The sequence below is a fragment of the Haloarcula rubra genome, from assembly GCF_019599465.1.
Taxonomy (GTDB): domain Archaea; phylum Halobacteriota; class Halobacteria; order Halobacteriales; family Haloarculaceae; genus Haloarcula; species Haloarcula rubra.
The window spans coordinates 110,859-166,408 of sequence record NZ_RKLR01000009.1 but is presented as its reverse complement, the minus strand read 5'-3'; the positions used below and the strand labels follow the sequence as shown (position 1 = coordinate 166,408).

The following is a 55,550-nucleotide window of genomic DNA, read 5'->3' as shown; positions in this document are numbered from 1 at the left end:
CGTGATGGCAGCACTCGGGGCGTGGCGTGTCTGGACTGGGAGCGCTGCCGCCTGTGGCTCCTACGATCATCGCGAGCGCCGTGAGGTCCACTACCTGTGGCCGGAAGGCCATCCGGTGGAGGAAGTACTCCACGAGCGGCTCAGTGGCCCTGCGGAATCCGTCGCTCCGGACGGGGGCCGAACGGGCGACGTTCGCGACCGGCTGGTCGTCGACGAGAATACACAGTCGCAGGACGATCTCGAGCCCCGCACGGCGCGTGCCGTCGCTGAAGCGATGGACGTCTCGCTCCTCTCGAAAGGTGGCCGCTACGAAGTACAGTCCGCGTCCGGAAACCGGTACGAAGTTGACGTCGTCGACGAGTCGTGTTCCTGTCCCGACTGGCAGCAGCGCTCACCCGAAGGCGGCTGTAAGCACCTGCGTCGCGTCGATCACGAGATCAAACAGGGTCGTGTTCCACGTCCGGATGGTCGGCTCCCAACGACCTCAGGGTAAATCGCCATCTTTCTCGTCGGAATCGCTCTTCTGATACTGGGTAGTGTGGCGGCACACTAGGCTTTTCACGGTCGGTCACATACCGGGAGGTATGAGCAGCGACAGAATTGACGCCGAAAGCAAGGTGTCTGGAAACCAGGCAAATATCCCCGCCCGGATTCGGCGTGAACTCAATATCGACGATGGTGATCAGCTCCGTTGGCAGCTCGAGGACGACGGGAGCATCCGAGTCCACGTCATCCAACAGCAAACCGGCACGTTCGCCGACTTCGACGGCTATGCCGGTGAGGAGCCGACCGATGTCACGAGCGAGCACGACGCCTGGGGCGTCGACGTCGAGTAAATGCCCCGTGCACTGATCGATACGACAGTCCTCTTTGCCGCCGCATACCGGCGGGATGGATCCCACGATGCCGCGCTTCCCGTGCTCCAAGGCATTGACAATGGAGCGCTCCCGGAGGCAGTCGTCCTCGACTACGTGCTCGCGGAAACGCTAAACGGCCTCACGACCCACGCCGGCCACGACGCAGCCGTCGATCTCCTCGATCGAATCGAAGAAAACGCCCGCTTCCACATCGATTCACTCACCACCGACGCCCTCGCGACCGGGAAGGCCCTCTTTCGCCAACACGAACCGCTCTCCTTCGTCGACGCCTGCATTATCGCGTATATGCAAACCGAGGGGCTCGGCTACCTGTATGCGTTTGACGACGATTTTGACGCTGTCGAGGATGTCTATCGGCTCGAGACAGCAACGAATCCCTACGACCCGAACTAACCCTGGCAGACGCCACGGCTGGCGACAACGTTCGGTCTCAGGCTAGTCGCACCTCGTAGTCAGCCGCCAGCTCCTGGAACTCGTCCCACTCCGGGAGCCGCTCGTCGTCGACCTCGCCGTGCGTCTCGAGGTAGCGCAGCAAGGCGTCGATTTCGTCTTCGAGCCCATACTTCGCCGCCTGCGCTCGGAGGTCCGCCTCGTCGACGTCGACGTGGCTGAGCAGGAGGAGACAGTACGAGCGGTGGCGGCTACCGTCGTCAATCAAGAGGGTGTGACAACAGAGCTCCGCCGGCGAGACTTCGTCAAGTTCCTCGGAGTAGACGTAGTAGCTATGGCCGGTGAGCAGGAACTGGAGGTCGAAGACCGCGAACCGAGCGAGGCCGGTTTCGTGGAACGCCTCCGCGTCGATCTCCGTCTCGGTCTGGACGAGGAATTCGTCGTAGTCCTCCCAGAGAATCGTGCCCTTCGGGGCAACGGCTTCGAGGCGTTGGCGATGCAGATGGTGTGCGAGTTCACGGGCGAACGCGTGGAGGCGGTCGAAGTTTGCATTAAAGTCATAGCGGCCGTCGTCCGTCCCGACGAGCCCACGGTCACGAAACCGCTTGAGGACCCGGTTGACCGTGTTGCGGTAGTTGTCGCTCCGGTCGGCGATCTCGGAGACGGTTCGCGGCTGGTCGAGGTAGTACAGCACCTCGAGTGCCTTGCCGGTCAGCAGCTCGGGGAAGTCGATATGGGAGTGCTGGCGGACAAGATCCTGGTAGCGTTCGACGGCACGAGCATCCGACGGGATGACTCGTTTTCGGCGGCCGTCGCGTTCCGTGTAGACGAGCCCCTTCTCGACGAGGTCGGCGACAGCACGAGAGAGGTAACTCTCGCTGTGGTCGAGCTTCGTCGCGAGCTCAGAGATCGTGTCGCCGCGGTCGACCGTGGCGAGGACCTCCAGTTCGATGCGCCGGAGCACGGTGTAACATAGTACGAAACTTGTATATAAAGAAGTTTCGAGTAGTGTTACAGTCAGCAGGCACGAGAGTCGTCTCCATCGTCTTAACCAACAAAACTATGGGCTCGTGGGTCGTGTTGGTTAACACGAGAGTAGCCGATGTCCTACGAACCCCCGACCCCACCGGCGAACCTCCCGACGGAGATCGTCAACACGCTCAACGAGTCGGATCCGGAGCAGCTCCGAGATGTTGCGACGTACGCTGAAGCGCTCGCCGAGCACAAGGAACGGGAGGCCCGTCTCGAGGAGTCGGCAGATCAAGAAGAGGTCGAAGAGCGACCAGACGATCTTCCGGACGACGTCCCAGCGAAGGCCACGATCACGATCAAGGAGATTAACGACAACCGCTACTACTACTGGCAGTGGCGAGAAGGCGAGAAAGTTCGTTCCCAGTATAAAGGCCCCGTCAGTCCCGACGAATAGACGGTGGTGAACCGTAACCGGGTGTTTGTCGAGCGCAATTAGTAGCGTATCAGAGGACACCCCCCAGAGTGTGAATGGGTTCAACCCATCCCACACCCCTCATGTGAATGGGTCCGGTCAGCCCAGACAGGTAACACTCGGAGAGAACAGACCCACCCCACGTTTCCGTCGTAACTGGAGGTCCGTGGACGGAACGCAGCCACGATCGAGGGGATCAGACCCCCCACGTTTCCGTCGTTTCGTCACCCCGCCCAAAGTCGATTATTGGGAGTAGAAGACGACCTCGGATCACCCACCCCACGTTTCCGACGTATCGAGAGATACACTCGTGATCAGGGGTGTGGTCAGCGACCGAAACGGGAGCTAGGCCAGATCTTCCAGCCGGCTGTCCCGGAGGACAGATTTCAGCACGATGCCGGTATCCTGAACCAGCCGGTGCTCGAGATAACTGCCTTCACCCCGGCCACCACCGGTCCGAGTTGATTCAACGACACCGAGGAACGCCTGCTCTTTCAACAGCTCGTAGACGCGGTGCTCGCTGAGAGTCTTCGCGTCAGCCTTCTCTGTCGTCGCCTGATACCGTTCGTAAATCCGGTTGGTAGAGAATCCATCCTCGTTCGGATTCTCTTCGGTGAGCAGCGCGAGAGAATAGAGGATGAATTTGACCTGGGTCGTCGATCCACGGAGAAGCTCCTCGAACCGGTCGATTTCAGCCCATTCCTGAGCATCACGAACGTGTTCCTCGACGACTGTGTCGACGTTTTCTCGTTCGGCTAGTTCGCCGGCGTGACGTAGAATTTCGATGGCCTTTCTGGCGTCACCGTGTTCTTGAGCGGCTAGTGCCGCCGTCAGCGGGATCACATCATCCGAGAGAACGCCATCGTGGAACGCGTCCCGTCGGTGCTTCATAATCTCGCGCAGTTGATTCGCGTCGTAGGGTTGGAAGACGAACTCCTCCTCGCGAAGACTGGACTTGACGCGTTCGTTCAGCTGGTCGCGATACTCGATTTTGTTGCTGACTGCGATGACGCCCAGGTGGCAATCCGCTTTCCCCGATTCGCGAGCCCGCGAGAGCTGCATAAGAATATCATCGTCATCGAGTCGGTCCACCTCGTCGAGAATGATGATGACTGACTCGTAGGCAGTATCCAGAATCTCCCAGAGATAGTCGTAGTATTCACCGCTGCCAATCCCTGCGCGTGGAATATCGAGGTCAGTCTCGTCCGTCTCGTTGAGTGAACGAGTTACCGTCCTCGCGACGCGTGTCTGTGTGTTGTGCTGCGCGCAGTCGACGTAGACCGTGCCCACGGACACACCGTTCGACTCCGCGGCTCGGCGCGCTCGTTCTGTGACGTGGCGAGCAACTAGTGACTTCCCGGTTCCCGTTTTGCCGTAAATAATCACGTTGTTGGGCGGATCGCCACGAACGATTGGCCTGAGTTCAGCAGCCACGGCCTTGATCTCGCCATCTCGGCCAACGATACGTCCGCTTTCAGGGACGTGGCCAACCTTCAGCAGTTCCTTGCGAGCGAAAATGTTGGCTCGGTCGGGGTCGTCTTCATCAAAGTCGAAGAGGGGATCGTCAGCGGGATCCTCGTAGCGGCCGTCGAAGTCAGAGAGTTGGGACGGTTCCTCAGCCATCAATATCAGACATCGCGGATGGGACCTACTTAATGATTTGGCTACCTCGACCAGAGTGTAAATCGGGCTATGGTCGTCTTCTGATGTTTTGTCGCTGGCGTATCATCCTCACAAAGGATCGAGTCGGTCCCGAGTGAAATCGGATTCGGAGCGAGAGTTACCGACGCAGACCGGCACCCCCAATCCAGAGTGAAAACGCCAGACTGGAGCGGGTTTGACACACCCCTAGTCAAGAGTGAATAGCCCTCCATCCGGGAGCAGCGTACTTGGTTGAGACGACACCCCCCGTCCAGAGTGTATCTCCCGAACCGGGTAATCAATCATTTCTATGAGAGGACACATCGGCCCTGGACGTCTGACGCACGGCAGACACCCCTCGTCCAGAGTGAAAGCGCTGGTGTGATGAGCTGGAGTGGAGTGTGAACCTCGAGTGATGTTGACGAGCGTTCGTCGGCACCCCCAATCAAGAGTGAAGACGCAGGTCAGATCTCCAGCCGAAGCAAAGCAGGGTACAATCGGGACTGTCGGGATCGGGTATCTTGATTCCGATTGACGAGGGAGATCGGGAGATACTAATCTCGATTTCGGCTTTGATGCCGGTTTGCTGGTTGGCGAATAGTCAGAATGACGATTGTTCCTTCAACGTCTCATAATACGCGGACGATGGAATCGAACCCCCACACCCCTCGTCCAGAGTGAAACGCTACGAGAGTCCCTCGGTTGACCCGGCGGAAACCACACGACGAGTCGGCTGGGAAGTACCAAAATCACAAGACGTGAGACGAGTATCCCTCGAACAGCAGTCGTTACACAGTCGAAGATCTTCAAACATGCCAACCTGCATAGTATTACCTAGAAGTTTTATTACTACCTACCTCCTACCACTCCTCAAGTGCATTCAGCACAGAGAAGAGGACGAAGGCGGCATTCGTCTGGGTGGTTTCGAACCGCTGCTCGTGTTCGTTGTTTCATTTCCTCCGTGTTCTCCCGTCTCAGGCAGTCTTTCCGTGATTCTTGCTGATCTTCTCCCACGAGAACCCCTATTTCCCGTGGACCTCACCCCACACCTCTGATTGGTTTTCACTCTGGACGAGGGGTGTGTGGACGAGGTATTCTCTCCAAGTCCCTTTCGTGTCTCCACTCAGCATTAACCAACAAACCTCCCGATACCTCGATAGTGTTGGTTAACCTCTCTCAATCTCGGTGAAGGCGGCCAAGTCCGTTTTCCGAGTTTCCGCGATCTCGCGTTTAATCTCCGTCCGATCCCAGCCAAGCGGTGCCAGCACACTCTCGACAGCTCTGACGAGTTGCGTCTCGTAGTACGACGCATCGTACGACTCTACCTCTTCGTGGGCCAACGCGACTCGCTCTCGCGAACTCTTCTCGTCATCGACGACCACGTACTCGATGTCCTGTCCCGGGTGGATAGCGAGGCCCTGGTCCCGAGCCCGCTTCAGTGCCGCCACGTTCTGCGTGTTCTGCGTGTACCCTTCCAGCGGCTTGGAGACACGATTCCGTTCGACGAGCTGCTCGACCGGCACCGTTCCAGCGTGGAGGCGCTTGATTGCGTCCTGAAGACAGTCGAGGACGGCGTCCGGAGATCGAGTCGCGTCGAGCCGGTCAAGACAGTCCCGCTGGACGTCCTCGATGAACGGCGGAGTCGAACGCTGTCGGGCTTCGATACCTCTTACCTTGAAGTCGTCGTCGCCGGCGACCTTTCCGAAGTACTTCGTCAGCGCGCCGGCGTCGCTCTCGCGCTGCGGCACGAACGCGACCCAGTCGTAGTGGGCCTCGTGTTCGAGGCGAATCTCGACGCGCTCCGTGATCTCCGTCGCGAGCGTCTGGAGGTCTTCGCGGTCCTCGTCGTCGACGTTGGGGTCCGGGGTCACCCAGATGGAGTCGACGATGCCGTGGACGACGCGCCAGCCGCCAGCTTCCAGCCGCTGTTTCGCCGTCAGCAGAATCTCGCGAGCGAATGCGTTGATCGCTTCGTGGCACTCGATGCGGCCGAACTTCGCGTTGCTAAACCCTTGATAGCCGAAGCAGGCGACGAGGATCCACTTCAGCGCTCCCGACCGTCCCTCGAGTTCCGCCAGCCGGTCCTTGTCGGGGTCGTCTCGTTCCTTCTCCCGACGGATGGCCGCCTTGATCTCGTCGCGAGCGTCGATGATCGGTTGCAGCACGTCGACGAGGTAGCCCCGGTCGTCGCAGATCGAGTACCCGAGGCCGGGGACGTCGTCGCGGTCGCTGTGGCAGTCACACCGGATGACGTCCGGCGAGACGTTCCGGGTGCAGATGATGTTCGGGTACAACGAGGAGAAGTCGAGTTCGTGGACGTTCTCGTGAAGCCCGACCTCGGGTGCGAAGATGAAGCCGCCACGGTCGGCGTCGTGGAGCGTCCCCATCGGCTTGTAGAACTCGTGACGCCAGGAGTTCCAGGGGACGAGGACGCCGCGGTCGTGGGCCTCGCAAATCTGGATCGCCGTCAGCACGTTCCCGATCGACGCCCACGCGAGCTCCTGAACGGGCTTTTTCGAGCGCGACACGAGGTCGAGAACGCCGTCGAGGTTGGTCTCCCCGCAGAAGAACGTGTTCGACTCGTCGATGATCGCCCGGCCGGGCACGTTGTACCGCGCCGGCGAGTGGCCGACGCGGCCGTAGCTCGAGTACGTCGACCGGCTCGCGAGCTGCTGGTAGTCGACGTCCGGCCACCGACTCAGCGAGAAGTCGTCGACGCCGGCGTCCGTCGCCATCTCGTACAGGGTCGGGACGATCTCGCTCGTCGAGCAGACCAGGACGTCCGGATCGTGCGCTTCGAGTGCCCCTTGGACGGCGGTCAGGATATCCGTCGGCGAGCCGGTGACGGTGTCGCCGGCGACGGACAGTTCCTCGTAGACGTCGTTGCTCGTTTCGGTCACCGGGACGCTGAGCCGGAGCGTCGACAACTCGCTCGCCGGCGTCGGATCGGCGCCGGTCTCCAGACAGTACCGGAACTCTCGCGAGAAGTCGACGTTGAAACAGGCGAGATCCCCGACTGGATAGTCCGACAGCTGGCGTGCCTGCCGGGCGAGTTGGGTGACGCGGTCGATGTGGGCGACATCGACCGCGAGAACGGCCTCCTCGTCCCGTCGAAAGCCGGGGCGTCGCGCAACCGTCTCGGTCGCGACGACGTCCGGGTGCTGGTCGTACACCGACTGGAGTGTCGTGAGGTCGAGGTCGGCATCAGGGTCGCGAGCGGCGACGTAGAAGCGTGGGGTGTAGTCATCGCGCTCGGTCGCGACGGCGCCGTCAGCGGTTGCCTCCCACTCCAGGACGCGGCCGTCGTCCAGGAAGTCGATGCTGAACGGCATCGTTACGGGTCCGAGTCCGGTGGGGCACTCTCTTGATCATCGCGTGCTGCGACCGCGGCTTCGAGCTCTTCGAGGCGTTCCTCGTGGTCGTCGAGGCGGGCCTCCTGTTCGAGATCGATGCTGAGCAGCGCCGGCAGCAGCGGATTTTGGTGGTTCAACAGCCCGCTCGCGTCGGCGTGGTCGCGGGCGTACTCGAACAGCTGGTCGAAGTGCGGTTGGTCGCGACGCCGCAGTGCCCGGCGGAACTCAGCCCAGCGCTCTTCGATTGCCCGCAGCGCATCTCGGTAGGTTGGGTTCGTACGCCCCATCGCTATCGTCCTCCTGCCCCGGTTGCGGTCCACGCATCGAGCAAGGGATCTGCGGTGGCCGCCACCGTCTCACCGTCAGCTGTGACGCCTGTCCCGACACCCTCCGGAGTCGGCGTCGACGGCGTCGGCGTCGTCGGTTCCACGCCGACCTGCGTGGCGCGTGCCGCGAGCAGCTGCCGCCAGTACGCGAACGTCGTCTGGTAGTACGCGCCGTCGTCGACGGGGTAGACGAGCGTCTCGAAGTCCTCGCCGACGACCCGTGGCCCCATCCGAGTTTGCTCGCACTCGAGGTGATGGTCGGCGACCGTCGCGACCGGCTCGGTGAATTCGTTTCGTTCGTTTCGCGTAACGAGCACCGGGATGTCGTATCCTTCAGCGTAGGTCGCCAACTGGGCGAGAGTTCGAGCCTGAAGGGTTTCCGCGTGGGTTTCGCCGAGGGTATCGTCGGCGCGGTACTGGGCGTCGATGGCCGGCGCGACGATGAGGGCGGGTGTGTGGGGCGACGTGTCCTCGTCACGACTTGGTTCCCCTCGACCGGCCGCCCCGGCGTCAGTGGTAGACATCTGGATCGACTTGTTCACTGCCGTCGGGAGATCACAGACGGCGCCGTAGTGCTGGTAGGTGGTGAATCCGCGGGCGACGTGAATTCGGTTGAGCAACCGTTGACTGGGCGCGATCTGAGCGAGTGTCGTCGTCGTCGCGTGTCCGTTTGCGTCGACCCAGAAGGCGGGCCCGTCGTGCAGGAGGAGATGGTCGAGCACGAGCGACTGCAGGATCGGGACGCCGCGGCCTCCCTCGACGTCGAGCAGCGTGATTCCGTCGTCGAGCTGCGGCAACAACATCTCGTCCGTAGCCGGATCGGCCTGGTCAGCGAGGGACCGATTGCGGTCAGCGTCCCGTGTCGGCTGGTCCACCGCCAATCGGTCCGACGTTGAGTGTTTTTCCATACACGACTAGAGGTCTACATTCCCGATAAGCCGCGGCGTGTCGCTTCCGCGTTTCAGGGAACCGATCAAAATACAACGAGTGGCGTCGCTGTTTGCGTGTTTTCGTGTTAGGATGACCACTTCCGAGAACAATTCCGATATGAGGCGCCTCCTCGGTTAACCAACAAGTGGATGCATACGCCCTCTGTCTGTTGGTTAATATGTGGGGAGCTCAGTAGGCCGGTGTCTCAGTTTGATTTCTGTGAAAATTCTAAGGAAACTGCGACTTGCAGTTCTCTCTTTACTTCACGTATTTGTCTATCAAGTAGTCGGTAATCTGCTCTTCGCGAGCCTGAATAAACGCCTGTGCGTTCTCCGGGGTCGGCTCGATATCGGGGTACTGATTGACACGTTGGATACGCTCAGCCTCGGCGTTGCCGAGGTCGTCCAACCAGTCGTGGGGCCACTCGTCGCTTTTGATCTCTTCGTTCATCTCGTGTGGCAACAGCTGTAGATTCCCGATTCGATTAAGATCAACAGTCTCGCCAATAGATTCAGATACGGACTCTTTCCTGCTTTTCGGGTAGATGTGGTCAACCGAGTAGTCGCCAATACTGGTGGACGTCGATTGTGTATACGATTCCTCGATGAGGCCGAGTACTGCCGTGACGTCTGTGTCGGTAAATACAGGCTCTCCTGGACTGCTCTCGTAACGAGCGTTGGCTACGACTCGACGGATGTCTTCAGCAGATGGGCTGATGTTCTCCGATTCAAATAGTTCGTCTCCGGGGAAAACGATTGGTTCGTTGGGGTCTGGTTCCCATTCACGAAGGTATCGCATCCAGTTGCGGCACTTGCCGTAGGTCAGAACCTGGTAGTACTTGTTCAGCAAGAGGGCTCTTGCGACGAACTGGAAAACACTCTCGCGGTTCGCGTCGGAGACCTCAGCATCCGGATTCTGGTAATAGAACACGCCAAGTAGTGCGAAGATCGGCATCGTGTTCATCACCGAACTCCGGATCCCACTCTCTATTATCGTCTGGAAAGCCTTCTCAAGCGATTTCCGAAACCACTCGAAGCGCCGCCCGGCGACGACGGGCTCAGTATACAGCCACCGCTCGCGCATCTCGTCCATTCTATCTTCATCGATACTGCTGAGATTGCTGCGGAGCAGGTCTGTTCCGACTAAGTATGCTGAATATCGGAGAAACAGCTTCCGGTCGATTTCTTGCTCATACTCAGGGAACTTCTGTTTAAATTCGTCAATCCAATCTTGGATGACCTCCCTTGGATTGATTCGCTCGTCCTCCTCTTCCGCGTACGGCCAATAACTCATTAGTTTTGAGAGGAGGAGCTGGTAGGGCTTCGGATCAGAGCCCTCCATGTTTAGCCTCGTAAATATCTCGGGAATTTCGGACCTATCCTTGTTCGTGCTGTCTGTTTCGAGATCGTCCTGTAGAACGTTGCTCGTAATGTCTCTCGCGACGGCCATCGAAATACTGCGCAGCTGGTAGCGGGTTTCGTTGTCCGCCCTCAATTCGGCGGTGTCCACGTATTCATCAACGACTTCGCTAAGTGCTCTTCCCTCAAGCACTGTGGAGTTCCCGGAGCCCCCGTCGTCGCCTCCGTTCCATAACTCCCCGACCGGCATCCACAGGTGTCGCGTGTCGCCGGTCATGGAATAGCCGGTCTCGTCCGTTCCTCCAAACTTCCCTGTCGATTTGAACTCAAACTCGTAGTCGCCTGTTGTATCGTCGCGATCGTATTCTGGGTGACCGAATAGGTCAACACACAGCCGCTGGCCTTCCCAGTACTGGAGCTGATCGCTGGGCTTCCCCCGTCCGCCATTATATACTGTAATTCCACCCTCGACACCGATATAGAGCGAGTTCAAGCGCTGCTGGCCGTCTATAATCAGAATTTCCGGTTCTTTGTCTTCAACCTCCTGATTGTAGAGGTCGTATTCCGTCAAAACTGGATCCGGTGGCCGATAGTCATCGGCAACGTACATCCGCAGGAAATTATACGAGTTGTAGTCGCTGATATTGGCCGCTCGAACTCTCCATTCAGTTATGGCTCCGATTGGATAGTCTCGAATCAATGAATCGAACAGTTCCTCAATCTGCCTGGGATTCCAGACAAACTCCCGCTGGAGGCCGGGAAGAAAGATATGGTCGTTTATTTCAGACAAATAATCCGAGACCTGTCTGGACATGGTCACCAGAACGGAAGATGAGTATTTATACTCTGTCGTCGCCCATCGAATTCCGGGTGTATCCTGCCCCGGATCAACTCGAAGGCCTAGCTGAGCTGCTAAGTTACGGTGTGGGTGAGTTAGTCGCCGAATTTTGGGATCGTGCGTCCGGTTCCGTGAAGTTTCCAGAATCAGACTTGTCTCGTACTGCCTCCGTTAACCAACACTCTATGGATGACGGCGCGTATGTTGGTTAAGTACGTTGTTTCCACGAAGTTCCTGTGCGACCACGTTGAAGATGCCTCCCTCCGAACTCCTCGATATGTGTGGCCGGAACTCGCTCTTCATCGACCAAGCAGACCTCGAGGCTCGCTTCGACGCCGAGGTCGTCGCAGACGGCGGGTACACACCCCGGTACAACATCGCACCTGGCGACGACCTCAGCATCGTCACGAACGAGGCTTCAGACGAGATCGACGCCTACCACTGGGGGCTGATTCCGTTCTGGGCGGACGAACCCGAGGAGGGTATCATCAACGCTCGCTCCGAGACTGCCGACGAGAAACGCGTGTTCGAGCGGGCGTGGGAAGCACGTCCCTGCCTCGTCCCCTCGTCAGGGTTCTACGAATGGAAATCGCCGAACGGCGGGTCGAAGCAGCCCTACCGGATTTACCGGGAGGACGACCCCGTATTCGCGATGGCCGGGCTCTGGGACGTCTGGGAGGGCGACGACGAGACGATCTCGTGCGTCACGATTCTCACGACGGAGCCGAACGACCTGATGAACTCAATCCACGACCGGATGCCGGTCGTCCTCCCGAAGGACGCTGAGTCCGACTGGCTCGCCGCAGACCCGGACACCCGCAAGGAACTGTGCCAGCCGTACCCGAAGGACGATCTGGACGCCTACGAGATTTCGACGCGGGTCAACAACCCCGGCAACGACGATCCCCAGGTCATCGAGCCACTGGACGATGAGCAATCGGGCCTCGGCGAGTTCAGTCCCTGATAGCTGACGGGGTCACCGTTACTGCATCGGCGACGCCGCCGCTGAATCGACGAGCGAGTACTCTCGGTCCCGACTCGTCCCTTCCGCTTCGAGGAGGTTGTACTGCTCCATTTTCGAGAGGTACGTGCGGATAGTCCGCTTCGTCCGCGGATCATCGACGTCCTCGGTATAGCGCTCGTGAATCTCGCTCGGCCCGACTGGGCCGTGTTCGCGAACGATGTCGTAGACGACGCGCTGGTGCGGCGTGAGCGAGTCGAGGCTCTTCTGCTTGATCTGGGCCCGAGCATCCTCGGCAGCGTCCAGGAGAATGTCGTCGGTGATGCGCTCGTGGTTCTCGCGATCTGCCTTGCCGGCAGCCGTTCGGAGGATGCCGATAGCGAGGCGGGCGTCGCCAGCGGCCGCGTCGGCGATCCGGTAGAGCTGGTCGTCGGTGATGACGTCCTCGTCGAGGCCCCACTTCGCCCGCGCACTCAGAATGTCGTACAGCTGCTCGTCGTGGTACTTGTCCATCCGGACGTGTTCGCTGGAGCGCAGGCGGCTCACGAGGCGGTCGTCGACGCGGCTGAACAGCTCCTCTTCCTTGTTCGCGATACAGATGATCGCGAACTGCGGGAGGCTGTGGAGGTCGTAGATGACGCTGGGGTCTTCGAGCTGATCGACCTCGTCGAGGATGACGACGGTTCGCGGGCCGTCATGCTGCTGGAGGCGGTCGACGAGTTCGTCGTGGGGCGTCGACTGCCGGTGGATGTCGATGGTCGCGCCGAGGTCGTCGAGAATTTGGTAGAGCGTGCGGAACCGGGTGTAGTTTCGCCAGCAGTTGACATAGATGCCCTCGACGTCGAGGACCTCTTCTCGAAGTCGTTCCGTGACGAATTTAGAGATGCACGTTTTCCCCGTTCCGCTGGGTCCGGTGACGATAGCTGTGTCGGCTGGTTCTCCGTTCGTGATGGGCTCGAGAACGCTAGAGAGGTGGTTGACCTCGGCGTCGCGATGCTCAACTTCCCGAGGGACGAATCCGGCGCGGAGAACGCGAGCATCGCGGATCATCGTTGCTTGATAGACTGGTTTTCTGGCTAGTACTAAAAACGTGACTGGGTTGCTTCCGGAAACGATTCGATTAGCACGATAGTCCGTGGCTATCCCGGTGGTGTAACGCGATTCTTTTGTGGAAATCCCAGGATTCTGGAAACTTACGGAATCACACTAGAACGATATCTTAGGGTGGCCGGAGATCGCGCCAACGAACATCCGTATTTGTCCCGTCATCGAGCCGAACACGGTACAGCACGGCGTCACGATCATCGCCCGTAACGGCGCCGGCATCATCCTCCAAGATGGCGACAATTTCGCCATACCGCCCGTGGAGCCGCCTGTAGTCCGGATCTATCTCATTAGGGATATCGATTCGGACGCGATCACCCTTTTCGAACTGGTAGTCCGTCATTCTCGCTCCCGAAGGTACTCCGTTCGTTCGTGGACGTCTTTCTCGAACTCGACGAGCCAATCCTCGAACAGGGTATCTTCCTCTTCAGTTCCGAAGAACCGTTCGATGAATCCTTCGTCTGTGTCATCCGAGGTCGGATCGAAGGTTCGAACTGAGATGTTGCATCCCTCCGGCTGCTCACCGGCTTTGAGGAGCGCAAATGCTCGGTCAACGATGGCTGGATCGTAATCCCGCCTGAGGAGTCCAAGGTTGTTCGTCCACATCCCGAGACGGCCGCCCTCGAGCTGATTGACACGATAGGCGAGTTGGATCGTCGTAATACAGCACAGCGTTGCTAGGCCATCTATCCCAGCATCGGCAGCAGATTCGGTGATTCGCTTCCAGCCATCGTCGATTGACCCTTCGACAAACGGGTACTCCGCCTCCGAGACGCGATATCGGAGAACGGTCTGCGTGAAGCTGGCATATTCGCGCAAGACGTGTCGCAGTGGCTCCGCCTCATCGGGGAGCGTCCACTTTCGACCCTCAGTAGGAGAGATCCAATTGATATCTTGGTCTTGCACGTCGTCGCCGTACCGGTCAACGAGGACTTCGAATATCTCGCCCATCTCTCGGGTGTAGTAGTCCCCGACGAGCCGGTGTGTGACGTTCGTGTCCGGTCGTCGTCGGAGAAGAACAGCCATCTGATGATCCAGATGGTGCGATACCGCCAAGAACGTCGTATACTCAGCATCGCTGGCTGTAGCTTTTGTCAGTTCGAGTAGTGACTCTTTGACCGGGCTTCGAAGGCGGTTCCCCTCCCATGTCAAGGGCGCCGCATCGAACGCGTCTCCGAGTCCCTCAGCAGCGTCCTCGGCGACGTCAGTAAAGTCGTGGTCGAGCCCGTCGAGAGCGACCGCCTCGACATCGTCGACTGCGTCCGAAACCAGCTCGTATTGCTCGTGGGTGTATGCCTGCTCTAAGATCGGGGGGACATACTCCGTGAGGATCTCAGTCGAAACAGCCGATGCGTACTGGGCGGCGTCTTCCTCGGAGTGCTCGCTCTCGAGGTACTCGAACGTCCGGATGAGAACCGTCCGAAGTCCGGCGATCCCCTGTGCTGCGGTTTGGTATTCGCCCAGCTCAATCGCCCGAGCAATCGTTCGGTACAGTGGGCGAATCGGATGTATCTCGATTTCGGCAAATTCCGTTGCGGTCGCTGGAAGGTATTCGTCCGGTGCGAGTTCTCGCTCAATCAACACCGAGATGAGATCGTCTGGAGAGCTGCGCTGGATCATCAGCTGGATGAATTGGTAGAGCGCAAACGTGGAGACAGCAGCAAGTGCAAACGCGATTCCGACGGCCGCGTTCAGTAGGCGGTTGTTCTGTATCGGGAGCAGATAGACGACGAGAAGGTTGAACGCAATGGCGCCAACGAAGAGCGCGAACGTCGTGCGGAACAGCGGCTCCTTGACGAACAGCGAGGTGAGGCGGGCTGAATACCGCGTCACAACGAGTTGCAAGGCGACGACAGTTACGGAAAACACGATTGCCAGAACCGAGGCTTCTGCCGTCGCTAAGGTCGTCAGTACCGCCCTGATATTCTCGATCTCAACAGCCGGGTTGAGGAGAGAAGTGAGCATCGCAACTACCCCGACCGCGGTAAGCGTGAGGAGGAAATATCGAACTATGAGGGAATGAACCCATGCCGAGAGCCCTCCTCGCCAATTTCGATTGCTCATAAACTCGGTCTCATACAGGTCTCCTCACCACCCCTACATAATTCTGTGATGTATCTCTTCGGTTGTCTTACCAAATAACGGAGCGAGACAGGGGAAAAGTTTGGTAAGACCAGGTGAGAGCACGGCCTTCCTTGAGAGGGGAGTGAGGTTGTTGGGCTGGGTTGAGTCGCTCTCCTCACTCAGTAATGAACACTGACAGTCACCGCGAGATCCTGTCGTTCTGTGGCTTCAAACCCGATAGATCGCGGGCGCAAGTCCTCATCCATCGAACTGTATTCGCGCGTAACTCAGTCGGTGAACCGTGAGGTAATGAAACAGGTCGGAACAGTGATCACCATTCCCAGAGATAGCTGAAAAGAGATGAGATCTCCCACCGAGTCATCAATCTTCGCTTCGGGAGGGCCAGTGTGGCCGAATTGTGTACAGTGAATTAACGTCGATAACGGGCTTTCTTGGTGAGTACTCCGTGGCGTTTATCATACACACTTACCTTCCACCGTACAATGGTCGATAACTTCAACGAGAAGTCGGACTTTATCTGGTCTATTGCAGATCTTCTCCGAGGGGACTACAAGCAGTCGGAATATCAGAAGGTTATCTTGCCGCTGACTGTTCTTCGACGGCTCGATTGCGTGACTGAGCGGAACAAGGACGAGGTATTGGAGCGCTACGAACAGCTTCAGGAACAAGGTATCGAGAACGTCGCCCCCTCGCTGAAGAAGGCCGCCGATGCACAGGTGTACAACACCAGCGAGTACACTTTCGAATCCCTGTGTAACGACCCCGACGATATCGCAGAAAACCTCCAGTACTATATTAACCAGTACGACGAGGAGACGAAAGAGATCTTCGAGAAATTCGCTTTCAACCACCAGATCGACCGCCTTGCCGATGCCGATCTCTTGTATAAGGTAGTCCGCCAGTTCGCCGAAATCGACCTCCACCCCGAGGAGGTCCCAAACGAGGAGATGGGCTACATTTACGAGGAGCTCATCCGGAAGTTCAACGAGCTGAGCAACGAGACGGCTGGCGAGCACTTCACGCCGCGGGAAGTCATCGAACTGATGGTCAATCTCGTCTTCCAGGAAGATGACGGGGCCCTGACCGAGCAGGACGCTATCCGCACTGTGTACGACCCAGCTTGTGGGACCGGTGGGATGCTTAGTGTCGCCGAGGAGTATGTCCGCCAACTCAACACCGACGCGAACCTCCACGTCTTCGGACAGGAGCTGAACCCCGAGTCCTATGCCGTCTGTAACTCGGATATGCTCATCAAGGGCCAAGAGCCCGAGAACATCATCTACGGGAACTCCTTTACTCAAGACGGCTTCCCGAGCCGGACCTTCGACTATATGCTCTCGAATCCGCCGTTCGGGGTTTCCTGGAAGAAGGTCAAAGACGAGATCGAGCGCGAACACGAGGAAGAAGGGTTCGCCGGCCGATTCGGTGCGGGGACGCCCCGAACCAACGACGGCGCGTTCCTCTTCCTCCAACACATGATCAGCAAGATGAAGCGGCCCGCAGAGGGTGGCTCCCGTATCGCCATCGTATTCAACGGCTCGCCGCTGTTCAACGGCGGACCCAACAGCGGGGAATCAGCTATCCGACGCTGGATTCTGGAGAACGACTGGCTGGAGGCCATCGTCGGCCTGCCGGAGAACCTCTTCTACAACACGGGCATCCGGACCTACATCTGGGTGCTTTCGAACGACAAGCCCGAGAAGCGCGAGGATGTCGTCCAGCTCATCGACGCCCAAGACCTGTACGCTGAGATGGACGAAAGCCTGGGCGAGAAGCGCCACGAACTCACACAGGAGCACATCGACGAGATCTCCCGTATCTTCGGCGACCTGGAGGCGAACGGCCGCTCGAAGGTCGTCCCCACCGAGGAGTTCGGCTACCGTCGCATCGTCATCGATCGGCCGCTACGGATGAGCTTCCAGGCCACCGAGGAGCGTATCGAGAGCCTCGACGACGAGCGGGCGTTCACGAACCGGGATGAAGAGGTGCAGGAAGCAGTGAAGGAGGCGCTCTACGAGTTGGACTCGGAAACGCAGTGGATGGACCGCGACGAGTTCATTGACGAGGTGGAACTGACGTTCAACATGCACGGCGTCGACGTGCGTAACAGCGTCTACAACGCGATAGAACGCGCGCTTGGCGAGCAGAACGACGACGCAGAAATCTGCCGGGACGGGAATGGCAACCCCGAGCACGACGGCGACCTACGCGAACGCGAACGTGTGCCTCTCGGGACGGATCCACGGGAGTACTTCGAAGAGGAGGTCGCACCGTATCTAGAGAACGCGTGGATCAACGAGAGTAAGAAGTATCACGACGACGAGGATGGGGAGCTTGGAGTCGTGGGATACGAGATAAACTTTGACAGGTACTTCTATGAATATGATGAATTACGCAGTGTAAATACGATCAATGAGGAAATTCTCCAGTTGGAAGAGAAAATCTCAGCATTAATTGAGGATTCTATATGATTCCTGGAGACATGGATACGAACTTAATTAATTCCGGGGTCGACTGGATTGGCCAAATTCCGGAACATTGGGATACCACACGGATACGATTTGTCGCCAGACTTGAATCTGGTCACACGCCCAGTAGATCTGTCGATGAATATTGGCAGGACTGTAACATTCCTTGGGTAACTACAAAAGATATAAAAAAGTTTAGAAATACCAATAAACTATATCTGGAAGATACTGAAAACAAAATCAGCGAGAAAGGCCTCAATAACTCTGGCGCCCGTATCCTTCCCAAGGACACCGTTTTTCTATCGCGAACGGCCTCTGTCGGATTCTCTGGTGTGATGGGGCAGGAAATGGCAACGTCTCAAGATTTCGCAAACTGGGTTTGTGGTCCCAAGGTTGTACCTGAGTATTTAGCATACGTGTTTCGGGCGATGCAGCAAGAGTTCTCACGTCTAATGCAAGGATCCACTCATCAGACAATATATATGCCTGATATCCGCTCTCTACAGATGCCTCTTCCCCCAATAGATGAACAAAAAGAGATTGCGAATTTCATTAGTGATCGAACTGATTTGCTCTCAGAGACAGTTGTTCAAAAGAAGGACCTAAGGGGCTTACTAAGCGAACGTCGACGCGCAATTTCAACCCAGTATATAACAGGACAAAACCAGTCAGAGGTAGAAATGTCGGACACCTCTATCCCAGAGGTGGACCTCCTTCCAAAACACTGGGAAGAGGTACAGATTGGATGGCTCATTCGATCGTTGCGGAACGGATGGAGTCCTAACGCTAGTTCACGCGCTGCTGAGGGGGAAGAGTATGGCGTATTAAAACTCTCTGCAGCTTCAGAAGGTGAATTCAAACCGCAGCACAACAAAGCACTCCCACCAACCACCGAAGTCCCCGATAGTTCGATAGTAGAAAGAGGAAATGTTCTCGTGACTCGGGCGAATACGCCTGAATTGGTTGCAGATGCATGTACCGTAGATCAGCACAATCGTAGACTAATCGCGCCGGATTTGATGTTTCTAATAGAAACAGATACCAGTCAGATCTATCCGAATTTTCTTTCCGAATGGCTGGTGACTCCACCGGCTAGAGCACAGATTCGGATGGATGCTCACGGGTCAAGCGGCTCTATGGTGAAGGTATCTCAGCAAAATCTCAAAAGCTGGGTGATGCCTCTCCCACCACAAGATGAGCAGAAAAAGATTCTCGAAAAAATAAATCAGCTCCGAGAAGAGACTTCAGAGCTTAAAAGTATGATTACGGAAACTATCGGCCTCCTCGAAGAGAAACGCCAAGGGCTCATCACCGCCGCGGTCACGGGTGAGATTGATGTTTCAGAAGTAAAAAATGAAGCAAAGGCCAGTCACACATGAGTAAACAGTACGACGAGGCGGCCTTCGAGGACGTGATCGCCGCCGCCCTGCTGAAACGCGGCTACACACGTATCCCCAGCGACGACTTCGACGCCGAACGGGGCATCTTCCCCGACGAGGTCGTCTCATTCGTCCAGGAAACCCAGCCGGAGGCCTGGAAGCAGTTAGAAACCGCCCACAAGGGCAGCGCTCGTGAGCGCTTTCTCCAGGAACTGACCAGCGCACTCGAACGACAAGGTACACTCGAACTCCTGCGTCATGGCCTTCGCACCACCGGCACCAAAATCGAGCTCGCGACGTTCCAACCCAACACGGGAATCAATCCCGAACTGCAGGCTCGCTACGAAGCGAATTGCCTCGGCGTCACCCAACAGCTCCACTACTCAGCGACGAATTCGAAACTGAGTGTAGACCTCGCACTGAGCGTCAACGGGATTCCCATCGCGACGGCGGAACTCAAGAATACCTTTACCGACCAGGCAAACAGGGACGCCCGAGAGCAGTACCGCCAAGATCGCGATCCGAGCGAACCCGTCCTCCGGTTCAAACGCGGTGCGTTGGTGCATTTCGCTATCGACCAGCACGAGGTACACTATACGACCGAACTCGCCGGCGAGGACACCCACTTCCTTCCGTTCAACAAAGGCCACGAGAAGGGCGGTGGCAACCCCCCACGAGAGAACGACCACCGCACTGCGTATCTCTGGAAGGACGTCTGGGAGAAAGATAGCTGGATGGAGATCATCCAACGGTTCATTCACATCGACACCGAGGAGATCAAAAAAGACGGTATCACCGTCGAGGAAGACGAGACGATCATCTTCCCGCGCTATCACCAGTTAGAGTGTGTCCGCCAGCTGGTCGCCAGCGCGAAAGAGGAGGGCCCGGGCGAGGACTACCTCATCCAGCATTCCACCGGGAGTGGGAAGAGCAAGTCAATCGCATGGCTAGTCCACCGGCTCGTGTCGCTGCACGACGACCAAGATAACGCGGTATTCGACGGCGTCGTCGTCGTCACTGACCGAACCGTCCTCGACGAACAGCTCCGGAACACGATCTACGAGCTCGACCACAAGACTGGCGTCGTGCACCCGATCAAAGGTGAGAACCGCTCGAAATCCGAGGAGCTCGCAGAGGCCTTGGAAGCGGGCAAGCCAGTAATCATCACGACACTCCAGACGTTCCCGTACGTCATTGAGCACGCACAGTCACTTCCGGAGCGGGATTACGCCGTTGTCGTCGACGAAGCCCACAGCAGTCAGAGTGGCGAGATGTCCGCGGAAATGAAGGGCATTCTCTCGGGTGTCGACGAGGCGGATGTCGAGGATTGGGAGGATGCTATGGCGGAGAATGCAAACTCTCGGAACAAACAGCCCAACCTCAGCTTTTTCGCTTTCACTGCGACGCCGAAGGCAAAGACCTTGAAGGCCTTCGGTGAACCTGATGGAGACGGTGGCCACGAACCATTCCACCTCTACTCAATGCAGCAAGCGATTGATGAAGGGTTCATCATCGACGTCCTCCAAAACTACACGACGTACGAGACGTTCTACAACGTCGCGAAGGTCGTCGAGGAGGACCCACAGGTGCCCGAGCAGAAGGCGGTGAACGCGATATCGCGGTTCCTGAAACTCCATCCCCATAACGTCTCACAGAAGGTCGAGATCATCGTCGAACACTTCCGGAGCCACACGCAGCACAAGATCGGTGGGAAGGCCAAGGCGATGATCGTGACGTCCTCTCGGGCTCACGCAGTCCGGTACAAGAAGTCGATTGACGAATATATCGAGGAGAACGGATACGACCTCAACGCGCTCGTCGCGTTCAGTGGGACGGTCGAGGACGATGGCAGTAGCTACACTGAAAAGGGGATGAATGACGGCATCAAAGAGTCGGAACTCCCCAACGTCTTCGACACTCCGGAGTATCAGGTCCTCGTCGTCGCCGATAAGTACCAGACCGGATTCGACCAACCGCTTCTCCACACGATGTACGTCGATAAGAAGCTCTCCGGGATCCAGGCTGTCCAGACACTTTCCCGGTTGAACCGACAGCATCCCGGCAAAGAGGATACGTTCGTGCTGGACTTCGAGAACGAGCAGGAAGAAATCAAGGAAGCGTTTGAACCGTTCTACGGCAAGACAACCGTGACGGAGGAGATGGACCCACAGCATCTCCAACAGTTAGCCTCCGAACTTGATGCGTTTCGCATCTACGAGCAAGAGGAAGTCGACCGCTTCGCGAAGGTGTTCTTTGACCCGTCCAACACGGGGACGGAAGGTGCCCATGGAAAGCTCAGTAGTATCGTTCAGCCAGCTCGGGACCGCTTCGTTGTGAAGGAGGAGGAGATCCAGGAAGACTTCCGTTCAACGCTTCGGTCGTTCCTGCGGCTGTATAAGTTCCAGTCGCAGATCGTCAGCTACGCGGATACCCACCTCGAGAAGCTCTACACGTTCGGACGGTTCCTGTACAAGGAACTCCCGAGACAATCGTATGACCCCACCGTGGAATTCGACGACGAACTCGCTCTACAGTACTATCGTCTTGAGAAGTCCGAGGAAGGTTCCATCGGGCTCAGCGCAAACGCTGGTGAGGTCAAAGGCCCGACAGAGACTGGGACGGGCGGTTCAGAAGCAGATGACGAAGTCGAACTGTCGACTATCGTCGAAAAAATCAACGAGAAGCTTGGGACTGACTTCACCGAAGCCGACCAATTGTTCCTTGAGCAGCTCAAGGAAGACGCCTTAGAAGACGATCACCTCCGACGCTCGGCGCGCGCAAATAGTCGCGAAAACTTCGCACTTGAATTCGATGATGCGCTAACCAGCATGTTCATCGATCGAATGGACCAGAATCAGGAGCTCTTCGCAGAGTTCATGGACAACGACGAGGTTCAGGAAGCAATCACAAAACATCTCCGTCAACAGGTTTACCAAGAGAGCCAATCAGGATAAGCGCCAGAAAACACGGACAGTACTACGATCAATATACACGAATAAGACAGACTCAAACGATGACGAATGACTACACCGTACTGAACGACTGGGCGGGAAGTGGAGAATCGTCTCACCAAGAGATCGCCGAGCAGTTGCTCCCGAAACTGAAAGAGGAAATGCCCGAAGAGCGGTATGAAGTAGACTTCACGGCAGACCTTCAACGAGCAGTGATCGACGCTATCACACGGGACCTCTCTGCAAACCTTGCTGGCGAGGACTGGATCGGCATGGGCTTCGACGACCCAGAGGACTTTCTCGATGCTGAAGCCGTTTCTTCAGCCATCGGTGAACAGGCTGAATGGTACTTCGAAGACGATCAAACTGGCAAATCGTGGGAGATACTGCAAGTCATTTTCGAGTACGCTGAAGAGTACGACCTCGTCAAGCGGAGTGAGTAGCGTCCTGGCATTGTTGATTATAGCGTACATTTCCGATTATTGATGCTTTCCAATGCAGGCATTTACAAGCGTCAAGAACCGTTTAGAGTGAGCTGAGTCGGGCTAGGTACGCAGATCATCTGCACGTCATATGCGGTGGTAGATGTCTTCTCGACCACGAAGGAGTTCACGATGGTACAGGTCATCAACGTCGTAGTGTCGGGAGCCCCCGATGTGGAACTCGATCTCGCGACAGCCGCCTGGGAACTGGACGACGTCGATGTAACAGGAGTTCCAGCAGTCCCTTTCTTGGGTGGCTGGGAACTGTTCCCCTACGAAATCTACAGTATACCTTCTGTGGATCGGTCTTCTTGTCGATAAACCATCGGTGTGAGAAGGGTCCGTACGAATTTGTCTGCTGGAGGTGATTCTGAAAGACACGTCACGCCCTCTCCGTTCGTTCGCGATTGCACAACCTTCGTAGCTCGGAATTCAATCTATGACAAAGGAACCGATTGAGGTACTCGACGACCTGGCCGACCAGGTCGCCGATGAGTTCGAGGCGTATAGACAGCCAGACGAATTCAAGGATGTCTCGCTCGTGATTGAGAACAGCGACGAGGAACATCCGACGCTGATCGTCCACGTCGATAGGGAAGATGCGGAATCCCTTGCCGACCGTATTGATGAGTTCCTCCGCGAGCATGGTGCTCGTACTGAACGGGAACGATACTCAGCTACGGATGTCCGTGTGTTAGCGACGGTCGACTGACACCGCCCCTCCAATTTTTTGACTGAGTGTAAGCACCGCTGAAGGCCCTATCTTCACTTCCGATCAAGGGAGTCCCGACCGATTCAGCTCAGGTGGTCAATCTGTGCAGACAGATACTCTTGGAGAGCGGTGACCGTTTCTTCTGAGACAGCTGAGGCCCCGAAGTCACTCCGAAATCCGTGCTTGAGTTCGTCGCTCTCCAAGATATCCAGTCCACGCTCAAGTTGCTCCCGGAGCTCATCGTCGTCCCCTCGCCGCAGGTGGGGTGTGACAGCGTCGAGGTCGATCTCTTCAGCCACTGCCAAGACGTCCCGAAGGTCCGTTTCTCGGCCACTGTGGAGCTTTGCAGCCACGAGGACTGCCCCATCGACGACTCTAGCCGTCGTCGTCACTGTGCCCCCGCTCACCTCCTGTTGGTGGCTGTGGTCGTACAGGTAGTCGAACGACCACTGTGCCTCGGTCTGACGACACCCGAGTCCGTTCACCAAGAGGTCGAAGCCGATCGGCTGTTGCGGCGTGAGCCGCTTTTCGTACTCGATCACCTCTGTATCGTAGAACCACTCCTTGGCGTGGCTGTCCGTTTCCTCGAAGTTCCGACGTTCGAGGAATTCGACGAAGTCAGCTTTGGAGTCCGGCGCGACGACGATATCGAGATCCGTGGAGAAGCGAGCATTGAACGCTGAGACAGCGTAACCACCGACAAGGACGTACTCATGGCCCTCTTGGGTGAGCTCCTCGAGCAGTTCGATGAGCGCGTCACTTCGGTTGTTGAAGCTCATGGCTGTGCCCGTTCGGTCTCTCGATACGTGACGCCGAGGTCGAGGTCCTCGTACATCCGGTCGAGCATCGCGAGCGCCGACTGGAACTGGGCGTAGTTCTCACGCATATACTCGATTGTCTCTGCTCTCGGGATCACCGGGTACCCTTCGACGTGCTCGATATCGAGTGACGCGCGTGGCTCGAGGACGATCTGCAGCGGTCCGTCCAGCTCGTCTCGGGGCTGTCGTTCGAATGCGGTCGGGAGATCGAACGACTCGAAAAACGCCTCCCAAGCGTCGACGTCCTCCTCACGGACGGCCAGAAACAGTGGATAGTCGTTGGGCTCGCGACCGACCTGGTAGCCGCCCTGGGTCCACACGTAGACGGCGTCGATCCGTGTGAATGCGAACGGCCAGTCACCGAACTGCGGGATGACGTAGGCCTCCTCGATGGATGGTGGACTGACGCCGGCGCTGGCAGCGACGAGCTCTCGTGCTGCGTCCCTCACGCGCTCGTCGACGACTGAGAGCCCGTCGTCATAGCGGACGTAGCCTGCGTCTTCGAGTCGGTTGACGGCCTGTCTCACCGTCTCGTACGGCGTGTGGAGGTGTTGGGCGACACGACGAATGGAGTCACCACTCTCGATAGCGAGGATAACCTGCGCCGCGGTGTCGTCGAGAACCTCGTACATCTGGTAGTTACCAATAATCCGGTAACAGTTAAAACTCTTACTAGAGGACGGGGTAGAACGGCTCTGCCTGAGTTCTATCACTCAGGACTCTCCCATTGAATGACTGAAGAATGTAGGTCTCATAGCCAATATGCATAATGTGGATAATGTAGATAATGCAAATTGGGCTTCTTCAATTGGTTCGTGTGGGTGGCAAAGATTGCGATGAATACGTATGAAATGCTGATAATCTAAATTATGTGGATTGCGTAGGGTCGACGGTGATTATGACAATTAAGATTGTGACAACAATCTATATAATGTACAAAATGTAGGTTGTGTAGATGGCGTGCGAAATCTGTCTGACACAGAATTAAGATGGACGAGCTTCATTAACCGCGTATGATCAGTGCGAAACTCACACTATCGACAAAACTCGCGAAACCTTCAACATCTACCCAATGTACATTATCTACAAAATGTACAAAACCTGCTTCTTACGGGGGTGCTGAGCTATGAGTGCTGACGAGTTTGAAGGGCTCCCCGGAGCAGCTGTCTCGTTGCTCAAGGGAGGGGTAGGGAAATCCACGATCGCGCTCAACATCGCTGATCGACTCGCTGCTCGTGGCCATGAGACGGTACTTTTGGATCTGGATAAGGACGGGCACATGACGACCCAGTTGGGATACGACGATGCGTACGACCGAGATGCGAACCTCGGTGACGCCCTTATCGATGGTGAGGACCCCGAAGACCTGCTTATCGAGACGGACTTCGGTGTTCACCTCCTCCCGTCGAGTAACGAGCTCGAGAACGTCGAGACGAGGCTGAAGGACGAACGGTTCGCAGACGTGAAGCTTCGACGGAACGTTGTCGATCCGCTCATTCAAAACGGATACGACTACGTGATAATTGATGCCGCAGGCGGCCGTGGGAAACTCTCCGACAACGCCCTCATCGCCGTCCAGCGAGTCATAATCCCGCTAATCCCGCGTGCTGGCTCGATCAACGGCCTCAATAAGATGATTGAACGCCAGATTTCCCCAATCCGGCAGAATATCGGGTTGGATATCCTCGCAGTCACTCCGAATATGATTCGCGAAACAATGGGACAACGCAACGAGCATCGGACTCTCGTTGAAAATCTCAACCGGGAGTTCGGTTCATTCGTCCCCGAGTACGCTCGTGTGGACCCGGAGATCTTCGATGCCCTCGATGATTCGGGACGCACCATCGATAGTATTCCGAAGCCAGGGATTCGCGAACGGACCGCGATTTCTCGCGCGTTCAAGCAAGGAATGCCGGTCTCGGAGTTCGACGAAGATTGCGACCAGATCCCGAATTTCGACCACTTAGCGGACCTCGTGGAGGAACACAGCCATGCCTAATGAGGACGACCGTTTCGGGGACGTCGCTGAACAGCTCAAACAAACGGAGGAAGGAGCCGAATCGGATGACGACGAACGTACTGACACCCAGGATGAACCGCAACCGGATGAAGAGATAACTACTGAGGACACAGAGTCGGAGATTGAGTCCATTCCTGAGCAGGATGAGGAGGATGTGGACGAATCCACCGGTGGACCGGCCTTCTCCTTTGATGAGACCGATATGCACGGCTTCTATGTCCGGGAGGACACGTGGGATGGCGTCACCCGGATGCGATCATCGGTAACTGCTGCGTGCTCTATGTTTGATGTTCCCGAATTTGAGGGAAGAGAGTTTCAAGATGCGTGTCTCCGGGTAATTGCGGACCACGGTGATGAGATCGCCCTCCAGATCCTCCGGGAGCGTGGTATCGAAGCCGATGAGGAACGTGTTCAGGAAGTTGTGGAGATGCTGAGCGAGCAAGCTACGAACGACTAACATTGGGTTTGGGTGATTTCCCTCATCATTCAGATTTCGGGCGCATTGTACATTATGCAGATTGTGTAGCAAGCCATCTGCTTGCAGTCTCGCGATTATTCTCGGAACCGGGTCCGAACGGCGGTCGCGGCTTTGGTATAGCGGCATATGATTCATACCGTTGGCCAAATCCGAATTTCGGGGGATATAACCCTTCTATCATAGGAAAAATGGTTATGAGACTTCTATCACCGGTGGTCCTGATTACGCCGGTAATCACGACCACTTTGAAGTGCCCCGACGCCGTCGGTGAAGCACGAATGCTGCAATCGGCTCAGAAAGACGCTTCCCCCGGGGTAGAGCCGCCCAGAACAGGGTTCGAGATTTCTCTGACTCTTTTCAGCCGAGTCCGCGGAGATGGCGAGGGCAGTCCTCGTGATAGACTAGAAGCCTGTGACCTATTTTATGACACAGCACGAACGGGGTTGTATGACTGGAGGTGAATCGATTTCCGAGGGCCCGATGGAACGCCAACCCACGGGTGAAGACCGGGTGCGGATGGTCGCCCGACAGGTTTCAGAGCCGCGGACGGCAAACTGGATCGCCTCCGAAGCGGACTGGTCACACGGGCCGACCAAGCGCGTCCTCGAACATCTCGTCGACGACGGCATCCTCCACCGTGACGACACCGAGGGCCACACGACATACTTCCCCGACTATCGTCGTCAAGCACTCATGGAGGCTATACGCCTTCGGGACAGCGACCACACCGTCGAAGACCTCACCGAACGGCTCACCGAGATGAACGCTCAGATCCGAGGATGGAAGGACGAGTTCGATATCGAGTCACCGAACCAACTTCGCGGGACGATCGCTGACCAGGTACTCGACGTCACCGAAGAGGATCGTCGCCGAGAGCTCGCGCGTGAGTGGGAACAGCTTCAACGGCGAATCGAAATTGTGGGTTTTGCCATCCGAGAGTGGGACTTTCTATAGTAGCGTTTGCAAGTAGTTGCTCACTCATTTGGCCAAACCTCGTCGTACAGTCGTCTCAAGCCTTCCACTGCGATGCAGGCTGAAAAGAGTTGCAAACGCTACTATAGCCCCAGCGACCGAACGTGGTGAGGCCCGGAGGTGACGGACCTCGTTCTCCGCACGTCCGTTGCTGGCAGATGAATATTTAGGCTGATTCCGACACACGTATAATGTTTTTATAGTAGTGGTCCGTGATACGGCATATGAACCGCGAGACGGATAGTACGAATTCGTCTGGGACAGCTATTTCTCTTTCAATACCCCCTTCAGATCCGACTTTATTCAAACATAAGGCGACGAGCGACGTCCTTCTCTTTTTAACAAACCACCGATTCAGTGACTTCTCACTGCGAGAACTCGCGACACAGATCGGTCACTCACACCAGTCCGTCCGACGGGCAGTAAACGTTCTCAGCGCGAACGACTTGGTCGTCGAATCGCCCGAAAGCAACCAGCGACTCGTTCAGATCAACAGACAGCGCCTGTCGATTCCAGACGATCCGATCCTTCGGATCCCCCAACCAGAGTATCATCAACCCGTCAAAGCTGCGGTTACGGAGCTTCGTGAGAACATCAACGACGTCGTCGGCATCATCCTCTATGGGAGTGTAGCTCGGGGCGAGGCTGACCGACGGAGTGATATTGATCTCTGGGTGCTAACCCGGTCTGGGCGGGCCGAAAGCCAACGAGAAGCGAACGCCATTGCCCGTGACCTCGAAGATACGGAGTTCGACGGTGACCGATACGCCTACGATATCGATGTCGAGGCCGTCCAGGCGATCCCGGCGTACACCGAAGACATCCGAGAGATCGTCGTTTCAGGGATTCCGGTCTACAAGACGAGTGACTTCGAAACCGTCGAGAACCTCCTCCTGGAGGAAGGAGCCACTGATGAGTAACGGCTCGGACCCGACTGCTGTGCTCACAGCACTCGACCGTGCACAGGATGCCTTCGAGATGGTCGGACGCGGTCGTACAGCGTTCGAGGACGGGATTAGTGCCGACGAAGACTGGAAGACACAGCTGACGAAAGCGTGCCGCCTCCTTGAGGTCGTTGGCACTCTCCAGTCACAGGATGGGTACTACACGGCCGTCATCGAGGTCTGTTTCGGCGCGATCGAACGGTCGATCGAGGCGTACGCGCTCGCGATGACGAACGATACGCTTCAGGACTTTCAAGACCACCAGTTCAGCTACGAGCGTGCCCACCAGATCGGGCTGTTTGAGCGGGAGACTGCAGAGGCGATGAAGGACCTCTACAGCGAGAACCGGACAGAGAGTTATTACGGCGGGGGGCGTCCAACCGAAGAGCAGGCGGAAGCAATGACTGACCTCGCCGGCGCTGTCCATCAGTTCGCAGTGAGCCAGATCCGGGAAGGCGGCGTCTGTCTGTGTGACTGACTACGTTCAACAGTTCAGGAGAGCACTATGGACCGGAATACACCGACGGAACGGACGCCATTGACCTCACTCTCCGAGTCGTTCGAGCGCTACCTCCAGGACAAGGGGAAAGGCCGTGGAGGCGACGGCGGGAATTATCGACGCAACGCCGCCCGCGAACTCGAACGATTCGCTGAGTGGGCCGCCGGCGACCGCGGGGGCGACGACTGGACCGGGATCGTCCCCGACGACGTCGATCGGGAACCGATCTTCGAGGACCTCGACGAACGCGTGTTCCGGGAGTACGCCCGGTATCTCGCCGGCGATCGAGGACTCAAACAGAACACGGTACAAACCTATTACCGCTATATCTCTGCGTGGTGCGGGTGGTGTGTCAACGAGGGATATCTCGAAGCGCATTACGCGCAGCGGGCGAGTGCGATGGCGCCGCTTCCAGAAGACGACGGCCGCAAGCCCGGTGACCAGCAGGCTTGGACGTCCGAACAGCGCCACACCCTCACCCGCTACGTCGACGAACGGGCCCGCGACGCCGTCGAGGCGTACACGACACTCCCACAGGATACTGACCCCCTCGACAAACAACGAGCGCGCTACGCGGCGCTGAAGGCGGCTCGTGACCGGGCCCTTGTGTTCGTCCTCGCGTACACCGCCGTCCGTGTCGGGGAACTTCTCCGGGACCCGAACGATCCGCGTCGACGTGGCGTCCGCTGGGAGGACCTCTCAATTGAGGACGGGAGTATGGACGTCTACCGGAAGAAACAGCAATGGGACGCCGCCAGCCTTCCCGATCCGGTGATCTCGCCGCTGCGAAGTTACCGCCAGCTGATGGACCCGGCGACGGAGCGCTGGCCGGTGTTTCCAACGTTCGACCAACGGACGCTTGCAGGGCTCGTCCGGGAAGAGCTAGCCGAACGAGGGGAACGCCCAGAAGCAATTACTGAACGCCGTGAAGAATACGCTCGCGATCTCCTGCTGGCGCTCGATGGGGACATTCGGCCGCCGTCGATCACGACCGATGGTGCACGGTCGATTCTCCAACGACTCTCCAAGGAGGGGGAGGTCGACATCGTCCACCCGAAACACGACTACCTCGCTCCTCACGGCGGTCGACGGGGCATGGGAGAGGTCCTCGTCAGAGCATTCGGCTACACCGTCGCAGCCCGATATCTCGATAACTCCGAAGAGATGGTTCGAGAGCGCTATTCCCACATCGAGGCAGGCGAACTTGGAGACGTGGCGACTGAAGCTCTCGACGAGGTTGACCATCTTGGGAAGTGATCGCCCTCTACAGTTGTTCTTGGTTGACGATGCGAGCGACACGTACGTTGATAGTGAGTGACTACGTTATTCACTAGCAGACCGACTGAACGATCCTGATCCCGAACCCATCCGTGAACCAGCCCTCAATTCAGCGTACCCATGCCAGTTGACCCCGTGTGTGGGATGGAAATCTCACTCGAATCTGCCGAAGCGACTACCGAGTACGAAGGTGAGTCGTTCCACTTCTGCTCGAACGACTGCCAAGCGTTGTTTGATAGCGCTCCCGAGAAGTACGTCGAGACGCCGCACCCCCATCTCATCGAGACAAGCGGTGCTATCATCCCTCGTCTGCCATACGGCCGTGCGAAAGGTGAATTCGACATCGATATCGCAGATCCCACGTCGCTGCAGGAGGGCGACAGCGTCAATTTCTCGAAGGAGATTACGGACGACGACGTCCGGAAGTTCGCCGAAGCGACCAGCGACACGAACGCCCTCCACCTCAACGACGCGTTCGCGGAGAAGACACGGTTCGGCCACCGAATCGTCCACGGGACACTCGTCTCGGGACTGATTAGCGCGGCACTGGCGTGCTTTCCCGGGCTGACCATCTACATCTCGCAGAACCTGGAGTTCCAACAGCCCGTGGACATCGGCGAGACACTGACGGCTCGATGTAAAATCGTCGACGAACTCGACGGTGCCCGGTATCGCCTCACAACTCGAATCGAGAACGACGCCAACCAAATCGTGTTGGATGGAACGGCGACGGTTCTGATCGATCCTATCCCGGAGTGATCACCAGCACGTTCGACACCAGTGATGACAATGCACCCATTTACAGCGCCTCTCGAATTGCAGCGTCGAACGCTCGAACGAGGCGCAGATGCCGTCGAGACGATGCGTCTCCTTCCGGAGCGAATCGACGACCTCGCCTCAGTCGAGGTCGGCCAGACGCCAAGTGAGGTCATCCATTCGGAGAATAAACTCGACCTCCTGCACTACGAGGCCCTGACCGACGACCGACACGACGCGCCCCTGCTCGTCGTCTACGCGTTGATCAACCGACCATATATCCTCGACCTCCAGCCGGACAAGAGCGTAGTACGACGGTTTCTTGAGGACGGCTTCGACGTCTATCTCATCGACTGGGGGGAACCGTCCCGACTCGACGCGTCGCTGACGCTGGGAGACTACGTGAATCGATACATCGACAACTGCGTCGATGTCGTCCGCAATCGAACTGAAACTGACGAAATCAATGTCCTCGGTTACTGCATGGGCGGGACGCTGAGCACGATGTACGCGGCGCTCCATCCGGAGAAGGTCCGTAATCTCGGCCTCATGGCGACGGGGTTGTGTTTCGACGATACGGGTGGTATCCTCGAACAATGGGGAAGCGAGGAGTACTTCGATCCAGGAGCGATTACCGAGACGTACGGAAACGTCCCGGCGGAGTTTCTCGCGACGGGGTTCGCCCAGATGAATCCTATCGAGAATTACGCCGGGAAGTACACGATCCTGTTCGACAACCTCGAGGACAAGACTGCCGTCGAGAACTTCGGCCGAATGGAACGCTGGGTGCGCGATGGGGTTGACGTTGCTGGTGAGGCCTACCGCCAGTTCATCGAGGAGATTTACCAGGAGAACGCGCTCTACCAGAACGAGCTCGTCCTGGATGGCGACCACGTCGACATCGGGAACCTCACGATGCCGGTGTTACAGATTATCGGCTCGTTCGACCACCTCATCCCGCCGGAGGCGAGCAAGCCCTTCACCGAGGTTATTCCAAGTGAGGACACCGACATCTACGAATTCCCGACCGGCCACATCGGGATGGCCGTCTCGGGGAAGGCCCACGCGGAACTGTGGCCTCGTGTCGCGACGTGGTTCCGTGAGCGGTCGGTAACACAGTCAGAGGAGTCGGCCACGGTCGACCAAAGTGAAGCTGAAGCGGAGACTGACCAGGATCGGTCGCTGCAGACGCTCGACGGAATCGGTCCGACGTACGAGGAGCGTCTCCACGATGCAGGGATCACGACGGTGACGCAACTCGCTGGTGAAGAAGCTACTTCTCTCGCCATTCGGCTCGGGCTGAGCGAGTCACGGGTTGCCTCTTGGATCGAGCAAGCGAGACAAATGACGACCGACTAAAGCCGTGGATTGCTGATAACCAATCAGTTGAGAGCACACTGCGAGCAATATACGGGCGTGGATTCGCCTCTTGGAGTGTTCACCTTGTATCAGTGGGCGTGGGAGCTAAGATGGGTTCGACGGTCGCCGTATGCCGGGCTCAATTCAATGGTGGCGTGATCAACCCCGTGCTCCTCGAGGACGTGATGGATTTGTTGGGTGACTGTGTCGGCCTCGCTCATCGTCTCGACCGACGTTTCGACGTGTGCCGTCGCGACCGTGATCTGACTACAGATCTGCCACGCGTGCCAGTCATCAATGTGGTCGACACCGTCGACGGCTTCGATATCCTCCCGGACGTGTTCGGGCTGGAACGGTGTCTTCATGAAGAAGATAGCGCCGCTTCCACGCAGGACCTTTCCGGCAGACCACAGGACGATGCCAGCGATAAGCGCAGCAGCGATGGGATCGATGACGGTGATTCCGGTGACTTCGACCACAACAACGGAGATGATGACGGCGATCGACCCGCCAGCGTCCCCGAGGAGATGATAGAACGCGCCCTTCTCGTTGAGACTCATCTCCCCACCCTGGAGGATGAAGACGCTGCCGACGTTCACTGCGAGCCCGCCAATTGCGATCACGATCGTCGGGACAGTCCCGATCTCGATAGGAGTCAGGAACCGCTGATAGGACTCCCAGAGGATGTACCCGACCATCGGGATGAGCAGGACACCGTTGAGGAAGGCAGCCAGCGGTTCGAGCCGGTGGAGCCCGTACGACCACCACTCTGACCCCTCGTATCTATCCGCGACGTAGGAGGCGGTAAACGCCATCACGTACGCCAGCGCGTCGAATAGCATGTGGACGGCGTCGCTGATGAGCGCAACAGAGCCGAAGAGGAGTCCCCCAGCGAGTTCAACGACGAAGCCGACGATGTTGATGGCGGAGACGAGTGCCAGCTTTCGACTGCTAGCCGACCCCCCGTGCCCGTGGCCAGGATCGTGATTATGCGAGTGCCCATGGGCTTCGTCCCCGTGGTCGTGATGGGCGACGCCACTCTCGTCGGTCATTCGTGACAGGTCGTACTCGAACGAGGTTTATTAAACACCGTATCAGCTACCCGGCCATCTATCCACAATATCTAGCATATTATTGGCACAAAATTAGCAACCACGGCTGCATTCTCGGTTCCGGGAGGTGTGTTTCGTGGTCAGGTTGTTAGTCCCATCATCTGATGACGATGCCACCGTCGATTTCCATGTACGGGTGTCCATAGCCACAGTAGGTCAGGCAACTCAGCGTGTAATCGCCCCGTTGCGTCGCCCCTAACTGTCGAACGATGGGTCTGGTGGCATTTTGCGGAAGTGTAACCGGGTGCATCATCATTCCGCCGCCCATGTGAACCTGTCCGGAGGGCGTGATCGCGAGACTGTGGTCTGGGTACTGCTCATTCGCTTCTTCAAGTAGCTCGTGGAAGTCGCCGTCGGACGGGGCCGGGATGCGTTCCGCGTTTCGTTCTTCGAGGGCCTCGTGGTCGGGGAGGACGTCTCGAATCGACGCTGGGAGGGATTGGACGGCCTGACTCGCGAGCGTGTTGAACGATACGACACGGAGAACATCGTTCCGTTGCAGGCTGATGCGGTCCTGTTCCTCGCCGGACTCGTCGACGATGATGAAGCCCCAGTGATACGCGCCGACGTAGATCGTTCGATCGACCCCGCCGCTGCTTCCCGGGAGATTGCCGACGCAGCCCGCTAGACCTGCGATGCCGGCTCCGAGCGCAGTGAGAAACTCGCGTCGCTGTACTGTCGGGGACATGATTGCAGACTACTGCGACTCCTCGCGGGTGAGTTTCGCACGCCGTTCCTCGAACTCCTCGTCGGAGAGATCGCCGCGTGCGTACGCCACTCGGAGTTCCTCGAGCGCCCTGTCTGTGGTCAGCGACGACCCGACACCACCGACGAGGCCGCGATAGAGGAGGTAGCCGATGCCGACGAGGACGACGAGCCAGACGAGCATCATCCCGATGCCCCACAGTGGCGAGAGGCCGCCGGCCGTGCCGCCGCCCCACCACCAGCCCATCATCCCCATCATTGGAGCGGCGAAGACCATCATTAACATCGGAAACAGGACGATCACTGCGAGGACGATCAGGACGATGCGGAGCAAGCCGTCGGACGTGCGCTCTGTCGACATAGTTAACCACTATAGACTTCGTCGGCTGCGTTCATAAAGTTGAACGGCCAGTACTGCTCCATTGGTGGTTCTTAGGCTGGACGGCGGCCAATACATCGCTCTGTGTCTTGATTGGGGTGAGTCCACTCAGCAGCAGTCGGGGTCGTCGGGCGACCACTCGCACGCGTTGCCAGTCGTCAAGTTGTTTTCGTCAACGTAGGTCGAGAGACACGCGTAGTTGCAGAAGTAGGTCGGCGATCCGCAGTCGTCGGTACAGTCGCGCACACAGATCGGGTCGTGGTCGAAGATACGCGACCCGCAGTAGGCGCACGTCTCATCAACGTTGGGGAGTTCGACAGTCGTAGACATACCTGTGCTACGGGCACGAGTCAAAAACGTATTTCGCCAGCTGACCATCGATATACTCCACCTCCGGGCTGAAGGCGGTGTGTGAGTGACAAGGAACAACTAGAACTCGATCGCACCGATCATCGGCTCGCCGACGCACTTCGGGCAGACATCGGTGTCGTATTTCTCCATACAGTGTCGGTGGCAGGAGATCCCGCAGTGCTCGCAGACGAACACCTCGTCGTCGCGAGCGCATTCCGAGTCACAGATGTAGCACTGAACCATGGATACTCGAACGTTAACTCGCAAGCCGCATCAACGCTATGCTCGGCGCCTGATAGGTGGCTGATCTTCATCACGGTTACCGACCAAGTCTACTCCTGTTTGGAGACAAAATGAATGCCAAATCGTTGGCTACCCATTGCTCTCTTCGGGATACAACCCGATCTCTGGGTACTTTGACGGAGTTAACTTTCGATTCTTAACAACAATTCGATTGAATGAGTAGAACGTCTTTCTACGTATGGACACGACCACGGCGCCCACGGAGACGCTCGGTGGTAGCAAGACGCTCGTTCGAGGCAACGCCCTCGAGAAAACCTACGGGTCACGACTCCCGTTGGGACGGTCGACACCCGTTCTCACCGGTGCGGATATCGAGGTCCATGCTGGCGAGATCGTCGGCATCGTCGGCGAGAATGGGTCGGGCAAGTCCACGCTGATGAAGATTCTCGTCGGGGTTCTCGACCACGACGCGGGCACGGTCCAACGGCATGGAACCGTCGGATGGTGTCCGCAGGAACCCCTGCTCTACGATCGGCTAACCGTCTCAGAAACGTTCCGGCTGTTCGGCGCTGGCTACGACATGACGCGCGAGGAAATCGACGCGGCGAAGCAAAGACTGGCGGACGAACTCGACTTCGAGCAGTACCTTGACTACCGGGTCGACCAGCTCAGCGGCGGGAACCGACAGAAGGTCAACCTCAGTGTCGCGTTGATGCACGACCCGGATGTCCTCATGCTCGACGAACCCTACACGGGGTTCGACTGGGAGACTTACCTGCGATTCTGGGACATGGCCCAGGACCTCGCGAACGACGGCACTGCCGTCGTCATGATCTCCCACCTAATTGAGGAGCGGAGTCGACTCGATCGCGTCTTCGAGGTGCGAGACGGACTGGTTCACGACGTGACCGACGAAGAGACCGAGAGCGAACTCAGGAGCGACCCGGAGGGGGAACATGAATAGGTTCGTCGTCGGCGTTCGGGCGAACCTCCAGACGTTTGTCCGGACGCCTCTGAACGTCGTCCTTGCGCTGGTGCTCCCGCTCGTGGTCATCGAGGGGTGGGGCCAGGCGATGGCCGGACTGCCGTCAATGCCGACCGTCGAGGGGATTCCGCTCGACCTGGGACGCCTCCTCGGCGCGATCTTCGGCGTCGCCATCATCACCGGGCTGATGGGACTGGTCCAGATGATCAGTGCCCGGGAGGCTGACCGACGGCTCGTTCAGACCGGGTACGCGCCACGAACGCTGCTCGCGACGCGGCTGGCGACTCTCGCGGGTGTCACGATCGTCGTTGCGGGGGTGAACTTCGGCGTCCTCTGGCTGACGATCGACGTCGAAGCACCCCTGTTTGTGTTCGCGTTCCTCGCGCTCGCGGGCGTCGTCTATGCTTTCCTCGGTGCGCTCGTCGGCGCAGTGCTTCCGCGACTGTTCGAGGGGTCGCTCGTCGTCGTCTTCCTCGCGATGATGGACGTGTTCCTCAGTGGCGACAGCCCGCTCGCCGCGGACGTCCCCGACTTCGTCCAGTACTTCCCGTTGTATCATCCGAAGGAACTCCTCCAGTCGGCCGCCTTCGACGGTACGTTCGCTGCGGGTGACCTCGCCTTCGTCGGCGGGTACCTTCTCGTGTTGCTCGTCCTCGTGACTGCCGTATTCGGTGCGACGATGCGCACGGCCGGGGGGTGGTCAGCGTGAACCGAACGGCCACGGCGTTCGGTATCGGGCTCCGGGAACACGCCCGCAACTACGTCCTCGTGGCGCTCCTGGTCGTCCTCCCAGTGTCGTTCATCACGCTCGCCTTCGCGGTCACCCAGGACGTCCAGATGCCGGTCCGGACGGTCGTCGACGGCGAGACGACGACCGTGATGCGGGGGATGCCCGAGGTCCACGGCGTGATCATGACACCGATCACGAGTTCGTTCATCGCCGGCCTCGCCGGTCTATTCCTAATGCGCGAGGCGAGAGACACGGACGGCCGCCTCGCTGTCGTCGGCTACCGAGCACGGCAGGTCATCGCCGCACGATTCGGCGTCCTTGCAGTCATCACGCTTGTCGTGGTCGCTGTCTCCGTCGGGGTGATGCTCATCGACTTCCAGCCCGAACAGCTGTGGTGGTTCATCGCCGCGATGCTCGTCCTTTCAGTTACCTACGGACTTATTGGGATGCTCGTCGGCGCCGCCTTCAACCGCCTCGCGGGCCTGTGGATTATGTTGATCCTCCCGATGATCGATATCGGACTGTTCCAGGACCCGCTGTTCGTCCAGTCTGAACCCGAGTGGTGGATGAAACTCTTCCCGGGCTACCATCCCGTCCGCGTGATGGTCGATACCGGACTCACGACGGACCTGGACACGGCTGCGTCGCTCGGCTGGGGGGCCGGCTATCTCCTCGTCGTCGGACTCCTCGCCGTGTGGGTGTACTACCGCGGAACTCGAACGACGTGACGACGCGCTCGAACGAAGGTGGTATCCGAGGCCGGACGGATCGATCGAGGGCACCCGACGCGATTCGCTGACTTACCGAACATCGACGAGGCGTTTCACCTGTCTTCCAACCGCTCACGACGCTTCTGGAACTCTTCTTCGTCGATCTCGCCTCGTGCGTAACGGCGTTGGAGGGTTTCCATCGCGGAATCATCGCTCTCGGGAGATGCGTCACCTCGTCCTAGTGCCCAATAGAGGAGTCCGCCAGCTAAGCCGAGCATTCCGAGTGCCCCGCCGACGAACGGGACGCCGCCCCACCCGCCTCTCGAGCCACCCATCATGCCGCCATCGGTGCTCCCGCTTCCGTCGACGTCCGAGCCGATGGCCACGGCGCCGTTCTGGACGATCGTCTCGCTATCGGGGACCTCGCCGTCGGGGATTGAGCTCTCTTCGGCCGGGCCGCCGGGGCTGCCGACGACGATGCGGCCGACCATCCCGACCGACTTGTGCGGGATGCAGTAGTAGTCGTACGTGCCTGGCGACTCGAATGTGTGCTCGAAGCTCCCCTGCGAGATGGTCCCGCTGTCGAAGGCGGTGCCGTCGGCGGGAACGCGGTCCGGGTAGGCCGTCGCCGAGTGGGCTCCGGCTGCTATCTCGAAGCGGACGGTCGTGCCGGGTTCGACGTGGAGCCCGATCGGGTCGAAGTAGTTGTTGCCCATCTTCACGACGGGCGTCTCCTGTGCGCTCGCTGGCTGAGAGATCCCCGCACCGGCGACTGCGCCGGCACCGAGTACTCCCAGGAACTGACGTCGATTATAGGTCGTCATGTGGTTTGAATCGGTCTGTTGGTTGTTATTTTCACACGAAATCGCCGAGGCGCTGGGCGAGTCCAGATGACTGCTGGGTCGCGCGCTCGATAGCTGATTCGAGGTCGTTCCGGTCGACGATCCCGATGAACTCGGCGGTCTGTTCTCCGTTCGCGTAGACGAGCGTCGTTGGCGTCTTTCGGACACCGTATTCCTCGGCCGTTTCGAGATCCGTCTGGATGTCAACCTCCCGGAACTCCACGTCCGGATACTTGTCCTCGAGCCCGTCGTTTTTCTCCCGCTGTGTTGCGCATGCTCCGCACGTCTCTTGGGTGAAGAGGATTAATTCAGTCACATTGTAAACTATGGTCTTGTAATTTAACCACATTACTACTCAGAATCGTAAGCTGAGAAAGGCCCATTTCTTCGATTCGAAGACACGCTCACACAGGTGTGATAGGACGTAGCCTGACGAACGAAATCGAGTACACGGGCTTGTGGTATCCGCATCGTGGTGTGTACTCGTTGGTTTTACTCCGACCGTTCGAGTTTGTCGTGGCGGGATTCGAACTCTTCCTCGGTGAGATCACCACGAGCGTATGCCATACGCAGCTCCTCTATCGCGGGGTTTCGAGACGTCTGGCTTTCATTCGCTCGTCGGAAGACGAGGTAGCCCCCGCCGAGGAGGATGAGGAGAAAGACCAGCGGGACAAGCATCCCAACGAGTGGCCACCAGCCGCTGGTCGTCCCGTATCCGCCCATCATTCCACCGTAGCCCATCGTCCCGCCGAATCCCATCCCCATCGTGAGCAAGGGGAGGACGATGATTGCCCCGAGGATGAGCAGGACGATGGTCGTGGTGTCGAGTTGATTCGATGAAGACATGATTACTCAACCCCGGAGACCGTTCCCAACTCGTCTGAGACCGTTGCGATGACGCGCTCGAATCGTTCGTGCACCTCGCCCGCGATCTCGTCGAGATCAGGATTCTCCGTGATGCCGACCAGTTGCTGGGGGTCGACGGCGCTCACGACGACGTCACCGCCATCTGTTTCGTAGACGATGACGTTACACGGGAGCAGGGCCCCCAATTCTGGCTCTTCGGCGAGCCCCTCGTGGGCGAGTGGAGGATTACACGCCCCGAGAATTCGGTATTGGTCGACGTCGACATCGAGCTTTTCCTTCAGGGTCGTCTTGACGTTGATGTCACACAGGAGTCCGAATCCTTCGTCCTCTAGTGCGGTCGTGACTGCGGTTACGACATCGTCGAACGGTGCATCAATCGTTGTGGTAATGGTATACGTCATCGGTCTATTGGGTGTTTTTACTTTCCAAGCCCGTGATGAGCTTCGTTGCTTCCTCTTCGGTCAATCCAGCGCCGCCAGACGCATCTGAGGCGGTGAATGCATGGAGTCGTTGGCGTTCGGTAGCCTGTCTGCGCTGTTTTCGTGAGTCGATTCGGCCTGTGTGTTGCGAGTCGTTCATTGTGGTGGTGGTCGGTTTTGTCGTGACACGCGTTTCGAGTCAGTACGTGACTGGAGCCGACGTATGTCGAGTTTTGTTCAGATTGCTTGATTCGTCCCCGACGGAGTTGGAGAGACCTTGTCGTCAGGTTAGCTCAGCTGCTTATTCTCCATTTGTGTGTCCGCTCCTTTTCTTCACAATACTTTGGACGGTTGCTGGAGACATAACCGGCCAAGTCCGTTTGCTGACCCAGCAAATCGCTCCGTCATTTAAGAATACTCTCTCGTTGTCCTGTCCTCCCGCGAATGCACGCCGGCGAGACGAATCCGCGTGGAAGACACGGAACAGCACGTGGGGGGTGGACGGACTCACTGTGTGAGCGAGCGTCGTCGGGACTCGTACTCTTCGTCCGAGAGTTCACCCCGTGCGTATCGCTCGCGGAGTTCGGCGAGTGCAGTATCCTGCCCAGAGGACGGTTCCTCGCGGTTAGTCCCGTACACGAAGAGCAGGATGAGTCCGATCAGGAGGAGCGGCCAGAGGAACATCCCGCCGCCGAGCATCCCGAAGCCGCCGAGTCCGCCCATACCGCCCCAGCCGCCACCCGTCATACCGCCGCCGTAGCCTCCGCCCATTGCGGCAGCCGTTCCAGTCGTTGCGACTAGCAGCGGGACGGCGAATATGGTTAGTCGACGAGCAGTGCGTCCGAGGTTAGTGGTGAGTTGCGTCATTGTCGTGTATTGGGTAGTCGCGGTGTTCGGTCGAAGCGATCGAAACGGTCAGGGTCTATCAGCAGTGGCCCTGCCCGTACATTCCGCCGTTGTAGTCGTCGTCAGCCATGTCCTGGGCCATCTCGTCGACGGTCACACCCATGTGCGATTCCATCCACTCGGTGGCACCGGGGCCCATGTGCTCGGTCATGTGGCCTTCCATCCAGGCCGCCCAGTCATCAGCGGTAGCGTTGTCAGTGGGCGCGTCGTCTGCGGTCGTGTCGTTGTCATGTGCGCTGACCACGGGGGCGGCGAACGCGAGTCCGACAATCGCAAGCGCCACAAGCAGCCAGCGACCGATGGTGTAGTTGGTCATTGTCTTTCGCCTCAGTTAGTCGTAGGACCGCTCGAGGGTTATCGCGATGGGTGTGAACCCACGCAGGAGAACGTCCAAGAACGTGTATAGCGCCATCTAATCGTTTCTCAGGAACAAGACCGTCCATCCCAGCTAAATTCGTCAGGCAATCGTAGCCATCGGTCAATGTCGTGGAACGGTTCAGAGCCAGCGGTAGTGGCACGACGAAACTCTTCCAGCGGAATGACAGCGTGAAAGGCGTTCAGGAACGACTGACTATCTACGTCTGCGAAACCAAACTCCACGTAGAGGCGCTAATTACTACCAATCTCTTTTTAGGCCATCTGACACGGTTTTACTAATTCGAATGTGGTTTGGTGGAAAAAATCTCGGCGTTAGTGCCTTTCAGAAGGACACACGAAGTGAATAACGATACTGCTAGTCTGTGAGAGCTAGTCCTGTGACATCCCTACTCAAGCGTGCATATTACCAGTACGTGGGCGCAGCAATGTCTGTCCTGTCCCGATATCCTATCGGGACCAACGTCTATGAACGAGACTGGGACGCGCTCGTCATACTCGATACGTGTCGAGTGGATGCGCTCCGGGAGGTGGCCCCGGAGTATGATTTCATAGGAGACATCGATACCATCTGGTCGGTGGGGTCGGCGTCTGCTGAGTGGATCGCCCAGACGTTCACCGAACGATACCGTTCGGATATCGAACAGACGGCTCTCGTTTCCGCGAACGCGTTCACCGAGCGCGTCCTCTGGAATCGAGAATTTCCCGAAGACGGTCGCGGTATTTCGTGGACCGATTGGCAGACGGTCAGCCACGAGGACTTCGAATATATCGACCAGCCCTGGAGATACGCCGATCCACCTCCGGTCGGGTTGACTCTCCCACGACCAGTGACGGACCGAGCAATTAGCGTCGGTCGAGAACGAAATCCGCGCCGGTTGGTCGTCCACTACGAACAGCCACATCACCCGTTCACCGCGCGAGCGATAGCGGAGGGGCGAGAGACGCTCGAACCGTGGGAAATTGAACCGTTCGAGTATCTCAAGAGCGGCGGTGACTACGAGAAAGTCTGGGATGCATATCTCGATAATCTTCGCTGGGTGCTGGACGAAGTCGAAATACTATTGAAGAATTTAGACGCCGAGAAGGTGGCTCTGAGCGCCGATCACGGCAATGCCTACGGTGAATGGGGCATGTATATGCACCGCTATGCAGTGCCTGTTCCAGAGGTTCGGCGGGTACCGTGGGCCGAGACGACAGCCACTGACGAAGAGACGTTTGAATCGACGTTGAAGCCGCCCAATCAAAAGGAAGCGAGAGACGTTGACGAGCACCTTCGACAACTTGGCTACCTAGACTAGACGGTCAGTCCTGAATTGGGTAACTGTATTGTTCACGTGCGGTGCGAGAATGCCGACTACTATAACCAACGTGCCATTTGGTCTGCTGACGGTTGTGGTTACAGAATAGACTAACCACTGACTGGTTGGTGGAACGATGTTCTAGAATAGTATCTCGGGAAGATTCAGTTCCCCAATCACCATCGAAGCAAGCTCCACTGGAAGATTTGTAAACGAGTGGAAACAAGCGACAATCAAGAGCGCCACGATCGTGAGACACAGTACACCCAAGAATGGGGTGCGCTGGCCGACACCGTCATCTGTCGAGAGAACAATATTCTTTTCGGCGGTGTAGACAGTCGCTTCGTTCGCACCAGACCCTCGTGATCCGTTTTCGATGACAAGTTCTGCGTCGGTGAGTTTGTTGAGATGGTAGGACACGTTTTGAGGGGTTAGTCCGGTATGATCAGCTAGTTCTGAAACCGTTGCTGGTTGGTCGTTAAGGACTGACAGTATCTGTCGAGCCGATTCGGAGGAGAGGGCGGTTAGTACGGGTTGGGTTTCTTCGTCATCTAATCGAAGAACTTGGTTCGACGACATGGCGAATACATCTATCATATGGGGTCACTCGGTTCCGTACACAGTAAGTGCTGGGGTCAGGTAATTTAAATATAATCCGCTTCCAAGCATCTACACGGTATTCAGTGGATACTGATCGCCGTTATTGGAACTTACCCACAGAACAATCCACAAAGAGAATTGTAGTTTAGTTCGGTACCCCGTCGTCACGGCCTCGGCGAATGCTGGAACACCGTGACACCAGTCCAACCGCTCGCAGTCGGAAAGCGGCTGGCTCATAAGTAAACTCCAGACGCGAGTGGCCCGGAGTATCGGCCAGTGTGTTATACTGAGTTCGCCAACTGCTCTCCCCAGAGGAGGTAGCCGAGCACACCGAGGAGCAGGACCTGTGCGATTTTATCGAGGAGGCCGTAACTCTGGAGATGAGGCATACCGCTGACTGCCCAGAGGACGAGCTGTACCGCGACGAAGGCGACCCCGACGAGGTAGAGTATCCGACGACTGAATCCGAGGAAGAACAGTACAACTGCTCCGAGGAAGCCCGCACCAGCTAATAACATCAGCAGTTCGCCGTGCTGGAAGTAGAGATACAGGTGGACGGCCGCACTGAATAGTATCAACCCCACTGCGAGGAAATGGATACTCTCCAGGTCGGAGACGCGGTCACGCTGTTTCCCAAACCAGTACGTCGGGGCAGCAGGGACGGCCGTGATTGCTACGAATAACCCCGCGATGCTGACCGTCCACGCCAAACCGGAACCGTCCTGATGACCGTCGTCCGTCGCTGTCGACCCATCATCGTGACCGGGAGCGGCGAGGGCGACACCACTCGTTAGAACGAGCAGTACCGCTATCGCCGCGAGAACTATCGGAAGCTTCGCACCGAGTCTACGAAATAGCATATACGGTTTGTGGTACACGCGTCGAAAGGAATACTATTCACCTCCTAAACTCACTCTATACGGCCATGCGGAGAAGGGGAGCGAACGTCGAGACCCGGTCACTCGACGTATTTAATGACGCGTGCCATGCCCGCATCAAGATGGTACAGATTATGACAGTGGAACAGCCACCGGCCGGGATTGTCTGCGTGGAAATCTAGTGTTACCTGTCCCCGATGTCCGGGGACGATAACTGTGTCTTTGATCGCGTTGCCAACCTGAAAGAAGTGGCCGTGAAGGTGCATCGGGTGAACGACCGGGCTCTGATTGGTCATCCGAATCCGGACGTGTTCTCCGGGCCGAATCTGGAGCGGGTCGGCGTCCGGATACGCCTGTCCGTCAATCGTCCACACGTACTCATCCCTGCCGCGAGACAGCGTCAGATCGAACGTCCGGTCGGGACGCCCGCTCACACCGTCGAGTGCGGAGACCGCTCGTAGGTCGCCGTACTGCAATCGGTTACTCGAAGACGATGGAGGCTGTGGGGTGCCCGAATCACCTGCAGACCCGTACTCGACGACGGCTCTAGCTGGTGGTTCGTTCCCGTCGAGTGCGTCCGCCTGAACGAACCATTTCCCCGGATTCGTCGCTTCGACGACGGCGTCGTACCGCTCGCCGGCACCGAAGACGAACGAGTCTGCGTCGACGGGTTCGACGGGTTGGCCATCGGCATGGGTCACCGTCATCTCGTGGCCGGCGATCCGCACCCCAAAGACCGTCGCACTGGAAGCATTCACGAACCGGAAGCGAACCCGCTGGCCCTCAGTTACGTCGAACGTCTGAGGGTCATCGGGCAGTCGACCGTTGATCAGGTGTCCCTCGTATGGCGGCCGAACGTCGCCCATCATCCCGCCTCCCCCACCCATTCCACCACCGCCACCCATCCCTCCGTCCGACGGGAGGCGTGGCTCTCCGGGGAGGTAATCGTCGACGACGACGACGTACTCGCGGTCGTACTCGACGTGCGGGTTGGGTTCTTCGACGATTAGTGGACCGAGCAGCCCACGGTCGAGCTGGAGACCGACGTGGCTGTGATAGAAGTACGTCCCGGCGGGTTCAGCACGGAACGTGTAGGTGAACGTCTCACCGGACGCGATCGGGTCTTGGGTCACGTTCGGCACGCCATCGACCGGATTCGGAACCGGAATACCGTGCCAGTGAATCGTGGTCTCCTCTCGGAGGTCGTTGGTCAGTTCGACACTGAGCACGTCACCCTCCTGAACGCGCAGCTCCGGTCCCGGGAATTGCTCGTTGTACGTCCAGTTGGCCGTCGACGTCTCGGGGGACGGTCGAATGGTTCCGGACGCCGCGGTGAGGCTGACGGACGTATCTGGCTCGTCAGTGACGGTCGAGCGTGGCGTTACCTCACGACCACCGTCATTCCCGGTGTCCGGTAGCTGACCGGCGCAGCCCGCGAACGCTCCGAGGGTGGTTGCCCCTGTCAGTTGGAGGAGCCTGCGGCGCGAGAGCGACCGTTGTTCTCTATGCGGCACAGTTGTTCGGCCCCAGTTCAAGTTCTGTCGCCTCGCCCTCGTCGTCGACGGTCTCTTTGCCGGTGTTGATGGCGATAACTGTCTCGTAGTTCGGGGGCTTCTCTGGGGCATCCTCGGTTAATCGCTCGATGAACGTTTCGCGGTCGAGCCCGAGGAAGTCGAGTTCCTCGCGTAGATTGCCAAGCTGGGCCTCGAGGGGGTCGCCGGGCGAGCCGTTCTCGTAGCGCCCGTCGCTCGTGACGGTGATGTGGCCCGGCAGAATCGTGGTGTCGTTCGGGAGGTCGAGGATCGTCTCGTGGAGCGAGTCGTACAGCAGTTCCGCTCCACGCGAGGCATCGTCCTCCCCGAATTGGAGTTCCGTCCGCCCGACGGAGTCGACGAACAGCGTATCGCCCGTCAACAGGAGTTCGCCGTCGACGAGGTAGTTCATCATCTCGGAGGTGTGGCCCGGCGTGTGGAGCGCCTCGATCTCGACGTCGCCGACTTCGATGACTTCTCCATCTGATAGCGGTTCGTATTCGTACTCGACACCGCGCTCACTGGCTGCTTCGCCGAGGTGGTAGGGTACGCTGACCTCGTCGGCGAGTGCCGGACTGCCTGAGATGTGATCGGCGTGGACATGCGTATCGAGCACGCGTGTTATGGAGAGCCCGGCGTCCTGAGCAGCGACTTTGAACTGGTCGGTCTGTCTGGTTGCGTCGACTACGACGGCTTCTCCCGCCTCTTTCGAGCCGACGACGTAGCCGAGACAGCCCTTCGCCCGGCGCTGGACCTGCCGAATGACGAGGTCGTCGCTGGACGTCTCGATGGGGACGACCTCGTAGACTTTGCTCCACTCTTCCATCCCGCCGGTGACGACCTCGGCGTCGTCGTAGCCGTGCTCGTCGAGGTCGAACGCGAACGGTGTCGACGTCAGACCCTTCCCGCAGATAGCGACGACCGGCCGGTCGTCCACCATCGCGTTCACCTCGTTCAGTTGGTCCTCGCTCAACCCCTCGTCAGGGTCGTACGGAACGTTCTCCGCGTCACGCACGTGCCAGGCCTCGAAGCTGTCTTCGGGACGCGTGTCGATGAGCGTGAACTGTTCGTCGGCGTCGATCTTGTCCGCGAGTTGTTCCGCGGTAATGTTCTTGACCATCGTATCTCACCTGTATAGTGTCCGTTCGCCGTTCGTTGGATCTGTCGCGTGTACCGTCGCTATCTAACGCATTCGATTACGCCCTTCTTCGGGGAAAACGTTCCCACGGGGAATCATGGACGTCTCGCAGTAGGCCTCTCCGTCCCGGTAGTCGACGCCCGGTTGGATGAACGGATACGGCCCGTCGGCGGGCGTGTTCTGTGCCCGACCGCCGTCGTCTGCGGTCTCGACCAGCCCCATCACCTCGTAGTCGACTGGTGAGTGCTCTTCGAGGTACTCCACGATGACGTCGACAGGTATCGTCCCGTCGTCGACCTCAACGTCCTGGAACGGGAACCCGCAGTTGCCGAGGTCACGTTCTGGGTCGCCAGGACGGCGGAACGTCGCCACCGAGTACGTTTCCTCCGGGTCGACCAACTCGTCGTCGATACGCATCTCGACGAGGCGACGGCCGCGCTTGGCGGTCGGGTCGACGGTCACCTCGACATTCGAGGAGAAATTTCGGACGCGGCCGTCCTCCTGGTCGTAGGGGTACGGCGTGAAGTTGTCTTCGAGGAACTCCTCCATGTGGCTCGTGAGTTGCTGGCCGTACGCGACGCCGCGGGCAACGGGCGTCGCCATCGGGAAGAACGTGTACAGTTCGCCGAGCGTGATGTCACCGGGTGGGATAGCGGTCCCGTACCGGAACCCGTGTGAGACGGCGAGGTCGGTGTCGAAGTGTGCCTGCAGTGCGTCATTGAACAGCGTGTTCCAGGCACTTTCGAGGAACGACTGCCGATAGAGTGGCGTGTCCGTCTGCCCGACGGTCGTATCCAGGGGGCGTTCGAGCGTGCCGGCTCCACGCTCGAATTCTGGATTTTCTTCGAAGAACGGTGCACGCACCGACTCGACGGTTTCCTGTGCATCGGCGTCCGGGTCCGGCGTGTACTCGCCGTCCTCGGTGAGGCAGTAGAGGTGGTGTCTGAACTGTATCTCCTCGTCTCGAATTCGGAGGTCGACACGGCCGAGCGCTTCGCCCATGCCGGATTCGAGGACCACGGTTTCGGTCTCCTCGACGACGATAGGTTCGTACGTATACTCGTGGGTGTGCGCGCTGAACATCACGTCCACGCTCTCACAGTCTTTCGCAGCCTGGACCATCCACGGCAGGCCGATTTCGGTGACTGCGACTACGACATCCGCGCCGTCATCGCGGGCGGCCTGTGCGGACTCTTCGAGGAGCGCGGGATGCTTCCCGAAGCGGTACTTCCCTTTCCAGAACGAAGGAGCCATCCGGTCGACGTAGACGTTCGTCATGCCGACGACGCCTACAGAGAGTCCACCGACCTCAAGGATGCTGTACGCGTCGTACAGCCGCTTGTCAGTCTCCCAGTCGTAGAGGTTGTTCGCGAGGATCGGGGCGTCAAGGTCATCCATGAGTTCCACGAAGTTGCCGTCCTCGACGGCCTCGTTCGAGTAATCCCAGTTCCCGGGGACATAGACGTCGGGCGCGACGTGCTCGTTGATGGGCTCGAGCATTGCCCGCCCGTCGGTGTAGGTGGTTACGGCGGAGCCGTGGAACGTATCACCACTCATCAGGGTACAGACCTCGTCGTCCTCGCGGAGTTCGTCCAGTTTGGCCGCGAGCAGGGGAACCCCGCCACCGCGCTTGATGACGCGGTCGTCGTCTCTGAACTCGAAGTTCGGTTTCGACGTTGGGTTGTCGTAGTAGACCTGGTGGCGTGGCGTGAGCTGTCCGTGGAGGTCGCTGACGTGCGCGAAGACGACGTCTGGGTCGTCTGTGCTGTCACGCGCAGGGTCACCGTCTAGGGATTGCCACTCGCCGACGGATGTCTCGTCCTGGTTCATCGTGATGCGACTGGAGATACGACCGTTGGCTGTTCATAAATTGTGGTTGAAATTCGAAAGACCGCACAAGACCACGGATGGGTTCGCTATCGGCTACATAGTCGATTGAAAGCCGAGAGCGGTCGAGTTCGGTTTGCAAATCAGTCTCGTAGTGCGTTCTAGTGGCAGGTGCAAAGGATGAGTGAGACACTGGCCTTACGCTTCTTAGGGAGAACTTCCCTAAGGGAGAAGGCCGTAGTATTGGCCGAGCAGAGATGTACGCGCTTGTTCGAACGTCGAGGTGGTCTCGATGACAGCTAACTGGGTAACGACGGGGCTGTCTGCGGTCGTCATCCTCGTCGCGTCCGTTATTCACGGGATCGCCGGGTTCGGCTTCGCGCAGGTGTCGATGGGTCTGATGCCGCTGTTCCGGTCGCCTTCGAGTGCCTCGATCATTTTCACCGCGACGGCAGTCGTGAGCAACGCCCGCGTCTGGTGGAGCGTCCGGGACGCGTTCGACTGGCGCAAGTGGATCGTTCCAGTCGGCGGACTCGTCGTCGGGATGCCGCTTGGCATCTACGTGTTCAGCCAGTTCAACAAGGCACAGATGCGCGTCGCTATCGGGGCGGTTCTCGTGCTCGCGGTCATCATCGTCGGGGCGACCCAGCAACTCGACGTCGTCACTGACTGGATCGAAGCACGGGACTACCGACCGGGGAAGATCGTCGGCGCGATGGCCGGTCTCCTCGCGGGGATTTTCGGCGGTGCCGTCGCCGTCCCCGGCCCGCCGATGATCGTTTACGGCGCGTTCATGTCCGCCAGCGGATTCTGGAGCAGTGAAGAGATGAAGGCGACGTTCACCGCCTTCTTCGGGACACTCATGCTGTATCGTCTCGGGAGCCTCACGTACACGGGGGCCGTGACGACGCCGCTGATGATTGAGGCCGCAATAGCCGTTCCGATGGTGTTCCTCGGTGCGTGGGTCGGCGTCTACATCTTCGACCACATACCTGAGCGTATTTTCCAGTGGGTCGTGCTGGCGCTGCTGACCGTGAACGCGTTCGTTCTCCTGTTTACAGCAGTTCCGGAACTCTAACCGCGTCTAACTGTCGCCAGTTCGGAGAGGGGGTTCCGGTACCTCCTGACTGTACTGCCCTGGGTATAATCGCGAAAAATCAGCATCGCACCGATCGCCGATCCGAGTGCTATTCAGACGGCCATCAGGCGCTCATCATGTTCCGACAGCTCTCGGCGCATTCCCGGAGGACCTCGGCGCAGACCTGGCAGTGGTCGGCGTCGTGGCGCTCGCACTCCTCGGCACACTCTTCACAGGCACCGGCGCAGGCCTCGGCGAGCTGAGGGCTGTAGTTTGAATCGCGAGCCATGAATCGGGCGTGCAGCGAGGCGATATCGGCGACGTCACGGCAGAGCCGGGCACATTCTTCCATCTCCTCGTCACCGAGGCACTCGTCGGCACACCACTCACAGACCTCTGCTGCCTCGTTACAGATCTCGATGCACTCGCGTTCCTCGTCGCTCAGCCGGTCGATCTTGGAGACCGTTTCTGCAAGGGACATTACACGTCATCGTACGATGCCCGTCGAGTTCATCATCCTGCTTGCCCTTGCGGGGTCATCCTACGTTCTATGTCGGCCATAGGCGTCGACGAGGGCAGGTACACCGAGCGGGAATGCGAGGATCCCGAACGTCGCGAGCGCGTGTTTCGCGTACGACGACTCTCGATAGGCGAGGTACGTAGCACCCGCCCCGAGGGCTGCCACCGCGTATGCTAGGTTGCTCCAGAGCGGGTCGTATGTCGAACAGTAGCCCCAGCAGACGAGCGTGTATGAGGGGGCGTTCCACGTCGGCGGCTGGAGTTTGGGCCAGAAGAACCGGCAGTAGGTGGTGAATGCGAGCATCACCGTCACGGGCAAGGCTGCGAGCCACGTACTCGGCTGAAACGAGAACCGTGATCCGTATCGGTGGTAGGCATGTAACAGCACCAGCGGAAGCGTGAAGACGACGAGCCACAGGCCAACGGTGTAGGTGACGGGCCAGTGTTCGATCCGTGGCTGAGTGGAGGCGACTCTGAGTGACTCGGGAAGCGTCGCCCACGGGAACGACGGGTCGGGGACGGGATTCGTGAGGAAGGACAGTCCCATGAGGAAGACGCCGGCGACGAGTGTGTACACACCCGATGTCGTCATCCGTGCGAGTGAGGTGGGTAACGGCTGGTGGCGCGACTCATCTCCGCCACTGTCGTCGAACCGATCGGGATGGAGGGCATCCGCTCCCATACCAACGAGTTACGCTGGAATGCTTGATTGCAGTTGTTCTTTCAAATCAGAAGTCTGCGGATTCGAGCGGTTAGATTCCCGAATCCAGCCTTCGAGACAGCGAGTGAGGTCGACCTGGTCGGGGACTATCGAGCGAGGCGGCTTCTGAGCGTCGCCAGCAATCCGGGCTGCCCTCTCGCCGTCTGTTCCGCGTCGCGGGACTTCGACCCCTCGGTCGCCTCCCTGTCTTCGTCGAGCCTCGCCGCTTCGTAGTCCGCAATCATATGGGCGACGTGGCGGTTACACATGGGAGGGAGTACGATTCCCACGCTCATAACTGTTCGATAAACTACGAGGCTGGTTCGAGTGTCCGTCACAGCCCGAGACCGATACTAGTTCTCCGAGAATGACGAGTTCCCGTCACCCTCTTACGCGACAGAGCCGTGGGTTGTGGTATGTCTGCCTTGGCCGACCGCATCGTCATCTCGTGTGGGGAAGACGGGACGTCGCCCGGCGCGAGATTCGACGCGTTACTGGCCCTCCTCTCGATCTGGTGGGTCGTCGGGCTGTACCTCGACGGACGAGGCCATCTCGCTGGCGGTCACTGGCAGTTCTTCACCCCCGAACACGCGGTACTCTACACCACATTTCCGCTCTTCGCGACGATGTTCTACCTCCTGTTCGCCTCGAACTGGGACGGAACGAACGAGACGACGTGGGGCATCCCGAACGAGTACCGCTATTCACTCGTCGGAACCGCTCTCTTCGGAATCGGCGGGCTGATGGATCTCTACTGGCACCAGAGTTCGCTTGCGGGCGCGGACGTCTGGGCCGTGTTTAGCCCACCACATCTCCTCCTCCTCGTCAGTGGCGGCCTCATCGTGAGCGGGCCGCTCCGGTCGCAGTGGCGAGACGCCAGAGCCGAGCCAGACGGTGGTCGCTGGTGGATGCACCTTCCGACGTTGCTGTTGGCGAGCGCTCTTTTCTCGGTCGCGTCGTTCGTGACGATGGTCATCAATCCGTTCGTCAATCCGCTCGCCGCAATCTCCGACTCCTCGCATCTCCAAGCCAATATCCCGTCGATACAACCGTCATTCCACCTGACCCAAGAACTCGGCGTCCTCAGTATCCTGCTCCAGACCGCAATCCTGATGCTGGTCGTCCTCGCTCTCGTCCAGCGGTTCTCGCTCCCGTTCGGCTCGTTCGCTCTCCTCTTCGGTATCCACGCTGCACTGGTGAGCCTGCTCGTGAACGAACTCCACTTTCTCCCCGTCATCGTCGCCGCGGGGCTCACGGCAGATGGGCTCTACGTGTGGGCACAGGCTCGCTTCAGCGCGACCAACGCCTTCCGGCTCTTTGCATTTGCCGTGCCGACCGTACTCTTCGTCTTCTACTTCCTCGAGGTTTCGCTCGTCGATGCAATCGCGTGGAGGACGACGATCTGGACCGGGACGGTCGCGTTATCTGGCCTCGTCGGCCTCACAGTGAGTTACGTCGTCCAGCCACCCCGTGCGCGCGTCGAGACCGAACCGACCCTCGATTCCGGGGCGGTCGGCCTGAGTGCAGCGTCGAAAGCGAACATCGAGACGTTCTCGTCGTCGAACGCCATCGACCAGTACACCGACCGAGCGACAGACGGACTCTTCGCACAGGAGCAGAAGGCGATCGATCGATACTTCGATGAGTCGGATGCCCGCGTTCTCGATCTCGGCTGTGGCTCCGGGAGAGTGACGCACCATCTTTTCGAGATGGGGTACGACGTCGTCGGTGTCGATCCCAGCGAGGCGATGATAGGCGAAGCGACCTCGATTCACCCCGAGATCGATTTCGCCGTCGGTGACGGGACCGACCTCCACTTTCAGGACAACACCTTCGACTACGTCCTGTTCACATATTACGGGCTGGACTACATCCACCCCGAGGAGCGCCGGATCCGTGCGCTGCAGGAGATCTATCGAGTACTGAAGCCAGGTGGGATATTCGTCTTCAGCTCTCACAACTGGTGGAACGCGTTCCCGTCGACGATCTTCGAAGGAAAGAGCGCACTACAGCCCCTTCTCGACCGTGAACGCGTGCTGGACCCCCGGGACAGGTATACGTCTGTCGAGGTGAAGGTCGGCGAGACACTGGTCTATCTCTCCAGCCCAGCAAAGCAACGACGACAACTCGAGCAGTGTGGGTTCAACGTGCTCGCGGTCGTCGGGAAGCGCGAGACGATACTGAGATACGTCGAAGTCGACCCCCATTACGTCGCAAAGAAACCGACTGTGAACCCGTGAGACGGGTCGCTACCCCTACCCGTCCGGGTTCAGCAACTCGTCACTCGGATAGATACGATACGTCCGCCCCTGGCGCTCGCGGTACAGCAGCCCGCGCTTCTCGAGGGAACTGACCGTCTGACTCACCTTGCTCTTCGAGAAGTCCGACCGATCCCGGAGTTCGATTTGCGTGATACCGGGTGAGGAGAGGACCGGCTCGAGGATGCGGCGTTCGTCGTCCGGCAACAGGTCCAGTACGCGGGCCCGAGGCTGAGTTTCCGGATTGATGCCGTCACTTGGTTGAGCGGTGTTGGTCGACGGTTCGGATTCGAATTCAGAGCGTTCCTGGTCGATTTGATTCGAGACATCACTCCCTTGCCGATCGACCGCCTCCGTGCTGGTGACGTCGTCGCGAATCATCAGATATCCTCCGCCGATGACAACCGAGACGAGGATGGTTCCGAGGACGTACCAGAGCGGATTCGTGCCGTGAACTGCTCCCATTGACGTCCCCATCATCGATCCCATCTGCTCGAACGCCTGCTGTTGCTGGTACGCTTGCCAGCTGAGTGCTCCACCGATGATAACGACGGCAGTGACGATGAGACCGACGATTGCATCGGCTCGCCGTCGATTCATCCATCCCACCTCGAGTTGCTCTGATACTCGTTCATGCCTGTGAATTGGCCAGACATCGCTGTACCAGTTGTGATTGGGTTCGCAGGACCCCAGACGCCGCGCACGCTCTTCGGAGTCGAGACGCGGTGCTCAGTGATGCTCATGGCTCTGTGAAGACTCCGCCCCTGCAACCCCTAGGTGATGCTGTGCGAACTCGTTGGGATGGTTCTCGAACGAGCGTTTGCACCGCTTCGAGCAGAAGTAGTAGATTTCGCCGTCGTGGGTGAGACTCGGCCCGCTATCGTCAGTTCGCATTCCGCAGACTGGGTCGCGGTACTGCCCGGGTGCACCGAGCCCGCGCCGGTAGACGTAGAGAAGGAACCCAGAGAGGGCGAACGCGATGATGTTTAGATAGAACGTGTAGTTCAGCTCGAAGTACGTCTGTTCGGAGGCTGTCTGCCCGCCAGCGAGGTTCGGGATTATGTCAAGCGCCGCGAACAGTTCCTCCATGAGGAAGCCCGTGAACGCCATCGTCACGAAGAAGATGCCGAGGATGTACAGCATGACCTTCCAGCCGTAGTACTTCCGGTAAACGTTCAGGACGGGGATGGTGATGAGGTCGGCGTAGACGAACGCGATGACTCCCGCAAAGCTGATGCCCCCGCCCCAGAGCGCGACGGCGAACGGGACATTCCCCATGCTCCCCACGAAGCTGATGACCGCGATCGCTACCCCCATAATCGCGTTCTCGGCACTCACGAGCAGCCCATCGCCTCGGAGGAAGAGCGTGTTCCACACCCACTGCGGGACGAACACGATGACGAATCCCGAGATGAGAAAGCCCGCAACGACGTCCTTCCAGATCATCGACCACTCCTTGCGGTACTGGTTCCCGATCTTGTACCAGCCGCCCCACGAAAGGAGTTCGTCGCGCCAGCCGCCGCTGCTAGCGGCCTCCTGCTGGTAGGTCTCCATGCACCCCTCCGAACAGAACTTCAACGTCTCGCCGCCATCGGTCGTGATCGAGTACTCGTCTTTGCCTTCCATCCCACACGTCGGATCCTCGGTAATGCCATGTTCCTGATCGCGCTGATTCAGCTCCTGTCGGACCTCATCAAAGAGATTCTCCGGGAGGGTCAGATAGACGAGGAGTGCCATGACAGCGATAAGGATGACCCCACCGAGGAGTTCGGCAACTAGAAACTCCCAGCCAAGGAGGATCAGGATCATCAGCCCGAGTTCGACGATGAGGTTCGTCGAGGCGAACATGAACGCGAGGAAGTTCACCGTATGCGCTCCCTTCTTGAACAGCCCCTTGCCGATGGCGACCGCGCCGAAGCTACACCCACTACTCGCGGCGCCGAACACTGTTGCCTTCGTGAGACCACTCAAGTTTCCCTCTCCGAGAACCTGAGCCATCCGCTCTTTGGAGACGTAGACCTGGACGAGACTCGTGATGACGAGCCCCATGATGATCGCCCAAGCCGCTGTCCAGAGGAACCCGACGCCGATCCGTAGCGACTCAAGAATTCCGTTGACGAGGGCGGCTTGCATATCTATACCATCACAGCCATCTGTTTTGTTAGTTGTTCTTAAGAAACGGCGGTAGTTCCGCGGGATAATTCTTGGATTCAAAGGCAATCCGTGCTATTAGCTGTGGCCAACCGTTCGAGCACCGCGTTCGCGCTCAACAGTTGATGCGCGTCACTGATTCGGTTCGCTGATTGTTGCTTGTTCTTTCGTAGAGAGATTCCGCAGAGATGAGCGTAGTACCTCTATTTTTCGCGCCATAGTCCCGTGCAGTGTTGATAGAGCGACTCTCCCTTTGGAATTGTAAGAGAAACCCGAATGAAGGAGTCGAGCGTATCTCTAGGCATGAGCACGCCTACCACAAACCAAGACGCGTACGAACCGGAATCCACGACCAGTGTGATGCAGCTCGATTCGCAGGCACTGGCGGGCGCAGCAGCAGTCGTCTCTGCCATCGTGATGCTCCTCCTCGGTGTCTTCGGAGCGATCGGTGTCTACGAGGGCGCAGTCGAAGCGATGGAGCAGTGGCACCTGTTCTTCGAGCCGACCGTCATCGGGACGG

58 protein-coding genes (2 of these 58 cut by a window edge) are annotated in these 55,550 nt (G+C 58.4%); 27 read left to right on the top strand and 31 right to left on the bottom strand.

Annotation, left to right across the window (positions count from 1 at the left end):
* The 3 genes from EGH21_RS18580 to EGH21_RS18570 form a co-directional block, all read left to right on the top strand.
* Positions 1-493, top strand: the 3' portion of a protein-coding gene (locus tag EGH21_RS18580) for a hypothetical protein (RefSeq protein WP_220619904.1). 329 nt of this gene lie to the left of the window's left edge; only the last 493 of its 822 coding nucleotides appear in the window; the start codon falls outside the window, past its left edge; the stop codon is at positions 491-493.
* Between the two features lie 91 nt (positions 494-584).
* Complete coding sequence (locus tag EGH21_RS18575; protein ID WP_092893732.1) at positions 585-836, top strand: AbrB/MazE/SpoVT family DNA-binding domain-containing protein; 252 nt, start codon at positions 585-587, stop codon at positions 834-836.
* A complete protein-coding gene (locus EGH21_RS18570) occupies positions 837-1,271 on the top strand; it encodes a PIN domain-containing protein (protein WP_092893733.1) in 435 nt (144 codons plus the stop codon).
* 37 nt (positions 1,272-1,308) lie between these two features.
* Here EGH21_RS18570 and EGH21_RS18565 read toward each other — a convergent pair whose 3' ends face one another.
* Positions 1,309-2,232, bottom strand: a complete 924-nt coding sequence (locus tag EGH21_RS18565; RefSeq protein ID WP_220619903.1) for a MarR family transcriptional regulator — start codon at positions 2,230-2,232, stop codon at positions 1,309-1,311.
* Between the two features lie 138 nt (positions 2,233-2,370).
* On the opposite strand from EGH21_RS18565, the gene EGH21_RS18560 reads away from it, so the two are divergent.
* On the top strand, positions 2,371-2,694 hold the full coding sequence (locus EGH21_RS18560; RefSeq protein WP_220619902.1) for a DUF6788 family protein: 324 nt from the start codon (positions 2,371-2,373) through the stop codon (positions 2,692-2,694).
* Between the two features lie 363 nt (positions 2,695-3,057).
* Here EGH21_RS18560 and EGH21_RS18555 read toward each other — a convergent pair whose 3' ends face one another.
* From EGH21_RS18555 to EGH21_RS18535, 5 genes are all read right to left on the bottom strand, one after another.
* A complete protein-coding gene (locus EGH21_RS18555) occupies positions 3,058-4,335 on the bottom strand; it encodes a Cdc6/Cdc18 family protein (protein ID WP_236035664.1) in 1,278 nt (425 codons plus the stop codon).
* Between the two features lie 1,184 nt (positions 4,336-5,519).
* Positions 5,520-7,685: a type B DNA-directed DNA polymerase gene (locus EGH21_RS18550; RefSeq protein ID WP_220619901.1), complete on the bottom strand. Its 2,166-nt coding sequence runs from the start codon at positions 7,683-7,685 to the stop codon at positions 5,520-5,522.
* Positions 7,686-7,687: 2 nt separating this feature from the next.
* Entirely contained in the window at positions 7,688-7,993 is a 306-nt protein-coding gene (locus tag EGH21_RS18545) for a DUF8156 family protein (RefSeq protein ID WP_220619900.1), read from the bottom strand.
* Between the two features lie 2 nt (positions 7,994-7,995).
* Entirely contained in the window at positions 7,996-8,835 is an 840-nt protein-coding gene (locus tag EGH21_RS18540; RefSeq protein WP_220619899.1) for a hypothetical protein, read from the bottom strand.
* A gap of 385 nt (positions 8,836-9,220) precedes the next feature.
* Entirely contained in the window at positions 9,221-11,134 is a 1,914-nt protein-coding gene (locus EGH21_RS18535) for a DUF262 domain-containing protein (protein WP_220619898.1), read from the bottom strand.
* A gap of 301 nt (positions 11,135-11,435) precedes the next feature.
* On the opposite strand from EGH21_RS18535, the gene EGH21_RS18530 reads away from it, so the two are divergent.
* Positions 11,436-12,122 carry an SOS response-associated peptidase gene (locus EGH21_RS18530; protein WP_220619930.1) on the top strand — a complete coding sequence of 229 codons (687 nt, stop codon included), beginning with the start codon at positions 11,436-11,438 and terminating at the stop codon, positions 12,120-12,122.
* Between the two features lie 18 nt (positions 12,123-12,140).
* Here EGH21_RS18530 and EGH21_RS18525 read toward each other — a convergent pair whose 3' ends face one another.
* The 3 genes from EGH21_RS18525 to EGH21_RS18515 all read right to left on the bottom strand — a co-directional run bounded on the left by EGH21_RS18525 (position 12,141) and on the right by EGH21_RS18515 (position 15,287).
* Positions 12,141-13,169: a Cdc6/Cdc18 family protein gene (locus EGH21_RS18525; RefSeq protein WP_220619897.1), complete on the bottom strand. Its 1,029-nt coding sequence runs from the start codon at positions 13,167-13,169 to the stop codon at positions 12,141-12,143.
* A gap of 169 nt (positions 13,170-13,338) precedes the next feature.
* Complete coding sequence (locus EGH21_RS18520) at positions 13,339-13,566, bottom strand: DUF8139 family protein (RefSeq protein WP_220619896.1); 228 nt, start codon at positions 13,564-13,566, stop codon at positions 13,339-13,341.
* The gene (locus EGH21_RS18515; RefSeq protein ID WP_268899085.1) at positions 13,563-15,287 is read right to left on the bottom strand and encodes a DUF2254 family protein; all 1,725 of its coding nucleotides are present in this window, start codon (positions 15,285-15,287) and stop codon (positions 13,563-13,565) included. The genes EGH21_RS18520 and EGH21_RS18515 overlap by 4 nt, the downstream gene beginning before the upstream one ends.
* Before the next feature lie 503 nt (positions 15,288-15,790).
* Here EGH21_RS18515 and EGH21_RS18510 point away from each other — a divergent pair.
* From EGH21_RS18510 to EGH21_RS18485, 6 genes are all read left to right on the top strand, one after another.
* On the top strand, positions 15,791-17,779 hold the full coding sequence (locus tag EGH21_RS18510; RefSeq protein ID WP_220619895.1) for a type I restriction-modification system subunit M: 1,989 nt from the start codon (positions 15,791-15,793) through the stop codon (positions 17,777-17,779).
* A complete protein-coding gene (locus tag EGH21_RS18505) occupies positions 17,776-19,155 on the top strand; it encodes a restriction endonuclease subunit S (protein WP_220619894.1) in 1,380 nt (459 codons plus the stop codon). Before EGH21_RS18510 ends, EGH21_RS18505 begins: the two co-directional genes overlap by 4 nt.
* Positions 19,152-22,109, top strand: coding sequence for a type I restriction endonuclease subunit R (locus EGH21_RS18500; protein ID WP_220619893.1), 2,958 nt, complete (start codon positions 19,152-19,154; stop codon positions 22,107-22,109). The genes EGH21_RS18505 and EGH21_RS18500 overlap by 4 nt, the downstream gene beginning before the upstream one ends.
* A 59-nt stretch (positions 22,110-22,168) precedes the next feature.
* Complete coding sequence (locus EGH21_RS18495) at positions 22,169-22,549, top strand: hypothetical protein (RefSeq protein WP_220619892.1); 381 nt, start codon at positions 22,169-22,171, stop codon at positions 22,547-22,549.
* Positions 22,550-22,720: 171 nt separating this feature from the next.
* A complete protein-coding gene (locus tag EGH21_RS24175; protein ID WP_236035662.1) occupies positions 22,721-22,909 on the top strand; it encodes a hypothetical protein in 189 nt (62 codons plus the stop codon).
* A gap of 118 nt (positions 22,910-23,027) precedes the next feature.
* Positions 23,028-23,300 (top strand): hypothetical protein, encoded by a 273-nt coding sequence (locus EGH21_RS18485; RefSeq protein ID WP_220619891.1) that lies wholly within the window; start codon positions 23,028-23,030, stop codon positions 23,298-23,300.
* 83 nt (positions 23,301-23,383) lie between these two features.
* On the opposite strand, the gene EGH21_RS18480 is transcribed toward EGH21_RS18485, so the two are convergent.
* Together EGH21_RS18480 and EGH21_RS18475 are read right to left on the bottom strand one after the other, a co-directional pair.
* Positions 23,384-24,079, bottom strand: coding sequence for a hypothetical protein (locus EGH21_RS18480; RefSeq protein WP_220619890.1), 696 nt, complete (start codon positions 24,077-24,079; stop codon positions 23,384-23,386).
* Positions 24,076-24,750 (bottom strand): helix-turn-helix domain-containing protein, encoded by a 675-nt coding sequence (locus EGH21_RS18475; RefSeq protein WP_220619889.1) that lies wholly within the window; start codon positions 24,748-24,750, stop codon positions 24,076-24,078. Before EGH21_RS18475 ends, EGH21_RS18480 begins: the two co-directional genes overlap by 4 nt.
* A 494-nt stretch (positions 24,751-25,244) precedes the next feature.
* Between EGH21_RS18475 and EGH21_RS18470 the strand changes: the two genes are divergently transcribed.
* The 8 genes from EGH21_RS18470 to phaC all read left to right on the top strand — a co-directional run bounded on the left by EGH21_RS18470 (position 25,245) and on the right by phaC (position 32,424).
* Positions 25,245-26,117, top strand: coding sequence for a ParA family protein (locus tag EGH21_RS18470; protein ID WP_004594451.1), 873 nt, complete (start codon positions 25,245-25,247; stop codon positions 26,115-26,117).
* A complete protein-coding gene (locus EGH21_RS18465) occupies positions 26,110-26,595 on the top strand; it encodes a DUF7970 domain-containing protein (protein ID WP_220619888.1) in 486 nt (161 codons plus the stop codon). Before EGH21_RS18470 ends, EGH21_RS18465 begins: the two co-directional genes overlap by 8 nt.
* Before the next feature lie 468 nt (positions 26,596-27,063).
* Positions 27,064-27,570, top strand: coding sequence for a DUF7342 family protein (locus EGH21_RS18460; RefSeq protein ID WP_220619887.1), 507 nt, complete (start codon positions 27,064-27,066; stop codon positions 27,568-27,570).
* A gap of 242 nt (positions 27,571-27,812) precedes the next feature.
* Entirely contained in the window at positions 27,813-28,508 is a 696-nt protein-coding gene (locus EGH21_RS18455; RefSeq protein ID WP_220619886.1) for a nucleotidyltransferase domain-containing protein, read from the top strand.
* Positions 28,501-29,010, top strand: a complete 510-nt coding sequence (locus tag EGH21_RS18450) for a DUF8154 family protein (protein WP_236035661.1) — start codon at positions 28,501-28,503, stop codon at positions 29,008-29,010. Before EGH21_RS18455 ends, EGH21_RS18450 begins: the two co-directional genes overlap by 8 nt.
* A gap of 27 nt (positions 29,011-29,037) precedes the next feature.
* Positions 29,038-30,288 carry a phage integrase SAM-like domain-containing protein gene (locus tag EGH21_RS18445; protein ID WP_220619885.1) on the top strand — a complete coding sequence of 417 codons (1,251 nt, stop codon included), beginning with the start codon at positions 29,038-29,040 and terminating at the stop codon, positions 30,286-30,288.
* A 141-nt stretch (positions 30,289-30,429) separates the two neighbouring features.
* Positions 30,430-31,068 (top strand): MaoC/PaaZ C-terminal domain-containing protein, encoded by a 639-nt coding sequence (locus EGH21_RS18440; protein ID WP_236035660.1) that lies wholly within the window; start codon positions 30,430-30,432, stop codon positions 31,066-31,068.
* 24 nt (positions 31,069-31,092) lie between these two features.
* Positions 31,093-32,424, top strand: a complete 1,332-nt coding sequence (phaC, locus tag EGH21_RS18435; protein ID WP_220619884.1) for a class III poly(R)-hydroxyalkanoic acid synthase subunit PhaC — start codon at positions 31,093-31,095, stop codon at positions 32,422-32,424.
* Between the two features lie 89 nt (positions 32,425-32,513).
* Here the strand turns inward: phaC and EGH21_RS18430 are convergent, their stop codons facing one another.
* The 4 genes from EGH21_RS18430 to EGH21_RS18415 all read right to left on the bottom strand — a co-directional run bounded on the left by EGH21_RS18430 (position 32,514) and on the right by EGH21_RS18415 (position 34,950).
* Entirely contained in the window at positions 32,514-33,476 is a 963-nt protein-coding gene (locus EGH21_RS18430) for a cation diffusion facilitator family transporter (RefSeq protein WP_220619883.1), read from the bottom strand.
* Between the two features lie 157 nt (positions 33,477-33,633).
* Positions 33,634-34,224, bottom strand: a complete 591-nt coding sequence (locus EGH21_RS18425; protein ID WP_220619882.1) for a cupredoxin domain-containing protein — start codon at positions 34,222-34,224, stop codon at positions 33,634-33,636.
* A gap of 9 nt (positions 34,225-34,233) precedes the next feature.
* Positions 34,234-34,602, bottom strand: coding sequence for an SHOCT domain-containing protein (locus tag EGH21_RS18420; protein ID WP_092893747.1), 369 nt, complete (start codon positions 34,600-34,602; stop codon positions 34,234-34,236).
* 126 nt (positions 34,603-34,728) lie between these two features.
* Entirely contained in the window at positions 34,729-34,950 is a 222-nt protein-coding gene (locus EGH21_RS18415) for a hypothetical protein (RefSeq protein WP_220619881.1), read from the bottom strand.
* 81 nt (positions 34,951-35,031) lie between these two features.
* Here EGH21_RS18415 and EGH21_RS18410 point away from each other — a divergent pair, with 81 nt between their 5' ends.
* The 4 genes from EGH21_RS18410 (at position 35,032) to EGH21_RS18395 (ending at position 37,657) form a co-directional block, all read left to right on the top strand.
* Positions 35,032-35,328, top strand: coding sequence for a hypothetical protein (locus EGH21_RS18410; RefSeq protein ID WP_220619880.1), 297 nt, complete (start codon positions 35,032-35,034; stop codon positions 35,326-35,328).
* Between the two features lie 124 nt (positions 35,329-35,452).
* The gene (locus EGH21_RS18405; protein WP_137277124.1) at positions 35,453-36,178 is read left to right on the top strand and encodes an ABC transporter ATP-binding protein; all 726 of its coding nucleotides are present in this window, start codon (positions 35,453-35,455) and stop codon (positions 36,176-36,178) included.
* Complete coding sequence (locus tag EGH21_RS18400; RefSeq protein WP_220619879.1) at positions 36,171-36,908, top strand: ABC transporter permease; 738 nt, start codon at positions 36,171-36,173, stop codon at positions 36,906-36,908. Before EGH21_RS18405 ends, EGH21_RS18400 begins: the two co-directional genes overlap by 8 nt.
* Positions 36,905-37,657 carry an ABC transporter permease gene (locus EGH21_RS18395; RefSeq protein WP_220619878.1) on the top strand — a complete coding sequence of 251 codons (753 nt, stop codon included), beginning with the start codon at positions 36,905-36,907 and terminating at the stop codon, positions 37,655-37,657. Before EGH21_RS18400 ends, EGH21_RS18395 begins: the two co-directional genes overlap by 4 nt.
* Positions 37,658-37,752: 95 nt before the next feature.
* On the opposite strand, the gene EGH21_RS18390 is transcribed toward EGH21_RS18395, so the two are convergent.
* The 6 genes from EGH21_RS18390 to EGH21_RS18365 form a co-directional block, all read right to left on the bottom strand.
* A complete protein-coding gene (locus tag EGH21_RS18390; RefSeq protein WP_220619877.1) occupies positions 37,753-38,463 on the bottom strand; it encodes a plastocyanin/azurin family copper-binding protein in 711 nt (236 codons plus the stop codon).
* 31 nt (positions 38,464-38,494) lie between these two features.
* Positions 38,495-38,797, bottom strand: coding sequence for a thioredoxin family protein (locus EGH21_RS18385; protein ID WP_425433280.1), 303 nt, complete (start codon positions 38,795-38,797; stop codon positions 38,495-38,497).
* Positions 38,798-38,973: 176 nt separating this feature from the next.
* A complete protein-coding gene (locus tag EGH21_RS18380) occupies positions 38,974-39,327 on the bottom strand; it encodes an SHOCT domain-containing protein (RefSeq protein ID WP_220582722.1) in 354 nt (117 codons plus the stop codon).
* Between the two features lie 2 nt (positions 39,328-39,329).
* The gene (locus tag EGH21_RS18375) at positions 39,330-39,749 is read right to left on the bottom strand and encodes a DUF302 domain-containing protein (protein WP_220582723.1); all 420 of its coding nucleotides are present in this window, start codon (positions 39,747-39,749) and stop codon (positions 39,330-39,332) included.
* 525 nt (positions 39,750-40,274) lie between these two features.
* Positions 40,275-40,514, bottom strand: coding sequence for an SHOCT domain-containing protein (locus tag EGH21_RS18370; protein WP_236035659.1), 240 nt, complete (start codon positions 40,512-40,514; stop codon positions 40,275-40,277).
* A gap of 178 nt (positions 40,515-40,692) precedes the next feature.
* On the bottom strand, positions 40,693-40,989 hold the full coding sequence (locus EGH21_RS18365; RefSeq protein ID WP_220582725.1) for a hypothetical protein: 297 nt from the start codon (positions 40,987-40,989) through the stop codon (positions 40,693-40,695).
* 439 nt (positions 40,990-41,428) lie between these two features.
* On the opposite strand from EGH21_RS18365, the gene EGH21_RS18360 reads away from it, so the two are divergent.
* Positions 41,429-42,349, top strand: a complete 921-nt coding sequence (locus EGH21_RS18360) for an alkaline phosphatase family protein (RefSeq protein ID WP_220619876.1) — start codon at positions 41,429-41,431, stop codon at positions 42,347-42,349.
* A gap of 141 nt (positions 42,350-42,490) precedes the next feature.
* Here EGH21_RS18360 and EGH21_RS18355 read toward each other — a convergent pair whose 3' ends face one another.
* The 5 genes from EGH21_RS18355 to EGH21_RS18335 form a co-directional block, all read right to left on the bottom strand.
* A complete protein-coding gene (locus EGH21_RS18355) occupies positions 42,491-42,946 on the bottom strand; it encodes an ArsR/SmtB family transcription factor (RefSeq protein ID WP_220619875.1) in 456 nt (151 codons plus the stop codon).
* A gap of 284 nt (positions 42,947-43,230) precedes the next feature.
* Positions 43,231-43,827 carry a DUF7475 family protein gene (locus tag EGH21_RS18350; protein WP_220619874.1) on the bottom strand — a complete coding sequence of 199 codons (597 nt, stop codon included), beginning with the start codon at positions 43,825-43,827 and terminating at the stop codon, positions 43,231-43,233.
* An 80-nt stretch (positions 43,828-43,907) separates the two neighbouring features.
* On the bottom strand, positions 43,908-45,341 hold the full coding sequence (locus EGH21_RS18345; protein WP_220619873.1) for a multicopper oxidase family protein: 1,434 nt from the start codon (positions 45,339-45,341) through the stop codon (positions 43,908-43,910).
* Positions 45,331-46,479 carry an MBL fold metallo-hydrolase gene (locus EGH21_RS18340; RefSeq protein ID WP_220619872.1) on the bottom strand — a complete coding sequence of 383 codons (1,149 nt, stop codon included), beginning with the start codon at positions 46,477-46,479 and terminating at the stop codon, positions 45,331-45,333. Before EGH21_RS18340 ends, EGH21_RS18345 begins: the two co-directional genes overlap by 11 nt.
* 63 nt (positions 46,480-46,542) lie before the next feature.
* Positions 46,543-48,327, bottom strand: a complete 1,785-nt coding sequence (locus tag EGH21_RS18335) for a bifunctional metallophosphatase/5'-nucleotidase (protein WP_220619871.1) — start codon at positions 48,325-48,327, stop codon at positions 46,543-46,545.
* 289 nt (positions 48,328-48,616) lie between these two features.
* Between EGH21_RS18335 and EGH21_RS18330 the strand changes: the two genes are divergently transcribed.
* Positions 48,617-49,402: a sulfite exporter TauE/SafE family protein gene (locus EGH21_RS18330; protein ID WP_220619870.1), complete on the top strand. Its 786-nt coding sequence runs from the start codon at positions 48,617-48,619 to the stop codon at positions 49,400-49,402.
* Positions 49,403-49,526: 124 nt separating this feature from the next.
* On the opposite strand, the gene EGH21_RS18325 is transcribed toward EGH21_RS18330, so the two are convergent.
* The 3 genes from EGH21_RS18325 to EGH21_RS18315 all read right to left on the bottom strand — a co-directional run bounded on the left by EGH21_RS18325 (position 49,527) and on the right by EGH21_RS18315 (position 50,890).
* Complete coding sequence (locus tag EGH21_RS18325) at positions 49,527-49,883, bottom strand: four-helix bundle copper-binding protein (protein WP_220619869.1); 357 nt, start codon at positions 49,881-49,883, stop codon at positions 49,527-49,529.
* 60 nt (positions 49,884-49,943) lie between these two features.
* Positions 49,944-50,513: a hypothetical protein gene (locus tag EGH21_RS18320; protein WP_220619868.1), complete on the bottom strand. Its 570-nt coding sequence runs from the start codon at positions 50,511-50,513 to the stop codon at positions 49,944-49,946.
* A gap of 215 nt (positions 50,514-50,728) precedes the next feature.
* The gene (locus tag EGH21_RS18315; RefSeq protein ID WP_220619867.1) at positions 50,729-50,890 is read right to left on the bottom strand and encodes a hypothetical protein; all 162 of its coding nucleotides are present in this window, start codon (positions 50,888-50,890) and stop codon (positions 50,729-50,731) included.
* 147 nt (positions 50,891-51,037) lie between these two features.
* On the opposite strand from EGH21_RS18315, the gene EGH21_RS18310 reads away from it, so the two are divergent.
* Positions 51,038-52,861 carry a class I SAM-dependent methyltransferase gene (locus tag EGH21_RS18310; RefSeq protein WP_220619866.1) on the top strand — a complete coding sequence of 608 codons (1,824 nt, stop codon included), beginning with the start codon at positions 51,038-51,040 and terminating at the stop codon, positions 52,859-52,861.
* Positions 52,862-52,876: 15 nt separating this feature from the next.
* On the opposite strand, the gene EGH21_RS18305 is transcribed toward EGH21_RS18310, so the two are convergent.
* Both EGH21_RS18305 and EGH21_RS18300 read right to left on the bottom strand, forming a co-directional pair.
* Complete coding sequence (locus EGH21_RS18305; RefSeq protein WP_220619865.1) at positions 52,877-53,479, bottom strand: helix-turn-helix transcriptional regulator; 603 nt, start codon at positions 53,477-53,479, stop codon at positions 52,877-52,879.
* A gap of 129 nt (positions 53,480-53,608) precedes the next feature.
* A complete protein-coding gene (locus EGH21_RS18300; protein WP_220619864.1) occupies positions 53,609-55,012 on the bottom strand; it encodes a permease in 1,404 nt (467 codons plus the stop codon).
* 321 nt (positions 55,013-55,333) lie between these two features.
* On the opposite strand from EGH21_RS18300, the gene EGH21_RS24170 reads away from it, so the two are divergent.
* A protein-coding gene (locus EGH21_RS24170) for a hypothetical protein (protein ID WP_236035657.1) crosses the window boundary here: on the top strand, positions 55,334-55,550 show its 5' portion. 83 nt of this gene lie beyond the right edge of the window; only the first 217 of its 300 coding nucleotides appear in the window; the start codon lies at positions 55,334-55,336; its stop codon lies beyond the right edge, outside the window.

Excerpts from the sequence above, each read along its gene's own strand:
- EGH21_RS18575 (WP_092893732.1), top strand. The coding sequence starts at position 585 with ATGAGCAGCGACAGAATTGACGCCGAAAGCAAGGTGTCTGGAAACCAG.
- EGH21_RS18570 (WP_092893733.1), top strand. The coding sequence starts at position 837 with ATGCCCCGTGCACTGATCGATACGACAGTCCTCTTTGCCGCCGCATAC.
- EGH21_RS18560 (WP_220619902.1), top strand. The coding sequence starts at position 2,371 with ATGTCCTACGAACCCCCGACCCCACCGGCGAACCTCCCGACGGAGATC.
- EGH21_RS18555 (WP_236035664.1), bottom strand. The coding sequence starts at position 4,335 with ATGGCTGAGGAACCGTCCCAACTCTCTGACTTCGACGGCCGCTACGAG.
- EGH21_RS18550 (WP_220619901.1), bottom strand. The coding sequence starts at position 7,685 with ATGCCGTTCAGCATCGACTTCCTGGACGACGGCCGCGTCCTGGAGTGG.
- EGH21_RS18545 (WP_220619900.1), bottom strand. The coding sequence starts at position 7,993 with ATGGGGCGTACGAACCCAACCTACCGAGATGCGCTGCGGGCAATCGAA.
- EGH21_RS18540 (WP_220619899.1), bottom strand. The coding sequence starts at position 8,835 with ATGTTGTTGCCGCAGCTCGACGACGGAATCACGCTGCTCGACGTCGAG.
- EGH21_RS18535 (WP_220619898.1), bottom strand. The coding sequence starts at position 11,134 with ATGTCCAGACAGGTCTCGGATTATTTGTCTGAAATAAACGACCATATC.
- EGH21_RS18530 (WP_220619930.1), top strand. The coding sequence starts at position 11,436 with ATGTGTGGCCGGAACTCGCTCTTCATCGACCAAGCAGACCTCGAGGCT.
- EGH21_RS18525 (WP_220619897.1), bottom strand. The coding sequence starts at position 13,169 with ATGATCCGCGATGCTCGCGTTCTCCGCGCCGGATTCGTCCCTCGGGAA.
- EGH21_RS18520 (WP_220619896.1), bottom strand. The coding sequence starts at position 13,566 with ATGACGGACTACCAGTTCGAAAAGGGTGATCGCGTCCGAATCGATATC.
- EGH21_RS18515 (WP_268899085.1), bottom strand. The coding sequence starts at position 15,287 with ATGAGCAATCGAAATTGGCGAGGAGGGCTCTCGGCATGGGTTCATTCC.
- EGH21_RS18510 (WP_220619895.1), top strand. The coding sequence starts at position 15,791 with ATGGTCGATAACTTCAACGAGAAGTCGGACTTTATCTGGTCTATTGCA.
- EGH21_RS18505 (WP_220619894.1), top strand. The coding sequence starts at position 17,776 with ATGATTCCTGGAGACATGGATACGAACTTAATTAATTCCGGGGTCGAC.
- EGH21_RS18500 (WP_220619893.1), top strand. The coding sequence starts at position 19,152 with ATGAGTAAACAGTACGACGAGGCGGCCTTCGAGGACGTGATCGCCGCC.
- EGH21_RS18495 (WP_220619892.1), top strand. The coding sequence starts at position 22,169 with ATGACGAATGACTACACCGTACTGAACGACTGGGCGGGAAGTGGAGAA.
- EGH21_RS24175 (WP_236035662.1), top strand. The coding sequence starts at position 22,721 with ATGGTACAGGTCATCAACGTCGTAGTGTCGGGAGCCCCCGATGTGGAA.
- EGH21_RS18485 (WP_220619891.1), top strand. The coding sequence starts at position 23,028 with ATGACAAAGGAACCGATTGAGGTACTCGACGACCTGGCCGACCAGGTC.
- EGH21_RS18480 (WP_220619890.1), bottom strand. The coding sequence starts at position 24,079 with ATGAGCTTCAACAACCGAAGTGACGCGCTCATCGAACTGCTCGAGGAG.
- EGH21_RS18475 (WP_220619889.1), bottom strand. The coding sequence starts at position 24,750 with ATGTACGAGGTTCTCGACGACACCGCGGCGCAGGTTATCCTCGCTATC.
- EGH21_RS18470 (WP_004594451.1), top strand. The coding sequence starts at position 25,245 with ATGAGTGCTGACGAGTTTGAAGGGCTCCCCGGAGCAGCTGTCTCGTTG.
- EGH21_RS18465 (WP_220619888.1), top strand. The coding sequence starts at position 26,110 with ATGCCTAATGAGGACGACCGTTTCGGGGACGTCGCTGAACAGCTCAAA.
- EGH21_RS18460 (WP_220619887.1), top strand. The coding sequence starts at position 27,064 with ATGACTGGAGGTGAATCGATTTCCGAGGGCCCGATGGAACGCCAACCC.
- EGH21_RS18455 (WP_220619886.1), top strand. The coding sequence starts at position 27,813 with ATGAACCGCGAGACGGATAGTACGAATTCGTCTGGGACAGCTATTTCT.
- EGH21_RS18450 (WP_236035661.1), top strand. The coding sequence starts at position 28,501 with ATGAGTAACGGCTCGGACCCGACTGCTGTGCTCACAGCACTCGACCGT.
- EGH21_RS18445 (WP_220619885.1), top strand. The coding sequence starts at position 29,038 with ATGGACCGGAATACACCGACGGAACGGACGCCATTGACCTCACTCTCC.
- EGH21_RS18440 (WP_236035660.1), top strand. The coding sequence starts at position 30,430 with ATGCCAGTTGACCCCGTGTGTGGGATGGAAATCTCACTCGAATCTGCC.
- phaC (WP_220619884.1), top strand. The coding sequence starts at position 31,093 with ATGACAATGCACCCATTTACAGCGCCTCTCGAATTGCAGCGTCGAACG.
- EGH21_RS18430 (WP_220619883.1), bottom strand. The coding sequence starts at position 33,476 with ATGACCGACGAGAGTGGCGTCGCCCATCACGACCACGGGGACGAAGCC.
- EGH21_RS18425 (WP_220619882.1), bottom strand. The coding sequence starts at position 34,224 with ATGTCCCCGACAGTACAGCGACGCGAGTTTCTCACTGCGCTCGGAGCC.
- EGH21_RS18420 (WP_092893747.1), bottom strand. The coding sequence starts at position 34,602 with ATGTCGACAGAGCGCACGTCCGACGGCTTGCTCCGCATCGTCCTGATC.
- EGH21_RS18415 (WP_220619881.1), bottom strand. The coding sequence starts at position 34,950 with ATGTCTACGACTGTCGAACTCCCCAACGTTGATGAGACGTGCGCCTAC.
- EGH21_RS18405 (WP_137277124.1), top strand. The coding sequence starts at position 35,453 with ATGGACACGACCACGGCGCCCACGGAGACGCTCGGTGGTAGCAAGACG.
- EGH21_RS18400 (WP_220619879.1), top strand. The coding sequence starts at position 36,171 with ATGAATAGGTTCGTCGTCGGCGTTCGGGCGAACCTCCAGACGTTTGTC.
- EGH21_RS18390 (WP_220619877.1), bottom strand. The coding sequence starts at position 38,463 with ATGACGACCTATAATCGACGTCAGTTCCTGGGAGTACTCGGTGCCGGC.
- EGH21_RS18380 (WP_220582722.1), bottom strand. The coding sequence starts at position 39,327 with ATGTCTTCATCGAATCAACTCGACACCACGACCATCGTCCTGCTCATC.
- EGH21_RS18375 (WP_220582723.1), bottom strand. The coding sequence starts at position 39,749 with ATGACGTATACCATTACCACAACGATTGATGCACCGTTCGACGATGTC.
- EGH21_RS18370 (WP_236035659.1), bottom strand. The coding sequence starts at position 40,514 with ATGACGGGTGGCGGCTGGGGCGGTATGGGCGGACTCGGCGGCTTCGGG.
- EGH21_RS18365 (WP_220582725.1), bottom strand. The coding sequence starts at position 40,989 with ATGACCAACTACACCATCGGTCGCTGGCTGCTTGTGGCGCTTGCGATT.
- EGH21_RS18355 (WP_220619875.1), bottom strand. The coding sequence starts at position 42,946 with ATGATAGATGTATTCGCCATGTCGTCGAACCAAGTTCTTCGATTAGAT.
- EGH21_RS18340 (WP_220619872.1), bottom strand. The coding sequence starts at position 46,479 with ATGGTCAAGAACATTACCGCGGAACAACTCGCGGACAAGATCGACGCC.
- EGH21_RS18335 (WP_220619871.1), bottom strand. The coding sequence starts at position 48,327 with ATGAACCAGGACGAGACATCCGTCGGCGAGTGGCAATCCCTAGACGGT.
- EGH21_RS18330 (WP_220619870.1), top strand. The coding sequence starts at position 48,617 with ATGACAGCTAACTGGGTAACGACGGGGCTGTCTGCGGTCGTCATCCTC.
- EGH21_RS18325 (WP_220619869.1), bottom strand. The coding sequence starts at position 49,883 with ATGTCCCTTGCAGAAACGGTCTCCAAGATCGACCGGCTGAGCGACGAG.
- EGH21_RS18320 (WP_220619868.1), bottom strand. The coding sequence starts at position 50,513 with ATGACGACATCGGGTGTGTACACACTCGTCGCCGGCGTCTTCCTCATG.
- EGH21_RS18315 (WP_220619867.1), bottom strand. The coding sequence starts at position 50,890 with ATGTGTAACCGCCACGTCGCCCATATGATTGCGGACTACGAAGCGGCG.
- EGH21_RS18310 (WP_220619866.1), top strand. The coding sequence starts at position 51,038 with ATGTCTGCCTTGGCCGACCGCATCGTCATCTCGTGTGGGGAAGACGGG.
- EGH21_RS18305 (WP_220619865.1), bottom strand. The coding sequence starts at position 53,479 with ATGAATCGACGGCGAGCCGATGCAATCGTCGGTCTCATCGTCACTGCC.
- EGH21_RS18300 (WP_220619864.1), bottom strand. The coding sequence starts at position 55,012 with ATGCAAGCCGCCCTCGTCAACGGAATTCTTGAGTCGCTACGGATCGGC.